The organism is Novosphingobium sp. GW821-FHT09E05, assembly GCF_059416165.1.
The window spans coordinates 1915229-1971831 of the sequence record NZ_JBWKOQ010000001.1; the positions used below are offsets into that span (position 1 = coordinate 1915229).

Consider the following 56603-nt stretch of genomic DNA (forward strand, 5'->3'; position numbering starts at 1 on the left):
GCCGGTCAGCCGCCCGCGCAGGCCCTCGGGCAGAGACGCAAGGTCCGGCTCGGCCGCGCCCGGCGCGCAGAGCTGCTGACGCATCGCCGCGAAGCGCGAAGGGTCGCGTCCGCCCGGCGCGCCTGCCTGCTGCTGGCCGCCCAGCGTCTGCACGCCCGGCATCGGTCCGTTCGGACCCGTGACTGGCGCGAGCGGCGCGGAGGAACCCCGCGGCGTGGCCGCCCCTGAGGACCCGGAGCTTCCGCCAGACCCAGCCGCCGCCCCGCCGAGACTGCCCGACAGATTGATGCCCCAGCGCATCGAGGACGTGCGCACTTCGTCGAACGTCACCGGCCGCCGGTCGATGGCGACGAGGTTGCCCGCGTCATCGCGCGTCACGCGGTCGGGGAACGCCGCCTCGATCGCCGGGGTGAGCAGCGGGAACGACTGCGTCACGTCGCTCGAGCGGTTGCGGAAGTATTCGACGATCAGGTTCGAGCGCTGCAGGAACGGCAGCTGCCACTGGCCCGAAATCTTCCAGTCGCGCTGCGTTTCCTTCCGGAGGTCCGGGTTGCCGCCGCTGGTCACGGTGACCAGCGCGGTCGTGGCGTTGGTGAAGTCGTAGACCGCGACGTTGTAGCTCAGGATGTTCGGAGCGGCGAGCTGGGTCAGCTTGGGCGCCGCCTCGTCGACGATGTAGCTGGCCTGGAAGGTCAGCTTGGAGGTCGGCGACCAGGTGAGGCCCGCGCTCCAGTCCTTCAGCGTGCCGAAGTCGGAGAGGTGGTCGAGCCCGCCGCTGAAGTTCAGCGTGATGTCGCCGATCGCACCGAGGAAGTCCTCGCCCTTGCTGGTCACCGGCAGCGCCAGGTTGACGCCGCCCAGCACGTCGCCGCGCTTGAGGGTGATGCCGCCGAAGCTGTTGCGGGTATCCTCGCTGAGCGAACGGTCGAAGTCGTAGCCTGCCTTGACGGTCAGGTTCGCCTCGCCGCCGGGCAGGCGGAACGGCTTGCCCGAGATGGTGGCGAGGTTGCTGAGGGTCAACTGGCGGGTACGCGCCACGTCGACGCCCGCACCCGGCACGGAGGGAAGCGCGCCGTCGATCGCCAGCGTCCCCGCCTCGGCCGCGTCGACGAGTGCGGACGTGTCGCGCCTGCGGTCCACGCGGGTGCTGCTGTCGGCGTAGGTGGCGTTGGCGGTGGCGCTCAGCTGCCACTCGCCGATCATCCTGCTGTAGCCCAGCCCGCCTTCGAAGGTATCGGAAAGGGCGCGGTTGGTGAGCGGGTCGGGCAGCGTGCGGATCGCGCTCTCGCCGGCCGGATTGGTCAGCGTCAGCGTGTCGAGCCCCGACAGCGAAGTGGTCTGCGAGCGCGTGTAGCCGCCGGTCACGGTGATCGCGCCGCCAAGGCCGTCCTTGCCCAGGCCCTGCGTCATCGTGCCTTCCAGCACCAGTTCCGAATCCCTGGCCGCAAGGCTGCGGTAGCGCGCGGAATCAGGATCGCCGGCGACGTCCGACACGCGCGAGGGCTCCTGGATGATGCCCCGCTCGTCCTCGGTCAGCATGCTGGTGTTGTCGAGCTTGGCGTTGACGTTGTAGCGGCGCGGGCCGGCGATCTTGAACAGGCCGCCTTCCAGCTCGTAGTTGTCGTAGCCGCCGCGCGTCGGGCGATTGTACTCGGTGGACGAGGTGACGGCGGAGAACTGGTCCTTGAGGATGATGTTGACCACGCGCTGGTTCGCCGAATAGCCGAAGCGCAGGGCGACTTCCTCGGGCAGCACTTCCAGGCGGCGGATAGCTTCTGGCGGGATGCTGCGCATCTCGCGGAAGCTGGAAATGCGCTGGCCGTTGAGCAGCATCACCGGACGCCCGTCACCGCGCCCGCGTCCGCTGCCGGTCTGCGGGCTGATCGCGTCGAGCAGTTCCTCGATCGAGTTGACGCCGTAAGAGGCGATGTCTTCCTCGTCGAAGACCTCGATCGGCTTCTGCGGGGCGTCGATCTGCCCGATGATGCGCGGCGACATCACGAGGATCTCGTCGCCGTGGACTTCGAGGTCGTCGTTGTTCTTGTCTTCGCTGACGACCAACGGCGCATCCTGCGCGGAAGCGGGTGCGGGCATGGCCAGGCATGCCACCAGGCTGATCAAAGGTAAGGAACGCAAGTTATAGTCTCCGCCAAGAGCTCGAGTGTCGCCAGGTTGTGTCGTGTTCCTTGCCCTGTGCCCCCATTGCCTTGGCGTCTTCCTCGCCACAAGACGCGGCGCGGTATCATTTTGTCGCAATTGTCTTGCGCCGCCATGAACGGCGGAGGCTTCCATTTGCGGCGAGTCGTGGGTATGTCGCCCCGCGAGGTCCAACCAACACGGATTATGATCGCCGATGGCGAAGGAAGAACTCCTCGAACTGCGCGGCCGGGTTATCGAGCTCCTGCCCAACGCCATGTTCCGCGTCGAACTCGAGAACGGCCACGAGATCCTTGGCCACACCGCCGGCAAGATGCGCAAGAACCGCATCCGCGTGCTGGTCGGCGACGAGGTCCTCGTGGAACTGACGCCCTATGACCTCACCAAGGGTCGCATTACCTACCGTTTCATGCCTGGGCGCGGTGGCCCCGGTCAGTTTGGCAGTTGAGCTGCCTTCCGCCGGCGCGCCGGACCATTCAGAGGACTTCTCCATTCCACAGCTAGTCCTCGCGTCGGCCAGCCCGCGCCGCCGCGAACTGATCGCCCGTCTGGGGGTGGCGCCCTCGGCGGTCTCCGCCGCCGACATCGACGAGACCCCGCACCCGCGCGAAGTGCCCCGCGACTACGCGCGGCGCATGGCGAGCGAAAAGGCGCTGGCTGTCATCGCCCCCGATGCCCACGTCCTTGCCGGTGACACGGTGGTCGCCCTCGGCCGCCGCATCCTGCCCAAGGCCGAGGACGAGGCGACCGCCCGCGCCTGCTTCGCGCTGCTGTCGGGCCGCCGCCACCGCGTGCTCTCCGCCATCGCCCTCAAGGCCCCCGACGGGACGCTTCGGGAGCGGCTGAGCGAGACGGTCGTGCGTTTCAAGCAGCTCGATCACGATGAGGTCGAAGCCTATATCTCCGGCGGCGAGTGGGAGGGCAAGGCCGGCGGCTACGCCATCCAGGGCGCTGCAGAAGGCCTTATCGCATGGATTTCCGGCAGCCATTCGGGCGTCGTAGGCCTGCCGCTGTTCGAGACCCGCGCGCTGCTGCGCTCGGCGGGCTTCCAGATTGCCTGAATGGCTGGTCGAGGACGGGATCGGCGAAACCCGCGCGATCCTGGTCGAAGGCGGCGAGGTGCTCGCAGCCCGGCTCGAGTGGCCGGGGGCGCTCTCGGCGGGTGAAGTCGCCGACGCGGTCCTGGCCTCGCGCCGCGCGGGATCGAGCCGCGGCACCGTCCGCTTCGATTCGGGCGAGGAAGCGCTGGTCGACGGCCTTCCCGCAGATGCCAGCGAAGGCGCCCGCCACCGCGTGATCGTAACCCGCGCCGCGATGGCCGAGACTGGCCGTCTCAAGCGCGCGCAGGCCCGCGTCACCGACCTCGCGCCCCGCCCTGCCCCCGGCCTCGCCCAGGCGCTGCGGGCCGAGGGCCTGCCGGTACGCACCGTCCGCCGCTTCCCCGAAGACCCCTGGCCCGAGATCGTCGCCGAGGCACTCGATGGCTTGGTCCATTTCGACGGCGGTTCGCTGGTGGTCACGCCGACCCCGGCAATGACGCTGATCGACATCGACGGCGCCTTGCCCCCGCGCGCACTGGCGCTGGCGGCGGTGCCCGCGATCGCCGCATCGGTCGGCCGCCTCGACCTCGCCGGCTCGATCGGCATCGACTTCCCCTCGCTCGAGCGCAAGGACGACCGCCGCGCCGTGGACGAGGCGCTGGCCGCCGCGCTGGATCACTGGCCGCACCAGCGCACGGCGATGAACGGCTTCGGCTTCGTCCAGCTGGTCGCGCGGCTGGAGCGACCTTCGATCGCCCAGCGCGTCCGCGCGCACCCGGCCGGCGCCGCCGCGCGGCTGCTGCTGCGGCAGGCGGAGGCCGTCGCCGAGCCCGGCGTCCTGCTGCTCACCGCCCATCCCGCCGTGCGTGCTGCCATTTCCGATGCGTGGCTCGCCCAGCTCGCCCGCCGCTCGGGCCGCGCGCTGCGCTGGCATGAGGATCGCGCCCTTGCGCTCGGCGGCGGATTCGCGCAGGCGATCACCTCATGACGATATCCGGACGCAAGTGCCCCATCTGCGGCAAGCCTCGCTCGGAAGAGCACACCCCCTTCTGCTCGAAGCGCTGCCGCGACCGCGATCTGCTCCAGTGGCTGCAGGACGGCTACGCCCTGCCCGGCCCTCCAGCCGATCCCGACGTCGATCCGGACGCCTTTCCCGGCAATCCACAGGACGAGTGAAATTTCGGCCCCTTATTGAAAATTCATCGGCATTAGGGGGTTGCCAAGGCGCGCCGCCTTCGTCATAGGCCCGCTCCACCAACCGCTCGCCGGTCCTTTCGGGGGCCGCAGCCGAAGCGATGCCCGGGTAGCTCAGTTGGTAGAGCATGCGACTGAAAATCGCAGTGTCGGCGGTTCGACCCCGTCCCCGGGCACCACTTCTCCCCTCCGCGACAGATATTCCATTTTCGATCCTGGCACCGGCCGGGCGTTCGTTCGCGCGGGCCCGATTTGGGTGGCTGGCTTGAACTTGATATATGAAACGTATACGCTTCGTATATTACATAGTTCTTCCAGAGGCATCATGGGCATTGTCAAAATCGACGGCGAACTTCACGAGGAGGTCCGGCGCGCCAGCACGGTCATGTGCCGGTCGATCAACGCGCAGGCCGAGTTCTGGATGAAGGTCGGCATGCTGGCCGAGGCGAACCCCGCGTTGTCGTTCAACGATCTCATGAAGCTTCAACTCGAAGCCGCGCAGGTCTTCGTACCTCGCGTAGTGGCGGCCTGACATGGTCAAGACGCCAGACGAACTCACCCTCATGCGCACCTCGGGCAAGTTACTCGCCGCGGTGTTCGAGATGCTGGACGAGCAGGACCTCGCCGGGATGTCCACGATGGCGGTCAACGACCTGGTCGAGCGCTTCATCACGGTGGACCTTGCCGCCCGCCCCGCGAGCAAGGGGCAGTACGGTTTCAAGTACGTGCTGAACTGCTCGATCAACCATGTCGTGTGCCACGGCGTCCCCGACGCGGACGAGATCATCCGGGACGGCGACATCATCAACCTCGACATCACGCTGGAAAAGAACGGCTTCATCGCGGATTCCAGCAAGACCTATATCGTCGGGGAGACCCCGCCGGCGACGCGCCGGCTGGTGCAGGTCGCGCAGGAAGCCATGTGGAAAGGCATCCGGCAGGTCCGCCCGGGGGCGTACCTCGGCGACGTCGGCCACGCGATAGAACGGCATGCCAAAAAGAACGGCTACTCCGTCGTGCGCGAATATTGCGGTCACGGCATCGGCCGCGAGATGCACGAGGAGCCCCAGGTCCTCAACTACGGCCGGCCGGGCACCGGCGTCCGTTTGCGCGAGGGCATGGTCTTCACGATCGAGCCCATGGTGAACCAGGGCACCCGCATGGTCTCCACCGAAGACGACGGATGGACGGTCGTCACGAAGGACCGGAAGCTGTCCGCTCAGTTCGAACATACCGTCGCGGTGACGGCGGCCGGCGTCGAAGTGCTCACCCTGCGCGCTGATGGCACCTAACACCGGCGCTATCCCATCCCTATCGGCAACGGAATGGGCCATTTGACGGATGGTCGCAAATTGTCGCACCTGCGAAATGTGACCTTGCGAGGTTGCCGCATTGCTTCGATAGGACGAAGCAAGACCAACAAGGCGTGCGAATTGAAAACCCAGTCTCCCAATGGCCTCCGCTGGCGGCATCGCAGCCGCCTGCCGCTCCTTCTCGTCGCGGTTGCAACCCTTTGCGCGTGCTCGGGCGACGCAGGCAAGGATAACGAACAGAAGCCCGGCGCCGCCGTGGGCTACATCGTCGCATCGACGAGCACCGTCCCCGTCGGCGTGACCCTGAGCGGCCGCACCGTGGCGTTCGAGACGTCGGAAGTGCGCCCGCAGGTCACTGGCGTGATCCGCAGGCGCCTGTTCACCGAAGGCGCGCTGGTCAAGGCCGGCCAGCCGCTGTTCGAGATCGACCCCAGCCTCTACCGCGCCGCGGTCAACCAGGCGCAGGCCAACCTTTCCAGCGCCCGCGCCTCGGCGGAGGCGGCGGCCGTCAAGGCGGACCGCTACCGCCCTCTCGCCGACATGGAGGCCATCGCCAAGCAGGACTATACCGACGCGCTGTCCGAATCGCGCGTCGCCAAGGCCGCGATCGCCCAGAACGCCGCCACGCTAGATACCGCGAAGATCAACCTGCGCTTCACCAGCGTGCCGGCGCCGATCAGTGGTCGCATCGGCCGCTCGCTTATCACCGTGGGCGCCCTCGCCAGCGCCACCCAGGCCAATCCGCTCGCCGTGATCCAGCGCATGGACCCGATCTACGTCGACATGCAGCAGTCTGCCAACGAACTGACCGCGCTGCGCCGCAAGCTCGCGGAAGGCGGCGTGCTGGCCGGCAGCACCGACGTGCGCCTGCAACTCGACGGCGGCGCTGCCTATCCATTCACGGGAACAGTGCAGTTCTCCGAAGTGACGGTCGACCAGACGACCGGCACCGTCACCCTGCGGGCGCGCTTCCCCAATCCCGACGGCGCGCTGCTTCCCGGCATGTTCGTGACCGCCATGTTCGACCAGGCGTCCGATCCCAACGCGATCCTCGTCCCGCAGAATGCCGTCCAGCGCGACTTCGACGGGACGGCCTACGTCATGCTCGCCGGCCCCGACAACAAGGCGGTGCGCCGCAAGGTCACCGCCGACCGCACGTACGGCACCAGCGCCGTGATAACCTCGGGCCTCAAGAAGGGTGACAAGGTCATCGTGCAGGGCCTCAACGGATTGCGCCAGGGCGCCGCCATCAAGGCCGTAGCCAGCACTTCGGAGCAGAAGGTAGCCCCTCCGCCAGCCGGCGGCGCCGCCAGGAAGGGCGGCTGAGCCTTACATGTCGCGGATATTCATCGACCGTCCGATCTTCGCCTGGGTGCTGGCGATCATCGTCATGCTCGCCGGCCTCGGCGCGCTCAACTACCTGCCCAACGAGCAGTACCCGGACATCGCGCCGACCCAGGTCAATATCCGCGCGAACTACCAGGGCGCCTCGGCCCAGACGATCGAGAACTCGGTCACCCAGATCATCGAGCAGCAACTGACCGGTATCGACGGCCTGCTGTACTTCAGCTCTTCGTCGAGCAACCGCGGCCAGGCCAGCATCAGCGCGGTCTTCGCCAAGGGCACCGACCCGGACATCGCCCAGGTCCAGGTCCAAAACAAGGTCCAGTCGGCGCTGCCCCGCCTTCCGCAGACCGTCCAGGCGCAGGGCGTCACCGTCACCAAGTCGAACCCCGACCAGTTGCTGCTCGTCGCGGTCTACGACGAGACCGACACCCGCTCGAACCAGGACGTGTCGGACTATCTGACCTCGAACATCCAGGACCCGCTTTCGCGCGTCCAGGGGGTCGGCGACGTCAACGTGTTCGGCGCGCCCCATGCGATGCGTATCTGGCTCGACCCGCGCAAGCTCGCGTCGGTTGCGCTGATGCCCAGCGACGTGACATCCGCGATTACCGCGCAGAACACCGAAGTCGCCGCCGGTGAAGTGGGCGGCCTGCCCGCCCCCGCCGACCAGGCGATCAACGCCGTCGTCACGGCCGGATCGCGCCTGCAGACCGAAGCCCAGTTCCGCAACATCGTCCTCAAGACGAACCCCGACGGCTCCGCCGTGACGATCGGCGACGTCGCCCGGGTCGAGATCGGCGCGGAAAGCTACAGTTCGGTCAGCCGCGTCAACGGACACCCGGGCGCCGGCATCTCGATCTCGCTCTCGCCGGGCGCCGACGCGCTCGCCACCGCCGAGGCGGTGAAGGCCAAGGTCCAGGCGCTGGCATCCGACTTTCCCGATGGCGTGAAATACATCTACGGCAGCGATTCCACCGACTTCATCAAGCTGTCGGTGGAAGAGGTCGAGAAGGCGCTGTTCGAGGCGATCGTCCTCGTCGTGATCGTCATGTTCGTGTTCCTGCAAAGCTGGCGCGCCACGCTGATCCCCGCGATCGCGGTTCCGGTCGTGCTGCTGGGCACCTTCGCGATCTTCTATCTCGCCGGATTCTCGATCAACACGCTGACGCTGTTCGGGCTGGTGCTCGCCATCGGCCTGCTGGTCGACGACGCCATCGTCGTGGTCGAGAACGTCGAGCGCCTGCTGGAAGAAAACCCCGGCATGTCGCCGCGCGAGGCAACGATCAAGTCGATGGAGGAAATCCAGACCGCGCTCGTCGCCATCGCCCTCGTCCTCTCGGCAGTGTTCCTGCCGATGGCGTTCTTCGGCGGATCGACCGGGGTGATCTACCGCCAGTTCTCGCTGACGATCGTTGCGGCCATGGTGCTCTCGGTGCTCGTGGCGCTGATCCTCAGCCCCGCGCTGACGGCCACCCTGCTCAAGACCAAGGTCCCCGAGCACGAGCGCGAACCGAGCTGGGTCGAGCGCAAGCTGCCCTGGCTGGCGCGCGGCTGGGAGAAATTCCACGTCTGGTTCAACACCGGCTTCGAACGCGTTACCGATGCTTACGGCCGCCGGGTGGAGCGCGTGGTCGAGCACAAGTGGCGCTGGCTCGGCCTGTTCGCGGTCACCTGCGTCCTGACCCTCGTCATGTTCCAGCGCTTGCCCACCGGCTTCCTTCCCAACGAGGACCAGGGCAACATCATGGTGCAGTGGCGCCTGCCCGCCGGTACGCCCCGCGCGCGTACCGAAGAAGTGCAGCACCAAGTCGAGAAGTACTTCATGACCTACGAAAAGAACAATTTCGCAGGCATGTTCACGATCTCAGGTGGCGGCCAGGGCGCGGCCGGCCAGAACAGCGGTCAGGGATTCGTCAACCTGACGAACTGGTCGCAGCGGACCGACTCCAAGGACAGTGCCGACGCCATCGCCAAGCGCGCCGCCGCCGCCTTCCACGGTCTTCGCGACGCACAGGTCTTCGCGCTCGTACCCGGCTCGGTGCGTGGTCTGGGCACGTCGTCCGGCTTCACCCTGGAGTTGCAGAACGCCAACGGCCTGAGCACCGAAAAGTTCGCCGAGGCGCGCGACAAGCTGCTTGCCGCGGCCAACGGCAATGCGCAGCTTTCGGGCGTGCGCCTCAGCAACCTGCCCGATGTGTCGACGCTCAAGATCGACACCAACACCCGCGCCCTTACCGCCTACGGTCTGACCCCGGCCAACGTGAATTCCACACTGTCGACGGCCTGGGGCGGCTCCTACGTCAACGACTTCATCGACAAGGGCCGCGTCAAGCGCGTCTACGTACAGGGCGATGCGCAGTTCCGTTCGCGTCCCGAGGACCTTGCCCAGTGGTTCGTACGCGGCTCCGACGGGCAAATGGCGCCGTTCTCGGCTTTTTCGACGATCGGCTGGTCGACTGCTCCAAGCTCCACCTCGCGCTTCAACGGCTTGCCCGCGTTCGAATTCTCGGGCGACGCGGCATCGGGCGTGAGCTCGGGCACGGCGATGAACACCATGGAAAAGCTGGCCTCGGACATCCCCGGCGTCAGCGTCGCCTGGGCCGGTTCGTCCTATCAGGAGCGCCTTTCCTCCGGGCAGGGGCCGGTACTCTATGCGCTGTCGCTGCTGGTGGTGTTCCTGTGCCTCGCCGCGCTTTATGAAAGCTGGTCGATCCCGGTCGCGGTCATACTCGTCATCCCGCTCGGCCTGCTGGGCGCGATCGCCTTCGTGACGTTGCGCGGGCTGGAGAACGACGTCTACCTTCAGATCGGCCTGCTCACCACGATGGGCCTTGCCGCCAAGAACGCGATCCTGATGATCGAGTTCGCCGAACAGGCCGAGCGGCAGGGCAAGCGCGTCATCGACGCCGCGCTCGAAGCCGCACGCATCCGCCTGCGCCCAATTCTTATGACCAGCTTCGCCTTTATCTTCGGCGTGCTGCCGCTGGCGATGGCGACCGGCGCCGGTGCCAACAGCCGCGTTGCCATCGGCACCGCGGTGGTGGGCGGCATGCTCACCGCGACGCTGCTGGCGATCTTCTACATTCCGCTGTTCTTCGTGATCGTGCGCCGCTCCGTGCGTGACGGTCTCGCCAAGGCGCGTGAGAAGCTGCGCGAACGCCGCGCGCGCGCGGGAGACACCGCATGACCTCCCTGTCGCGGCTGCTGACCGCCGCTCTTCCCGCCCTCGCGCTCGGCGCCTGTTCGCTGGCGCCTAAGTACATCGCCCCGGTGCCGCCCGTGCCTACGTCGTGGCCCGTCGGCGATGCCTACCTCGCGCAGAGCGAAGCCGCGCTGCCCCTGGTGTCCTACACGCAGATCTTCCGCGACCCGCGCCTGCAGTCGCTCGTCGAGCAGGCGCTCGCCAACAACCGCGACCTGCGTGTCGCCGCCGCGAACCTCGCCGCCGCCCGTGCGCAGGTCCGCGTCACGCGCGCAAACCAATTCCCAGCGGTAGGCGTGAGCGGCTCTGCCACCGACAGCGAGACCGGTGGCGGCTTCGGCCAGAACGGCATGAACTATGCGCTGCAGGGCGGCATCTCGAGCTTCGAGCTCGACCTGTTCGGCAAGCTCGCCAATGCCACGCAGTCCCAGCGCGACACCGCGCTGGCGACCGAGGCGGCGGCGCGGACCGTGCGCCTCGGCCTCGTCGCTGACCTTGCCTTTGCCTGGGCGACCTATGCCGCCGATCGCGACCTGCTGACCATCGCGCAGTCCACCGCCACCAACGCGACCGACAGCGTCCGCCTGTCCACCGCGCGCCTCAGGGGCGGGGTCGCCGCGCGGACCGAACTTCGCCAGGCCGAACAGGTGCTCGAGACCGCCAATGGTGATGTCGCCTCACAGAAGGCGCTGCTCGCGCAGGACATCAACGCCATCCGCCTGCTGGTCGGCGCTGATTTCGACCAGGCCCTGCTTCCCGCCGGCATCGACGAGGTCAACGCCAGCCTTTCGCAGCTTCCCGCCGGTACCGGCACGCAGGTCCTGCTGCGCCGCCCCGACGTGGTGCAGGCCGAATACGAACTACGCGCCGCCAACGCCGACATCGGCGTCGCACGCGCGCAGTTGTTCCCCTCGATTTCGCTGAGCGCGCTCGTCGGCTTTGCCAGCACCTCGCTCTCCTCGCTGTTCGACGGAGCCTCGCGCACCACGACGCTTGGCGGCGATGCCAGTTGGTCTATCTTCAACGCCGGCGGCGTGAAGGCCAATGTCGACGTCACCAAGGCGCAGCGCGATGCGGCGCTGGCGACGTACGAAAAGGCGATCCAGACCGCGTTTCGTGAAGTGGCCGACGCGCTCGCCGACCAAGGGACGCTCGCCGAGCGCCTGCGTGCGGCGGCGGCGTTCACATCGGCCGCGCAGGATACCGCGCAGCTGACCGAGGCCACCTACCGCCGCGGCATTACCAGTTCGCTCGACAACCTGGATGCCCAGCGCAGCCTCTACGCGGCGCGCCAGGCCGAGATTGCCGTACGACTGCAACAGGCAAGCAACCGGGTAACGCTGTACCGCGTGCTCGGCGGCGACCAGGCGACGACGGCGGGACAGTAAAGCAGGTCTCGACCGAGCCGTTCAGTTCAGACCCGCTGGCGAACTGTTGATTCCCCCACCCGTCGTCCTCCCCCCGAAGGCGGGGCTCCGCTTCCTCGCGCCTTGGGAAAACAAGCGGGGTCACCGCCCACGCGGGGAAGAGGGAGTTGGGGGAGCATATTGCCAACCAACCAACCGCCACGAACGGGCCTATCTGATGACTTATCCGAAGAGCGGCACGATCTGCGGCAGGTCCACGGTGGTGCGGATGCCCGGCGCGGCGGCGCAGACGGCGGGGATGGCGTTGACCGGCCGGTGTGCGGTCAGCCCTGGGGTGTAGGCGGCATAGTCCTCTTCCGAGACCGGGAAGTAGATATCGACCTTCACCGGGGTATCGCCCTCGGTGGTGATGCGCCAGCCGGATTCGCGCAGCGCCCAGTCGTCCTCGATATCGGCGGTCACGTACCAGTTGGCGCGGAAGCGCAGGACCGGGCGGCCCTGGTGCTTGCAGGTGATCGTGGTGCGCATGGCCCCCACCGTGCCCGCCGGGACCTTGCCTGCGGCGATGTCGAGGTCCTGTTTCGTGGCCGACAGTTCGCCGACCGCCTCGATGTCGTCGCAGGGCAGGCCGATGGCCTCGGCGATCTGCGACAGCGAGCTGCCGAAGTCGCCCTTGAGATGTTCGGCGCGGCGCTGGTCGAACGGTCCCATGGGCTCGGCGAAGCCCATGATCTGGAACAGCATCTCGGGCGAATTGCGGCTGGAGACGTCGGCATATTCGTCGATCGTCAGCAGCCCGTGCTCGCGCTGGAGCGAAAGTAGCGGAATCGCCAGCGCCTCGGTGACGAAGCCAGGGCTCGAGCCGGTCGAGTAGATCGAGGTGCCGCCCTTCGCGCAGGCCTCCTCTATCCGGGCGCGCTTGGCGGCGTCCATCAGCGGTGGATAATGGAAATCACCGCGCGTGGTGACCACGTTCTTGCCCGAGGCAAGCAGCGCGCAGAGCGCATCGTAGTCCGTGCCCTGCGGCATGAACACCACGCAGTCGGCGTCGAGCGCGACAATCTCGTCGAGCGAATTGGTCGCCTTCACGCCGGTTTCGGCAAGGCCCGCGAGCTCGCCCGCATCCTTGCCGAACTTGTCCGGCGAGCTGACCCACAGGCCCACCAGTTCCATGCGCGGATGCTCGATCACCGTGCGCAGCGCGCGGCTGCCGACGTTGCCCGTCGCCCACTGGACGACGCGCCAGGTCTTGTCTTGTGCCATCAGCTCTCTCCCTCGTCCCATACGACAGGCGCCGCGCCGGGTGTCCCGGGCGGCGCTGCCTTTGCGTCATTTGCTCAAGCCTCTGCGCACCAGGCAATCCCCGGGTGGGAACCCCCGGTGCGTGACCCTCAGAACTTCACGCCCGCCTCGATCCCGTAGATCGCCGGCTTGTTCCAGTTCGCGCCGATGCCGAAGCTGGAGTACTGGGCCTGCGTCAGGTAGCGGCTGTTGGTGACGTTATCGCCGAAGAGCGCGACGTAGAACTTGTCCTCGGGCGCGCTCCATTGGGCGCGCAGCGCCAGAGTGGCGAAGCTGCCCTGCTCGAACTGGATGCCCGAGGGGCCGAAGAAGAGCTTCGACGAATAGGACAGGTTGCCCGACAGCGCGAGTTCCCCGCCGGCCAGTTCCGCCTCGTAGCGCGAGCCGACGAATGCGGTGAACTCGGGTGTGCGCTGCATCGTCACGTTTTCGAGCGTGGTGGGCGCCACCACGAACGTCACCCCGCTGGCCGCACAACCCGCAGCCGTCGCCGGATCGAGTTCGGCGCAGCGCACGTAAACGGGCGCATCGTTGAACTTCTTGTAGCGCGCATGGACCCAGGAACCGCCGGCGGAAAACTGGAAGGCCGGGCTCACCTGGTAGCGCACCGATCCTTCGAGACCGTAGATCTCCGAGGTCGCAGCGTTGATGATTTCCGCAGTGCCGGTACGGAAGATCGAGACCTGCAGGTTCTTGTAGTCGTAGTAGAACGCCGCGCCCTCGAACGAGAGGCCGCGCGCCTCGTACTTGAAGCCCACTTCGTAGGCGTTCACGTCTTCGGGCTTGACATCGTTGCAGGTATAGTTGGTGAGCGCAATCTGGCACGATCCGCCGACGTCGGAGATCGCCGCCTTGTAGCCCTTGGTGAACGAGGCGTAGATGCTGGTCTGGTCGGTCGGCTTGAAGCGCACCACGACGCGCGGGGTCAGCTTGTTGTTCGAAATGTCGGGAACCGGCATTTCCACCGCGGTGAACTGCTGGTTCCAGTAGGCATCGACGATCTTGTCCTTGGAGTACCGCGCGCCGGCCGTCACGAACAGTTGGGGCGTGATCTCGTAGGTGGCATCGAGGAACGCCGCGTAGCTCTTTACCGTCGTGCTCGACCCGCCGAGGCGGATGCGCGAATTGGCGTCGTTGCCGAAGTTGTCTAGGTAAGTGAGGTAGGTGTCAGTGTTCTCGAAGTAGAACAGGCCGGCGGTCCACTGCAGCTTCGGCCCCGCCTTCGAGGTCAGCAGCAGCTCCTGGCTCCAGGTCTCGTTGATGTTGGGCAGGCCGAGCTGGAAGATGTCGGCGCCCGAATAGTCGAGGTCCTGCGAGGCGTTGGCCTTTTCGCTGCGGTACTGGCTGTACGACGTGAGGTTCGCAAAGCCGACGTCGGCGGTGATGGTCCCCTGCACGACATCGCTGTTCGAGCGGAAGAACTCCCCGACCGAGCCAGTGGTGATCTTGTTCTTCGCGGTCGTGAAGGGGCCGGCGAAGCCACCGAACGGTGCGCCAAGCCCGAAGTCCTTCGTGTCGAGCGTCGAGGCCAGCAGCGGCGATGGATCATCCGTGCTGCCGTGCTTGTAGCGCAGCAGGACTTCGACGTTGTCCGAAAGCTCGGCCTTTAGGCCGAGGCGCACCGACCAGTTCTCGTACTCGCCGACGCGCTTGCCGGTAACGGCTTCGTGCTGCCAGCCGTCACCGCGGCGATACTGCCCTTCCACGCTCAGCGCCACGCGGTCGGAGATGACATAGTTGGTGAAGGCCTCGGCACGGGCCTCGTTGTAGCGGCCGTAGCTGACCCGGCCCTCGAAGGCATTGCCGTTGGTGGACGGTGCGCGCGTGGAGACGAGGATCGCGCCGCCGGTGGTGTTGCGGCCGAACAGCGTGCCCTGCGGCCCCTTGAGAACCTGGATGGAGTCCACACTGATGAGGTCGAAGTCAGCGGCGAGAGGGTTGGGCGAATAGAAGCCATCGACGTAGATACCGACATTGCCGCCGCCGCCAGAGGTGGTGACCGCAGTGCCGATGCCGCGAATGGTCGGCTGGAAGAAGCCGCCCGCGAAGTCGAAGCGCAGCGCCGGGGTCACCTTGCCGATATCGGCGAGCTGCTGGACGCTGGCGGTTTCGAGCGCGTCGCTGGTGAGGTTGGTGATCGAGATCGGCACGTCGACCTGCGCTTCGGCGCGGCGCTGGGCGGTGACGATGATCGCACCTTCGTCAATCGAAGCGGTATCCTGCGCCTCGGCCTGCGCGAAGGCCGGCAGCGGTGCCAGAGCCGACAGCCCGACCAGCGCGAGCATGGACGTGCAAGTCCTTGAATTTTTCACAGTTTTCCCTCCCAGGGTTGCTTTTACCGCCCCTTATACGGGAGCTTTGGCCGCGTTCCAGATTTGAACTGGACAGGTGTCAAAATATCGCAGTCGCAGATTTACGCAACCACTCTTGGGAACGGCGTGCTCAGGTGCCTTCAGGGCGCGATATACCCGACGGTTTCCTGCTGCGGATCGTAGGATTCCGCTTTCCAGCGCACCGACCCGAACGGCCGTTCGAGGCGGCGGCGCACACGGCGGCCATGATGGCTGCGGTTGAAGCCGTCGGCCTGCGCCTGAACGTCGAAATCGGACTGGGTGTAGCGCCCCCGCATGCGCAAATAGTCGCCCCAGGTCGGGCAGTGGTATCGCTCGGTCCACAGCGCGGGGTTCTCGATGTCCCGCGCAATCGTCCAGTCGAACGCGCCAATGCGCTTGCGCACCTTCTGCATCATCGTCATGACTGCGTAGAACTCGCGCGCGCGGTCGGGATCGACGTCGTACTCGACTTCGACGACCACTGGTCCTGAACGCAACGTCAACGCCAGCGAAGCTGCGGGTTCGTGCCCGATCTCGACCGAATCCATGTCGGCCTCCGGGTCCTTGGCGACCGGCAGCAGCACGCCGAGCAGCGAACTCGCCCCGACAGCGATGCCCGAGGCGACCAGCGCGAAGGCGACATCGTGCGCGGCGGCCACGGTGCCCCATACCCAGGCGCCGATGCCCACGCCGGCGGTGATCGCCGAGGAGAACAGCGACAGCGCCCGCGCCGTCACCCAGCGCGGCGCGGACAACTGCACCGTCACGTTGAGCATCGCCACGGTCAGGATGTTGCAGGCACCGACGATCAGGAACGCGATGCAGCTCAGCACCAGCGAATGGCTGAACCCGATCGCCACCAGCGCAACGCCGGTCCCGACCGCGAACAGGCGCAGCGCCCACTCGGTCGAGATCGCCGCGCGGATCTGCGCCACGAACAGCGCGCCGGCCACCGCTCCCACGCCCTGCGCGCCCAGCAGGATGCCGAAGGTCGCAGCGTTGCCGGCAAGCAGGTCCTTGGCGATCAGCGGCGCCAGCGCCGAGGCAGTGGCTGTGGTGAAGCCGAACACCATGACCCGCAGCAGCGCGGTGCGGACCGAAGGCGCGTGGAGCGCATAGCGCGCACCGGTCAGGATCGCACGGTCGATCCGCTCGGGCGGCAGGCGCGAGGGGATGTGCCTGCGCTGCCAGAAGAAGAACGCGGTCAGCAGCGGAATGTAGAGCAGCGAAGTCATGCCGAACACGGCCTTGACCCCGTAGAGGACGACGATGACGCCGCCCAGCGCAGGGCCAAAGCTACGCGCGACGTTGTAGCTGATCGTCCCCAGCGCCACAGCCGCAGGCAGGTGCCCGCGCGAGACCTGCTCGGGGATAGAAGCCTGCCAGGACGGCGAAAACAGTGCCACGCCTCCGCCTATCAGCACGCAGAAGCTCAGCAACACCCAGGGCGTCGTCAGACCGAGGAACGTGATCGTCGCCAGCACTGCCGCGCTGATCGCGCTGAAGGCGAGGCCCGTCATCGCGATGCGGCGCCGGTCGAACATGTCGGCGATGGCGCCGGCCGGCAGCGTCACCAGCATCAGCGGGATCATCATCGCGGTCTGCACCAGCGCGACCATGCTCGGTGAATTGCTCAGCCGGGTCATCTCCCACTGCGCGCCGACGCCCAGGAACAGCTGCCCGAAGTTCGAGAACAGGCTGGCGATCCAGATGTTGCGGAACGTACGTTCCCTCAGCGGTGCGAACGCCCCGCCGCCGGAGTCGCCTGTTCCCGGCTCCCGTTCGGCCCCTGCACTGCCCGCCATGGCCACTTCGTTCCTTGTTATCTTGTTGGCAGACGATCTTGTCCGCCGCGCCGCGCCCGTCAAGCCGGGCATCGCGAAGACGATCGATTGACGTGGAGGACTGCCGCACCAATATACTAACCAATGTTAGCAATCGCTGCGGCGATAGGGCCGGGCCGCCCGATTGCAATTCGCCGGGTGCCCCCGCATGACCCTTTCAAAATGGCGCTTTGCCGCGCGATCGAACTCCAGGAGACCCCTTGTGACCGAAGCCTATATCATCGATGCCGTGAGGACTCCGCGTGGCCTTGGAAAGATGGGCAAGGGCGCGCTGTCGCAGATGCACCCCGAGCACCTGTCCGCGTCGGTCCTCGCCGCGCTGAAGGAGCGCAACGGCTTCGACACCGCCGAAGTGGACGATGTGATCTGGGGCGTCTCCGCCGCCATGGGCCAGCAGGCTGGCGATATCGGGCGCATGGCCGCACTCGACGCCGGTTATGACTTCAAGGCCGGCGGCGTCACCCTCAACCGCTTTTGCGGGTCGAGCATCACCTCGACCAGCCTCGCTGCCGCGATGATCAAGTCGGGCATGGCCGACCTCATGGTCGCGGGCGGCATGGACATGCTGTCCTACGCCGGCATGTACGGCGCCAAGATGCGCGAGGCCGGCCTCGGCAGCCCCGGCATGGGCGCGGGCAACCCACGTCTCCAGGCCAAGCACCCGCAGTCCAACCAGGGCGTCGCCGCCGACGCCATCGCCGCGATGGAAGGCATCACCCGCGCGGAACTCGAAGCGCTCGGCGTCGAGAGCCAGCGCCGCGCCGCGCTCGCCATCGCCGAGGGCCGCTTCGACAGGTCGACCATCGTCGTGAAGGACGACGACGGCAACGTGATCCTCGACCACGAGGAATACCCCCGCCCCGAGACCACCGCCGAGAGCCTCGCCGGGCTCAAGCCCGCGTTCGAGATGTTCTACAACATGCCCTCGGCGCCGGGCGGCAAGACCTATGTCGAGCTGATCAACCAGGTCTATCCAGACGTAGACATCAAGCCGATCCATCACGTCGGCATCTCCTCGGGCGTCGTCGACGGCGCCTCGGCGATCCTGCTGGCGTCCAAGGACTATGCCGATGCCCACGGCCTCAAGCCGCGCGCGCGCATCGTCGCCATGGTCGAAACGGGTGACTGCCCTACGCTGATGCTCAACGGCCCGGTGCCGGCCGCGCGCAAGGCGCTGGCCAAGGCGGGCCTCACCGTCGCCGACATCGACGTCTTCGAAGTGAACGAGGCTTTCGCCGTGGTCGTCGAGAAGTTCATCCGTGACCTTGACCTCGATCGCGCTAAGGTCAATCCGAACGGGGGCTCCATGGCGCTCGGCCACCCGATCGGCGGCACCGGCGCGATGCTCATCGGCACCGCGCTCGACGAACTGGAGCGGACCGGCGGGCGGTATGGTCTCATCACCATGTGCGCAGCGGGCGGCATGGCCCCAGCGATCATCATCGAGCGCGTCTGACGGCGCCCAACAAGGAGCAATGCGTGGCCACCGAGGCAGACAATAAGGCGGCGGACAACAAACCGGCGGGCAAGATCAGCGACCCGTTCAACATGCGCGACGAGAGCCCGACCCGTCAGGTGGGCCTGCGCATGACCATCGTCGCCCGGATGCAGCGCAACAACTTCGACCGCAAGGTCGCCGCTCTCAACGTCACCCGTTCGCAGTGGGCGATGATCGCGATCGTCGCCCGCTATCCGGGTTCGACCCAGCGCACGATCGCCGAATACCTCGAGATGTCGGAGGCTTCGGCCGGCCGCCTGATCGACCGCCTCTGCGCCGACGGCCTGCTCGAGCGCCGCGACCGCCGCGACGACCGCCGCGCCCGCGCGGTCTACCTGACCGAACAGGCCAAGCCCCTGCTCGACCAGCTCGGCGTGATCGCCGCCGAGAGCGAGCGGCGCATGTTCGCCGGCTTCTCCGACGAGGAAGTCACCCAGCTGCTCGATTTCATGACGCGCATCTACGAGAACGTCAGCCGCGGCTGAGGGGCTCGGGGCCTCTTACCTTCATTCGTCATCCCCGCGCAGGCGGGGACCCATCTCGTGACCTGGCCCGTCGAGGCGGCGCCAGTTGGGTCCCCGCCTTCGCGGGGATGACGAGGATTGGGGAGCCCTCGGGCATGACAATAAGCGGTGCGGCATGCCCCACCTTCGCTCGACGCGAACTGACTTTTTGGTCGCCTCCCCGCAGCGCAAACGAAAAGGGCGGCGCCATCGACACCGCCCTTTCCTGATTTGAAAGCTTTTTGAAAAGCTTACTTCGCCGAAGCGATTTCCTTCTTCGACAGCGACGAGGTCACCTTGCCGGCGACGTCGCTCAGGCTCGAAGCCGGGACGGTCACGAGGCGGCCGTTGAGGATGACCTGCGGGTTGCCCTCGGCAGTGACGCGGTAGATCGGCGCGATGCGGAAGCCGTCGGCGGCATAGAGCATCTTGCCGGCGTTGAGCGCGACGGGCGAGGCAGCTTCTTCGGTCACTTCACGGACCTGGGTGGTCTCGGCGAAGGCGACGGCCGGAACGGCGGCGACAGTGGCGAGGGCGATGATGGCTGCGAACTTCTTCATGGTGTGTCTCCTGATCTGCGAACCTGGCGTAGTCGGTGTTTCGAACTTACTAAGCTAAGTTAGTATCTCCAAGTGCATGGGTCAATTGCAATTGTTGCAACTGCGAACGCAGTTTGATCAACGTTATCGCTGCTGCGGCATTTCCCCCCAAGCCACCTTCCCTCGACCGCTAAATCCCCGGAAACGCTGGGTCCTGGAGCCATGATCGTCCGCACGATGGGGTCGCCGGTTGATCCTCCCCGGCTTTGCGCGCACATCGAACAGACCGCGGAACCGGCTGAAAAGCGGACCGCATTCGAAAATCATGCAATCGAATCACAAGATAACGACAGGGACTGGCAGCAGATGTCGACAAAGGTCATGGAGGGCGTGCGCGTCCTCGAAGTCGCACAGTTCACCTTCACGCCCGCCGCCGGCGGCGTGCTGGCCGACTGGGGCGCCGACGTCATCAAGATCGAGCATCCGGTGCGGGGCGACACCCAGCGCGGCTTCCTCAACATGGGCGGCGTCACGCTCGACCCGCTGCGCCACACGCTGTTCGAACACCCCAACCGCGGCAAGCGCAGCGTCGGCATCGACCTCTCCACGCCCGAGGGCCAGGAAGTGCTCTACGAACTGGCGAAGCAGTGCGACGTGTTCCTGACCAACTACCTCCCGCAGGTGCGCCAGAAGAACAAGTTCGACATCGAGCACATCCGCGCGGTCAACCCGAACATCATCTACGCACGCGGCTCGGCGCTGGGCAACAAGGGCCCCGAGCGGCTGGTCGGCGGCTTCGACGGCACCTGCTTCTGGGCCCGCAGCGGCGTCGCGTACTCGATGACGCCCGAGGAACTGGGCGCTCCGCTCTCGCAGGGCATCCCTGCCTTCGGCGATTCGATCGGCGGCATGTTCATCGCCGGCGGCATCTCCGCCGCGCTCTACCACCGCGAGAAGACCGGCGAGGCGACCGAACTCGACGTCTCGCTGCTGAGCGCCGCCGCCTGGGCCTCGGGTGCGCTGATCGCGCAGGTCGCCGAGACCGGGGTGCTCACCCGCAACCCGATGCCGGGATCGGGCGGCGCCGCGCGCAACCCGTTCATGGGCAACTACCAGACCTCCGACAACGGCACGATCAACCTCTGCACGATCTCGCCCACCGGCCACATACGCAGCCTGTTCGAGCACATCGGCGTGCCCGAGGCCGCCGACGACCCACGCTTCTCCGAACCGCGCCCGCTGTTCGAGAATGCCGGCGCCGCCAGCGACATCCTGGTCAAGGCGTTCGGCGCCCAGCCCTTCGCGTACTGGCGCCAGCACCTCAAGACCTACTCGGGCCAGTGGGCCCCGGTGCAGAGCTTCCACGACCTGCTGACCGACGAGCAGGCGCTCGCCAACGACATGATCCTCGAGGTCGAGGGCGCCGACGGCGGCGCCCCGCTCAAGCTGGTGCGCGGCCCCGTGCAGTGGAACGGCGAAGCGACCGAGACCACGCGCTCGCCCCAGGCTTCCGAGCACACCGAACTCGTGCTCATGGAAATGGGCATCGAGTGGGACAAGATCGAGGAGTGGAAGGCCAAGGGCGCGATCGCCTGAGGCTTTCGAAGCTCCCTTGCAGGAAACAGGACCGCACATGAAGCAGGTGATGAAAGGCGTCCGGGTGCTGGAAGTCGCCCAGTTCGTCTTCGTCCCTGCGGCCGGCGCGGTGCTGGCCGAATGGGGCGCCGACGTGATCAAGGTCGAGCATCCGGTGCGCGGCGACACCCAGCGCGGGATGCTGACGATCGCCGGCGCGAAGCTCGATGCCGTCGTCAACCCGATGCTCGAGCACCCCAACCGCGGCAAGCGCAGCATCGGCATCGACGTCGGCACGGAGGAGGGCCAGGCGCTCATCTACGAGCTGGCGAAGACCGCCGATGTGTTCCTCACCAACTACCTCCCCTCCGCCCGGCAGAAGCTGAAGATCGACGTCGAGCACATCCGCGCCGCCAATCCCGACATCATCTACGCGCGCGGCACCGGCTACGGCGACAAGGGCCCGATGCGCGACCGGGGCAGCTTCGATGCCACCGCGTTCTGGATCCACTCGGGCCTCGGCGACGCGCTGACCCCGCAGGAGTTCGACGTTCCGCTGACGATGGGCGTCGGCGGCCTCGGCGATTCCATCAGCGGCATGTTCCTCGCCGGCGGCATCGCGGCCGCGCTCTACAACCGCGCGCAGACGGGCGAGACCTCCGAGGTCGACGTGTCGCTGCTGAACAGCGCGATGTGGTCGATGGGCCAGGTCGTCGCGCCCTATCTGCACACCGGCAAGCAGATGCGCGTCTCCGCCCCCAAGCCCGGCGGGGCGATGGTCAACCCGTTCCTCGGCCATTTCCTGACCAGCGACGCCCGCGCGATCAGCCTCTTCATCATGGTCCCCGGGCCCTACATCCTCGACACCTTCACGCACCTAGGCGTCCCCGAGGCCGCCGAAGACCCCCGCTTCGTCGATGCCCTGTCGCTGATGGCGAACAGCGAGGCGGCGAGCGCGGTGATCACCCAGGCCATCGCCGCCCGCCCCTTCGCCTACTGGTGCGAGCATCTCAAGACCATGCGCGGCCAGTGGGCCGCCGTGCAGACCCTGCTCGAACTGGGCGAGGACGCGCAGGCCATCGCCAACGACAGCTTCATCGAGGTCGACCCGATCGACGGCTCCGCGCCGATGCGCATCGTGCGCAGCCCCGTCCAGTTCGACCATGAGCCCTTCGCCACTACCCGCGCCCCGCAGCTATCCGAACATACCGAGACGGTACTGCTCGAACTGGGCCTTGAATGGCCCGAGATCGAGCGCCTAAAACAATCGAGCGCCATCGCGTGACCGCGCGCCGCCCGACCTCACGCACACACGAACGACAAGGAACCTGAAATGAAGCCTGGAACCCGCCTCAAGAGCGCCACCTGCGACACCGAGGTCATGGTGATCCGCGCCGCCGACGGCCAGATCGAATGCGGCGGCTCGCCGATGGGCGAAGCCAAGCCCGCCGAGGCCGCGCCGCTCGCCGCCGACTTCTCGGCCGGCACGCTGATGGGCAAGCGCTACGTCGACGCCGACGGCCAGTACGAACTGCTCTGCGTGAAGCCGGGCAAGGGTTCGCTCTCGGTCGACGGCACCGCGCTCGTCGTCAAGGACGCCAAGCCGCTTCCTGCTTCGGACTGATGGCCGCTTCCGACTGACCTCCCCTCCTCCCGACAGGCACACCGCAAACCGATGAACATCGCTCTCCTTCTCGAAATGGCCGCCGAGGCCGCCCCCGACCGCATCGCCCTCGTGTGCGACGGGAAGCGCTGGACCTACGGCGACCTCCTCGCCGCCGCGCGCGGGAGCTTCGAGCTGATCCAGGAAAGCGGCGCCGAATACGTCGCGCTGCTCGACGAGAGCAGCGAGGCGGCGGTGATCGCGGTGTTCGGTGCGGCCCTGGCGGGGGTGCCCTACTGCCCGCTCAACTACCGCCTGCCCGACGCGGACCTGGCCGCCCTCCTCGGCCGCATCTCGCCCGCGCTGGTGATCGGCGACGAGGAGCGCGTGCTTCGCATCGCGGGTGACCAGGACCACACCGTCCTGGCGCGCGAGGAGTTCACGCTCAAGGCGCAGGAAACCGTACCCGGCGACGACGCGCGCGAGTACGACCCCGGCGAAGGGGTGGCGATCCAGCTGTTCACCAGCGGAACCACCGCCGCACCCAAGGCGGCGATCCTGCGCCACTCCAACCTCATCGGCTACATCCTGGGCACCGTCGAGTTCGCCAGCGCCGACGAGGCCGACGCCGCGCTGGTGGTGGTCCCGCCCTACCACATCGCCGGAATCTCGGCGTTGCTCTCGTCGATCTACGCCCAGCGCAAGATCGTGATGCTGCCCAACTTCTCGCCCGAAGGCTGGCTTGCGCTGGTCGAGGGCGAGGCGATCACCAACGCCTTCGTTGTTCCCACCATGCTGGCCCGCATCGTCGATGCCATGGAAAAGGGCGTCGCGGCCCGGACCGCCACCTTGCGCGCCATCGCCTACGGCGGCGGCAAGATGCCGCTCGAGGTCATTCACAAGGCGCTCGAACGCTTCCCGGATGCGGGCTTCACCAATGCCTATGGCCTCACCGAAACCAGCTCGACCGTCGCCCTGCTCGGCCCCGAGGACCACCGCGAAGCGCTCGCTTCCGACGATCCCAAGATTCGCGCCCGCCTGACCTCGCTGGGCAAGCCGATCCCCACGATCGAGATGGAAATCCGCGGCGAGAATGGCGAAGTCCTGCCCGTGGGCGAACCCGGCGAAATCTACGTGCGCGGCGACCAGGTCTCGGGCGAATACAAGGAAAAGAGCGCGCTCGACGCGGCTGGCTGGTTCCCCACTCGCGACGCCGGCTTCATGGACGAGGACGGCTACCTCTTCCTTTCCGGCCGCGCCGACGACGTGATCGTGCGCGGCGGCGAGAACATGTCGCCCGGCGAGATCGAGGACGTGCTGCTCAGCCATCCCGCCATCGCCGATGCCTGCGCCTGCGCCATTCCGTCGATCGAATGGGGCGAGACGGTCGGCGTCGCCATCGTCACCCGCGAAGGCCATTCCGCGCCGGGCGAGGCCGAACTGAAGGAACTCGTCCGCTCGCGCCTGCGCTCCTCGCGCGTGCCCGAGCGGATCGCCTTCGTCGCCGAACTGCCCTACAACGAGATGGGCAAGCTGCTGCGCCGCAAGGTCAAGGATGTACTTGCCGACTGACGCCGCGTCCGGCCCGGCGATCCCGCTGGCGCGCTGGGCCCAGAGGCAACTCGAGACGATGCGCAGGGCGCACGGCGTCACGCTTCCCGACGGCGCGACGCTGATGTGCGAGCGTGGGTCGAACGGCGGCTACGTCATTGCCGGCAGGACCTCGGCAGGGCTCGGCGGCAGTCGCCTCATGCCCACCCGCGACGGCGGCTGGTTTGCGCTCACCCTGATCCGCGACGTGGACCGCGAACTGCTGCCCGCGCTGTTCGGCGAGGCTGACGTGGACGGCCACGACTGGAACGCGATTGCTGCGGCCGTGCTGCGGCACGATTGCGCCAATCTCGTCGCCACCGGACGTATCCTCGGCCTGCCGGTGGCCTCGGCCGACGAGACCCCGGCATCACCTCCGATCGAGATCACGCTGCGCGGCGCGCGGCGCGAACGCCCTGCCGGGCACCGTCCGCTGGTGGTCGATCTCTCCGCGATCTGGGCCGGGCCGCTCGCCGGCCACCTCCTCTGGCAGGCGGGCATGGAGGTGGTCAAAGTCGAAAGCCTCACCCGGCCCGACCTCATCCGCCGCGACGATCCGGCGACCTTCGACCGCATCAACCAGGGCAAGGCGAGCCTCCTCGTCGACTTCGCCAGCGAGGTGGAAAAAGCCGCGCTCATCGCCCTGATCCGCCGCGCCGACGTGGTGATCGAATCCTCGCGCCCCCGCGCCTTGCGGCACCTCGGCATCGATGCGGAAGCGCTGGTACGCGAAGTGCCGGGCCTCGTCTGGCTCTCCGTCACCGGCCACGGCACGAGCGGCGAGGCGGCGGAGTGGGTCGGCATCGGCAACGACTGCGGCGTCGCGGGCGGACTGTCGCGCGCGATGGCGGACCTGACCGGCGAGCTGGGCTACGTCGGCGACGCCATCGCCGATCCCCTCACCGGGATCACCGCGGCGCGCGAGGGCCTTGCCGCCTACCGCAGCGGCGTGGCCCAGCGTATAGGCCTGTCGATGAGCGCGATCACCGCCATGGCCCTGGCCGAGGAACGCCGACACGACCGCGCGGCGATCGACGCCGAACTGCGCGCGTGGGGCTCGTCGGTCGGGAGCAGCTTCCCCCATGTGCAGCCGCGCCTGCTGACGGCCGAAGTCCGTGCGATCGGCGCCGACACCGCCCGCTATCTCGGCGCGCCTGCCCCGTGCTGATCCGCGACGCCGAACTCGCCGGGCAGCGCTGCGGCGTGCGCATCGAAGGCGCGCGCATCGTCGAAATCGGCGGCCTCATCCCCCGTCCCGACGAACCGGTGATCGAGGCCCGCGGCGGCGCGCTGCTGCCGGGCCTGCACGACCACCACATCCACCTCGCCGCCCTCGCGGCGCGGCGCGGTTCGGTGCCCTGCGGCCCGCCCGAAGTCGTGGACGCCGAAGGCCTCGCCCGCGCGCTGCAGGTGCCCGGAACCGGCTGGCTGCGCGGCATCGGCTTCCACGAAAGCGTGATGGGCGGCACTCTCCCCGACGCCGCCGCGCTCGACCGCATGGTCCCCAACCGCCCCTTGCGCCTGCAGCATCGCACCGGCCGGATGTGGCTGCTCAACTCTCGCGCCCTAGACGAACTGCTTGCCATCGCCCCGCCGCCGCCGGGCCTCGAACGCGCAGGCGACCGCTTCACCGGCCGCCTTTTCGACGAGGACTCTTGGCTGCAGCAAACGCTCGGCAGCCTGCCGCCGGACTTCGCGCAAGTCAGCGCCGAACTCGCGCGTTGCGGGGTGACCGGCGTGACCGACATGTCACCGCGCAACGATCCCGTCATCGCCCGCCATTTCGCGCAGCAAAAGGCAGACGGCAGGCTGCTCCAGTCCGCCGTACTTGCCGGCGCCCTGTCGCTGGCAGAGGCTCCGCAGTCCGGTTGGCGCCTCGGCCCGCTCAAGCTGCACCTCCACGAAGCCGCCATGCCCGACTTCGACGAGGCCCTCGCCTTCGTCCGCGCAGGCCATGCGGAGGGGCGTGCACTGGCGGTCCATTGCGTGACCGAAGTCGAACTGGTGTTCACCATTGCCCTGATCGAGGCGGCGGGCGCCCTGCCCGGCGACCGCGTCGAGCACGTCTCGGTGGCCTCGCCCGAACTGGTCTCCCGCATGGCCGAACTCGGCCTCCACGCCTGCGTCCAGCCGCACTTCATCGCCGAGCGGGGCGACCGCTACCTTGCCGACGTCGAGCCGCGCCACCACCCGGACCTCTACCGCCTGCGCTCGCTGCACGACGTCGGGCTGGCTCTGGCAGGCGGCAGCGACGCGCCTTACGGCAGCGCCGATCCGTGGTCCGCCATGGCCGCCGCCGTCAGCCGCACGACGCCCGGCGGCGCGGTGATCGGGCCGCAGGAAGCGCTGACGCCCGAGCACGCGCTCGCGCTCTACCTCACCGATCCGCTCGACCTTCCCCGCCAGCGCCGGATCGCACCGGGCGAGCCTGCCGATCTCTGCCTGCTCGACCGCCCCTGGGCCGCCGCGCGAACCCGGCTGGGCAGCGGCGACGTGGCCGCCACGATCGCCGGCGGCCGGCTAGTCCACCAGCGCGTCGACCAGCCCCCACTCGAGCGCCTGTTGCGCGCCGATGCGCCGGCCTAACAGCACCATCAGCGCGGTCCGCTGACGCCCGATGCGCCGCGTCAGCGAGACGCAGCCGCCGGCGCCGGGGATGATCCCCATCGCCAGTTCGGGCAGCTGGAACCACGAACGCCGTGTCGCGGTGATGCGGCTCGCGAAAGCGGCGAGTTCGAGCCCCGCGCCGATGCAGGCCCCGTCGATCTCCACCGCGAACCGGTCGCCGCAGCGCGCCGCCTCGCGCGCCGGGAGCGTCCGGCAGCGGATCATGTGCGCCGTCGCCGGGTCGGTCGTCGTGCCGAACTCGGTGAGGTCTGCGCCCAGGCTGAACGCCTTGCCCTTCGCGCGCAGGGTGAGGCGGGTGATGGTCGGGTCGGCGTTCACCAGCGCGAAGGCTTCGTGCAATGCGTCGCGCGTTGGGCGGTCGATGGCATTCCCCGCCTCCGCCCTGTCGAGCATGGCGACCACCTCGTCCCCTTCCCGGGACAAGGCGATCCTGCCCGGGCCGACCACACACACGGGCGCCGGCCGGCTCGCGATCCAATGCCGATGCGCGGCGCTGCCCTGGAGCGTCGCGTAGGCCAGCGACTCCGCCGTCAGTCCGTCCTCCAGCGACAGGGAAGGAAGCAGGCGCAGGAGCTGGACGAGCGTCGCGGCGGCCAACGGCGACTGCATCACGCCGCCTGCGATCACGCCCGCACACGAGCCGGCATCGATCACCGTATCCAACCCGGCTGCGACAGGGTGCGCTGGATCGCCTATCCCCACCACCGGCCACGGCGGCATTGGACCGATTTCCAAATGGTGCGGCGCGGCATCCAGATCGACGAACGTCATCGGCTCCGGCCAGGCGAATCCGGCATGGACAATCTCTGCCGCCGATACCGTCAATCCCGCACAATCCATGACTTCCAGGGCATCCAAACCGATTCCGTTCATCGCTGGAAAGGCATGGCCCGACAGAACGCCGTTGACCAGCCCCGAGCTGCGTCGGCATGCTTTTCGAGGAGGTCCGCAACGGCCCTGCCCGAGCGATCTGGGCATCGGCGGCGGCGTGCTCGATTGCGGTCAAGTCGTATACAAAAGAGTCGCTTGATGAACAGGAGTGTTGATGCTAACCCAAGTGAGCAAAAAACGAGAATGACTCAGTTATCTGGGCAACGACTCCGGGAAAGAGGCAGGCTCGTCAAAGCGAGTTCATCAACCAAGCAGAGGGAGGAGAGACCTCATGTCTGGAAAGACGTCATCGTCATCGAACAAGGCCAAGATCGCACGGCGGGTCATCGAGGTACTGGAGTACTTCGACGACGCGCACCGCGAAGCTACCGTCATGGACATCGTCCGCCGTTACAATCGACCACAGTCGAGCACGTCGGAACTGCTTTCGAGCCTGGTTGAACTGGGCCTGCTTCACAAGGACCCCTACTCGCGCGCCTACAGCCTGACGCCCCGCGCCGCGCTGATCGGCACCTCGGGCCAGCCCGAACTGGTGCGTGACGGACGCATCGTGCGCCTCATGGACCGCCTCGTGGCGCAAACCGGCCTGTCGGTCGCGCTGCACTCGATGGTCGGGCTCGACGCCCAGATCGTCAACTGGCGCCACGGCCCTCGCGCCCTCGCCGCGACCCGCGAACTCGCGGGCGGCGTCAAGGAACCGCTCGCCCGCAGCGCCGCCGGCTGGCTGATGCTGTCGACCATCGCCCGCCAGCGCTGCGAAGGCATGGTCCGCCGCCTCAACGCCGAGGCCGAGGAACAGGGCAAGTTCGCCTTCTCTGAAATGATGTCCCGGATCGACGGCTGCCGCGAGCCGCGCCATGTGTTCGGCCCCGCCGGCTTCGGCACCGGCGCCGACGCCCTGAGCGGCCTCGTCCCGCGCCAGCCGGACGGCCACCCGCTGGTCATCAGCGTGGTCTACGGCAAGGACGACAAGGTCAATCCGGAGGCGCTGTTCCAGTGCCTGCGCGACGCCATGATGGCCTGCCTGCCCGACCCGGCCCCGCAGCACCCGCAGTCGTCGGTCGAGCAGTTCTCGCACGCCGCCTGATCGGTTATTGATCCCAACGGGAAAAGGCCTCGCGAGACATCTCGCGGGGCCTTTTCTTTTGCGGGCGGGGCTCGCTGGAGCGCTCGGGATAATTCGTCGCTGTACGGGCGGGGATGTGGCCGTCGAAAATACGCGGTTCCAGCGCGAAAGCGGACTGTCCGCACTTGCCCGCTTAGCGGATAAGTGCGGCGTGTCGAAAGCGGTCATCCCCCGGGTGTTGTTTCTTCCGCAGCGCGTTGTCCGGAAAGTCCCTTAAGGGTCAACTGTGTTGCTGGGTGATAGTTGCGGACGATGTCGTCAGCTCGCTTCTTATCGGATGGCGACAGATGCTTTTCAAAGCCGCTAAGCCACTCGGCTTGCTCTGCATCGGGGGCAGATCGAACCAGAAATAGCCTAATATAAGCAGCAGTTTTGGCAGCATCGGGTTCGACGCCGAATGCACGGTTATAAACTAACACAAGCCTCATCAGCCCGCCAGACCATCCTTGAGCAGCAGACTTTTGTAGCCAAGCAGTCCGAGCGGCACATCCCCACCGCGTGCGTAAAGAACCCCCACATCCTGTTCAGCCAGAGCGTATCCGGCCTTCGCCGCGACCAGCTTGTACTGGAGAGTCAATTCCGCGTCAGGGGACACTAGCTCCGCGCCCTGCCGATCATAGGCCTGAACGTAGGCCATGCCGTCGCTTCCCACAACGTCGGCTTCCCAGGCACGCTATCGACGAACGGATTGTCCGCTTCCACCCCCCTTTCAGTCCTTCTCCCACGGCGTAGGCGCTTCCCCGAAAGCAGCCATGCCGATGGACGCCGTTGGCCCGTTATGCACGCGACACTTGCCACATGCTTCCTGCATCGCGCTCACCTGCTGCGTTAGTTCAGGTTCTTTCACATCGTCGCAAAGTCCGGCGGCACGCGCCATCAGAAACGGGCGCTGCGCATGTGCTTCGTCAACAAACTCCTCCCCTCGCGCCGGCGAAGGGAGGATGCTCGATTAAAGTTCGGTCATCGGCCCTTTTTTCACGCCTCCTGCCCGGCCATGCGGCTCATGCGGTCGGCGTCGTCGTGGCGCATGAACATCTGCATGATGTCGCCCGAGGTGACCGGGCGCACGTCGCCTTCCGCCAGCGGACGTTCGCCGAGCGAGGACTTGGGTGTGATGTCGACGCCTGCCGCCTTGGCCTTGGCGCGCAGGGCGCCCACCGTTAGGTCCGCCTTGGCGTGATGCTCGAACGGGTCGAAGCGAAACCAGCGCATCGCGTTGCCGTGGGTGATCTTGTCGATCTGCGCGTCGGTCAGGTGGTTGATGGTCGGCCACAGGCGCTCGGGCACTTCGGGCCAGAGCGTGTCGGAGTGCGGATAGTCGCACTCGTACGCGATGTTGTCCTCGCCGATGAACTTCACGTTCTGCAGGCCGAAGGCGTCGTCGATGAAGCAGTTGAGGAAGTGGCGCCGGAACATCTCGCTCGGCTTGAGGTGCTGGAAGCGCGAATTGGTCCAGTACTTGTGGCGCGAGTTCGAGAAGTCGGCGCGCTCGGTGAAGTAGGGTACCCAGCCGATCGAGCCTTCGGACAGGGCGATGCGCATGTCGGGATACTTGTGCAGCGCCTCAAGCTGCAGCCAGTCCGAAGCGGCATAGGCGATGGTCATCGGCATCGTCGAGATCCACGCCTCGATCGGCGTTTCCATCGAGGCGTGCGGCGCCGGATTGCCGCCCCCGATGTGAATGCAGATCGTCATGTCGAGGTCGGTGATCGCCTTGTAGAACGGGTCCCAGTAGGCGTTGTGGATCGAGGGCAGGCCCTGGCAGGTCGGGTTCTCGCTGATCGAGACGGTGTGGCAGCCCTTGTCGGTGACTCGCTTCAGCTCGGCAATCGTCGCGTCCATGTCCCAGGTGGGGAGGATGGCGCAGGGGATGAAGCGGCCCGGATGGGCGCCGCACCACTCGTCGATGTGCCAGTCGTTGTAGGCGCTGACGTGCTTGACCGCGAGCGCCTTGTCGGGGACGCGGTGGAGGCGGCCGCCGGCGAAATCGAACACCGAGCCGAAGTTGAGCGAGGCGGCGACGCCGTTGACGTTCATGTCCTTGACCCGCTCGTCCACCCGGTAGACCCCCTCGCGCAGCTGGTCGAGCGAGGTCGGTTCCATGCCGTATTCCTCGAAGGGACGGCCGACCACGGCGTTGAGCGCCACCGACGCGAAGCTCTGGCCTTGGTAGACCCATACGTCCTTGCCGTTCTCGTCCTTGACCATCTTGGGCGCGGATTCGAGCAGCGCGCCGGAAAGGTGGTTCTGGAACATGTCGGGCGGTTCGCTGATGTGATCATCCACGCTGATGAGCACCATGTCGTTCATTTCCATCTCTCGTCTCCCATGTAGTGCGAGTGGCGCCGGTTGTTGTTCCCCGGGTTCTTCCTGTCAGCTTTGACTGCGCTCAAATCGTTCGCGAAGGCCATCCAGCGGGTGGAGGGCGCCGGAACTGAAATCCTTCGTCGGCGCAGCCTTGATGGCGTGCTCCACGTGCCCGTGCTGCATGGTAAAGCAACTGGGGCGGTGAAACAGCGCTGCATGCTTGTCTGTGTCGGACATGGTGCGGCCATGTGCGACGAGGCCGGCCCATTGTAGCAATCGGGCAGCCTCCTGTACGCCCCCTGCAAGCCCAGCGATCCAGTCGCGCAAGGTGAGCAGTGACTGGCCGGCCACGGCGGCAGGCTGGGCCAGAATGCCGTCCCGCTCGGTCCAGCGGTGGATCAGGGCACCGTCGCGGCGCCCTTCGAGCACACGCTCGCCCTGTCGCGGATCGCTGACGGCAAAGCTCAATTCGCTCGGCCCGGCGTCGCCCGCGTGGGCGGATGCGAGCATCGCGAGGTCATGGAGGTGCGTGCAGTTGGCCTGCTTGTCGTGCCGTGCCGTGACTTCGGCCAGCGGCACGCCGGTGAAAGTGTCACGCAGTACCTGCTCGGCGCCGGGACAGGTCGTCCATGGAATGCGGTCCATGAATGCGGTGACGCCTGTGACCCGTATGCTGTCGTGCTGAAGTTCGACCACCATGGCATGCAGGTCGTCCTCGAGCAGCGCGCGCACCGCTTTCTCGCTCGGTTCGATCCGGATGACGCGGCGATAGCCGGGCACCGCAAACACGTCGAACGAGGCGCAGGCGATCATGCGCCGAGCCGCGCGGGCGCATGCAGGCCGAATTCGGGCATTGGGCGGATCAAGGCGCTCCCTTTCATGGCTGCACCGGGATAGCGGAGACTATCCCTGTCGCTGCCCGCTTGCCATACGGCCTCGTCCCGGACAGTAGCTATCGCTTGTGCGATTGCCCTCCCCTAACGGGAACTTGCGCCTCGCCTGCCGCGGTGCCCGAAGCCGCCGGAAAACACCTTCCGCATCGTGCCCGCGATTGCCAAGCAAGGTGGATTGAACGCCCCTGCGACCTGTGTTCAGGACCGTAGGTGAAGCGCGCCTGTAACCGCTGAACCGACAACGATAAGCCCCGGGAAAGTCTGCCATGAACTTCGACCTCACCGACGAACAGGAAATGATGCGCGACACCTTCGCGCGCTTTCTTGACGAGCATTCCAGCACCGTGCGCGTTCGCAAGGCGCAGGAGACCGACGGCTTCGACGCTGGCCTGTGGAGCGGCCTCGCTGACCTAGGCGCTTTCGCGATGCGCGTGCCCGAGGAGGCCGGCGGCATGGATTTGGGCCTGTTCGATGCAGCGCTGCTGATGGAGGAGGCGGGGCGCACGCTCGTCTCCGGCCCGCTCGCCGAAGCGCTGGTCGCCACGCGCCTGCTGGCCCAGCTCGGCGGGCAGGACGACCTGCTCGAAGCGGCGATCGGCGGCGAGACAGTGGTCACCATCGCCATGCACGACATTGCCGACAAGCCAGTGCAGTGGATCGCGGGCGGGGCAGTGGCCAAGGCCGTTGTCGCCCGGCGCGGCTCCGATGTGGTTCTGGTGACGGTGGCTGGCAAAGGCGAGGCGAACCTCGCTACGACACCAATTGCCGAACTGGACCTCGGCGCCGGCGAGACCACCGTGCTCGCCTCGGGCGACGAAGCGTTCGGCCAGTTTGCCGCCGCGCTGGAGGAGTGGAAGCTCTACATCGCCGTCGGCCTCTCGGGCATCGGCCGTCAGGCGCTCAAGATGGCGGCCGAATACGCGGGAGAGCGCAAGGCGTTCGGCCAGCTCATAGGCACCTTCCAGGGCATTTCACACCCTTTGGCCGACCTGCTCTGCGACGTCGACGGCGCCAAGTTCCTCGCCTGGAAGGCCATCCGCGACATCTACGATGCTTCCGACGAAGCGGGCGCGACGATCTCGCTCGCCTACTGGTACGCCTGCGACGCCGCCGCGCGCGCGGTCGCGCAGGGGCTGCACACGTTCGGCGGCTTCGGCCTGTCGAGCGAATATGACATCCACCTCTACAACCTTCGTGCCAAGGGCTGGCCGCTAGTCGCCGGAGACCCCGCCCTGGCGCTTGAAGAGGCCGGCCGCCGCCTCTACGCCGGTGAAAAGCCCGCCCTGCCCGCCTCCGGCGAAGTCCCGCTGGACTTCGACCTCGGCGATGAGGCCCGGGCCGTCTGCGCCGAAATCGCCGAGCTGTTCGCCACCAAGGTGACGCCGGAAATGAAGGCGAAGTTCCACTATTCCTGGGAAGGCTACGTCCCCGAAGTCCACAAGATGCTTGCCGAGCACAGCCTGCTGTTCCCCGGCCTGCCCGAGCACCTCTCGGGCCGCAACATCACGCCCTACGCGCGCATCGCCGCGATGGGCGAGATGGAGCGCCAGGGCTACAACACCCCCGGCGCCAACGTCGCGGCCATGGTCGCGATGATGATCGACAAGTACGGCAGCGACGAACTCAAGGCCGAGGTTCTGCCGAAGATCACCGGCGGTGATGTGCTGTGCTCGCTGGGCTATTCCGAACCCTCCTGCGGCTCCGACGTCTTCGCCGCGCAGTGCAAGGCCACGCAGCAGGCGGACGGCTCCTGGCGCATCGACGGCACCAAGATGTGGACCAGCGGCGCCAACCTCTCCAGCTACGTGCTGATGCTCACGCGCACCAATCCCGATGTGCCCAAGCACAAGGGCCTGACGATGTTCATCGTGCCGCTCAAGACCGAGGGCGTGACTGTCCAGGCCGTCCATACCTTCCAGGACGAGCGCACCAACATCACCTTCTACGACGGCGTGGTGATCCCCGATTCGTGGCGCCTGGGCGAAGTCGACGGCGGCGTGAAGACGATGAGCGCCGCGCTCGAACTGGAACACGGCGGCGGTTTCTCCAAGGTCATGAAAGCAATGATCGAGGCGGCCGAGACGCTGACCGAGGACCTCGGCATCGCAGGCGAGACCCGCACCCAGTGCCGTCTCGCCCGCAGCGTCGCGCACCTGTGGATCTCGGACATGCTGACCTACCGCGCGCAGTGGTCGAGCGTGGAAAAGAAGCCCAACTTCGGCTTCGGCCCGATGTCGAAGATGTACTCCTCGGAGAAGTTCCTGAGCGACAGCCGCGACCTGCTCGACCTGACAGCGCCGGTCTCGCTGTCCAAGCGCGAAGGGCCTGCGGGCTTCCTCAACCAGTGCTATCGCCATGCCGCCGGCACGACGATCTACGGTGGCACCAGCGAGGTGCACCGCTCGATGGTCGCCGAACGCGGGCTCGGCCTGCCGCGCACGCGCGGTTGAAGAAGGACAAGAGATGACCGAAGAAACACCGCACCTGCTGACCGAGGAGACCGACGGCATCCTCATCGCCACGCTCAACCGGCCGGACAAGCTCAACGCCATCAGCCGCGAGATGATGGACGGGCTGACCGAAGCCGTCCTGCGCCTGCGCGAGACGAGCGAACTCAAAGTGATGCTGATCCGGTCTGCCGGGCGCTATTTCAGTTCGGGCGCGGACCTGCGCGGCGGCAATCGCAACATTCCTTCGCAGGCCAACGTCGCCGCCAACACCGCGAGCAAGATCCGCGAGAACCACCGCCTCAACCTCAACAACATGCAGCAGTTGTGGGATGAGATGGAGCACGTGGAAAAGCCCATCGTCGTCGCGCACCATGCGATGTGCGTGGGCGGCGGGCTGGAATTGAGCCTCTCATGCGACTTCCGCCTCGCCGCGAAAAGCGCAGGGTATGCGTTCCCTGAGGGGCTGTTCGGAGTACTCCCCGCGTCCGGCGGCGTCTCTCGCCTGACCCGGCTGTGCGGCCCGCACTGGGCGCGCTGGCTCATCATGGCGAACAAGCCCGCCAGCGCCGAGATGGCCTTCACCATGGGCCTCGTCCATCAGGTCTACGAGGACGAGACGTTCGAGGCCGAAGTCATGGATTTCTGCCGCCACCTCGCCAAGCAGAACGGCGAGCAAATGGGCGCCGCCAAGGTCGCCATAGACCTGTGCGCCGAAGTCGGGCGCGATTCATCGCGCCAGGTGGAGCGCATGGCCAACAGCGCGCTGATGCTCAACCCGGACTACATCAAAGGCATGGAAGCCTATCTCAAGGGTGTGGGCGGCAAGGGCAAGTAACCTTCCGCCCCTTGCCAACCCGCACTCATCGGGGCACTCCATACCCCGATGAGAGGTTACCTGATTGCGACCCTGCTCGTGCTGGCGCCATTGCCGCTGGCCGCGAGGGAACACCCCGTTCGAGACGCCGCCGCCTGGGCGTTCGAGCGCAGCGACGTCCCGCTCGACGCTGACTTCCGCTTCGGCCGGCTCGATAACGGTCTGCGCTACGTCATCCGGCACAATGCCACGCCCGCGGGAACCGGCATCGTGCGAATGGACGTGGAAGCCGGGTCACTTGATGAAACCGAGCAGGAGCAGGGTTTCGCTCACTTCGTAGAGCACATGGCCTTCAACGGCTCGTCGCGCATTCCCGAAGGCCAGATGATCCCGTTGCTCGAGCGCGAAGGACTGGCGTTCGGTGCTGACACCAATGCCTCCACCGGCTTCGACCGCACGCTCTACAAGCTCGACCTGCCCCGCGCCGACCCTGCCCTGCTCGACACCGCGCTCATGCTCATGCGCGAGACGGCGGGCAACCTCACGATCTCGCAGGGCGCCATCGACCGGGAGCGCGGCGTGGTTCTCGCCGAAATGCGCGACCGGAATTCCTGGTCACTGCGAAACACGATCGGCTCGACCAAATTCTTCTACCCGCAGGCGCGCTATTCCGAACGCTTCCCGATCGGTAAGGTCGACACGCTAAACGCCGCGACGGCCGATACCCTGCGCGCGTTCTACGAACGCGAATACGTGCCCTCCCATGTCACGCTGGTGATCGTCGGCGATTTCGACGTTGATGCTGTCGAGGCCGCGATCGTGCGCCATTTCAACGACTGGAAAGGCGCACCCGCCGCGCCCCAACCCGATGCCGGCCCCATCCGTCCCAAGGATGGTGATCGCGCCGAAATCCACGTCGACCCCGCCCTTGCCGAGCGAGTCACCGTGCAACGCAATGGCAAGCACCAGGATGAACCCGATAGCGTGGCCCAACGCCGCGAGGGGCTATTGCGATCGATCGGCTACGACGTCGTCAATCGCCGCCTGCAGCGCCTTTCGCGCAGCGCCGAGCCTCCATTCAGAGGCGCCGGTTTCGGCACGGGCGACGTCTTCGACGCGGGGCGTTCGACCCGGCTCATCATTGACAGCGTCGATGGCAAATGGCGCACTGGCCTGGACGCCGCTGGACGCGAATACCGCCGGGCGCTGACTTACGGCTTCCAGCCAAACGAAGTGGCGGAGCAGGTGGCGCAGATCCGCACCGCTCTCGCCAACGCGGCGAGTTCCGCCGCCACCCGCAGCAACGCGGCATTGACGCAGCTTGCGCTTTCCTTGGTGGAGGACGAACTGGTACCGTCCACCCCGCAGTCCGCCCATGAGCGCTTCGAGGCGTTTGCCCCGCGCATCACTCCGGCGGCCGTGCTGGCGGCAATGAAACGCGAAGCGCTGGCGCTCGACAAACCGCTGATCCGCTTTCAGGGACGGCAGGCCCCCGAAGGCGGCGAGGCAGCATTGCGCGAAACATGGCGCAAGGTCATGCACGCAAGGATCGTTCGCGAAACTACCGGTACTACAGCGCAGTTTGCCTACACCGATTTCGGCAAGCCGGGCGAGGTTATCAGCGACATCCGTACGGCCAGCCTCGGCATCCGCGAGGTCCGCTTCGCCAACGGTGTCATGCTCAACCTCAAGCGGACCGATCTCGAATCCGACCGTGTTCGGGTCAGCCTCGCGATCGACGGCGGCGACAGGCTCGCTACGCGCGCCAACCCACTGGCGAGCGAGATGACGCCCTATCTCGACGAAGGTGGCCTGGCCCTCCACAGCCGCGACGATCTCGATTCGATCCTGGCCGGAAAAACCGTGGGCTTCGGGCTTTCACGCAGCGAAGCCAGCTTCGATTCGCAGGTCGCGACGACGCCGCGAGACCTCGAACTCCAGTTGCAGCTGCTGACCGCATTGATGACCGCGCCCGGCTATCGCCCCGAAGGCGAGGTGCAGTACCGCCAGCAGATCAACAACTACTTCGCCCAGGCCCGCGCCACTCCCGCATCGGCGCTGCAGGCGGACCTTGGAGCGATCCTTTCGGACAAGGATCCCCGCTTCAGCCTGCAGAAGGTTGAGGACTACCGGCAGCTCACGTATGCCCGGTTCCAGAAGGACATCGGCGATCGGCTGGCACACGGCGCGATCGAGGTCGGCGTCGTGGGCGACATCGACGAGGAGCGGACGATCGCCCTGGTAGGCGCCACGCTGGGCGCCCTGCCCGCCCGCGAAACAGCGTTCCGGGACTACGGCGACCAGCCTGCCCGCCCGTTCACGAAGGACCGCTCGGCCCGCGTGATCCGCCACACCGGCCCTTCCGATCAGGCGCTGCTGCGGATCACGTGGCCGACCCGCGACGATAGCGATCCGGTCGAAACGCTGGCGCTCGAAATGCTGGAGCGGGTCATGCGCGTCGAACTGACCGACCAACTGCGCGAAGCGCTCGGCAAGGCCTATTCCCCTTCCGCGTCGAGCTACCTCTCGCATGAGTGGAAGGGATACGGTGTCTTCAGCGTCAATGCCTCGGTCGAAGTCTCGGAAGTGCCCGCCACTCGCGCCGCTATCCGCCAGGTCGTAAGCGAATTGCGCGCCGCGCCGGTAAGTGAGGACATCCTGCGCCGCGCCCGCCAGCCGATGATCGAAGGCTTGCAGAACGCGCTCAAGAGCAATGGCGGCTGGATGTCGCTAGTCGACCGGGCGCAGACGCAGCCCGACCGGATCGAACGGTTCGAACTGGCCAGGGATCGCCTCCTGGCGCTGTCCCCGGTGGACGTGCAGGCGGTCGCGAATCGCTACCTCGCGCCCGAAGCGCGGCTCGAAGTGCTGGTGTTGCCCGAGGGCGTAGTGGCCCCGAAGTGAGGTCCCGTCAGACCAAGACTTCCTCGTCCAACCTACCCGGTGCGCGCTTCCCTCGCCCGACGATCACCGCGCGTGGTTGGGCCTTGTAGGCTTGCCGGTCCGCTCGGCCCAGTCGACGATCAGCTCGTCGTAGAGGTTCTGGTCGATCAGGTCGTACTTCTCGGGGAAGTTGGTGAACGCCTCCATCGCGCTCGCCACGCCGCCGGTCTCCATCAGCTCCCGCGCCATCTTCAGGTGATTGACCGCCGCCGAGACCCAACCCCAGCCGGTCGACAGCGTGAACTGGGTGCCCGGCAGGTTGAAGCCGAGCGTGCAGACCGGGATTTTCATTTGCGGAATCACCTGTGCCTGCTGCTCCGGCGGAGCGCTGGCGAAGACGATGGCATCGGCTCCCGCCTCGGCATAGGCGTGCGCGCGGCGGATCGCCTCGTCGATCGATCCGGTGCCGCCGCCGCCATTGGCGCTGGTATAGAGTTCGTCGCAGCGCGCGATGATGACGAGGCCCGAATCGCCCCGCGCCTTCACGCCCGCCTCGATCCGGCACTGCATCTCCTCGATCGAGCATAGGCCGTTGACGTGCTTGGAGTGCTTGGGATTGATCTCGTCCTCGACGTGGTAGCCCGCAATACCGGCAGCGACGTACATCTTCGTCAGGCGGTAGGCGTCGGCCACCGTCTCACCGAGTGTGTCGGCATCGGCGATGAGCGGAATGGTCATGGCCTGGGCAATGCGGCCTGCCTGGTCGATCTGCTCTATCTGGCTGAAGCTGCCGTTGTCCGGCACCGCGTAATGAAACGCCGAGCAGGCGTGACCGCCAAGGTAAGCAGCCTTGAACCCGACATGCTCGACGATGCGACCCGTCAGCGCGCTATAGGCCTCTGCGGCGACGAAATGGTCGCCGTTCTCGATCAGTGCGCGCAGCTTTTCACCCGGTGTCGGCATCGCTTCGTCTCCCTCTTTTGCCCGAGGGCTCGCACGGCGGCCGGGTGGAGGCAAGCACGGCCGCTTGCCTCGGGCGGTTATCGGGTGGGCGTTATGCCCCGATGCGTTGCAGTGTCGGAACGAGTTCGTCGAAGTGGTCGATAACATTCGCCGCCGCCATTTCCTCGGGCGACAGGTCGTTGAAACCGAAACCTACGACGACGCAGGGCAAGCCCGTCGCAGCCGCCGCGCGGGTGTCATAGCTGGTGTCACCAATGTAGGCAGCCCTGCCTCCACCGCCGCGCTCCAGCATCAGATGCAACAGGTCAGGACGCGGCTTGGCGCGACCGGGGCCAAGCGTGTCGCCACCGATGACGGTGTAGAACCGCTCCGACAGGCCAAGCTCAGCGAAGATCTTCACGGCGAAGCGTTCGAGCTTGTTGGTGACGACCGCGATCTTGACCCCGCGCACCGCCAGTGCATCCAGCATCGCCTCTCCGCCGGGAAACAGCCGGGTTTCCACCGCGATGTTGGCCTCGTAGAAGGTGAGCAGTGCCTCGTGCAGTGCCTCGAACCGCGCGTCGTCCACCGCACCGCCCGTCGCCAGCATCGCGTTGGCCAGCATCTTTCGCGCGCCGCCGCCGACGAAGCCGCGCACCTCCGCGACCGGCACGGCCCGCCGCCCCTCCAGCGAGAGCGCGTGGTTCACCGCGTTGGCGAGGTCGCCGAGGCTGTCGAGCAGGGTTCCGTCGAGGTCGAAGCCGACGATTTCAAAGGGAAACAATGTCATCCCCGCCGCAGTGGCGGCTTGGTGTGGAAACCGCAACAATTTGCTGGCAGGAGTGGCCCATGACTTCTGCCAGTATGCCGCTCGCCCAGCCCCCCCTCGCCATCGTCGTCCTCGCTGCCGGCAAGGGCACCCGCATGAAAAGCGACCGGCACAAGGTGCTGCATCCGATAGCCGGGCGGCCGATGCTCGAGCACCTGCTCGCGAGCGCGCTGGAGCTTGCACCGGAGCGCCAGGTCGTCGTCGCCGGGCACGGACGCGAGCAGCTGGAAAAGGCGCTCGGCCCGCGCGCCACGATCGCGGTGCAGGACCCGCAACTCGGTACCGGCCATGCAGTGCAGCAGTCCGAACAGGCGCTGGCGGGCTTCGTCGGCGACGTTCTTGTTCTCTACGGCGACGTGCCGTTCGTGCGGGCCGAGACGATGCGCGCGATGATCGAGCGTCTCCACGCCCCCGACGCGCCTGCGGTGGTGGTGCTCGGCTTCGAGCCTTCGGACCCGCTGCAGTACGGCCGCGTGCTCGCCCACGACGACGGCCGCATCGCGATGATGGTCGAATACAAGGACGCCACCGACGAGCAGCGCGCCTGCCGCCTTTGCAACTCAGGGCTGATGGCGGTGAAGTCGGCGGACCTGTTCGACCTGCTCGCCAAGGTCGGCAACGAGAATTCCCAGGGCGAGTACTACCTCGTCGACATCGTGAATATCGCCACGCTCGAAGGCCGGGCCTGCGCCGTCATCGTGACCGACGATCCGGACGAGGTAGGCGGCATCAACAGCCGCGGCGAACTCGCCGAGGCGGAAGGCCGCTGGCAGGCGAAGCGCCGCATCCGTGCCATGGCCGAAGGAGCGACCCTGATCGCGCCGGAGAGCGTGTTCTTTGCCTGGGACACCCGGCTTGGCCGCGATGTCACGATCGAGCCGAACGTCGTGTTCGGTCCGGGCGTGACCGTTGCGGATGACGTGGTGATCCATGCCTTCTCACACCTCGAGGGCGCTACGCTGGAGAGCGGGGTCGCCATCGGACCATACGCTCGCCTACGCCCCGGCGCGGTTCTGAAGGCAGGGTCGAAGGTCGGCAACTTCGTCGAAATGAAGAACGCCGTGCTGGGGGAAGGTGCCAAGGCCAGTCACCTTACCTACCTCGGCGATGCGACCGTGGGTGCGCACGCCAACATCGGCGCGGGCACCATAACCTGCAACTACGATGGCTACTTCAAGCATCAGACGGTGATCGGCGAGCGCGCCTTCATCGGTTCGAACAGCGCGCTGGTGGCGCCCGTTAAGATCGGCGCCGACGCCATCGTCGCGGCCGGCAGCGCGGTGACGCGCGACGTGGCTGACGGGGAACTGCGCCTCGTGCGCGGCGAGCAGCTGGTCAAGCCCGGCTGGGCCGACCGCTTCCACGACGCCATGAAGAAGAAAAAGACCGAGAAGGAAGACTGAACGACTGGCGGCGGCACGCCCATGCCGCGCCGGCTGTCACCGGACGCGGCGCACTGCGGTGATTAGGAACCGATCGCCTTCCTGCGGGAGATGTTGCCAAGTTCGGCGCGGGCGATCTCGCTCTGCGGATCGTATTGCAGCGACTGCGTGTAGAGCGCCTCCGCCTCGTCGTAATGACCCATCGCAGCCTTGTTGAACCCCATGCCGCGCAGAGCGCGCGCCGCAACCGAAGCGTCGGGGCCGGCCGTGGACTTGTCGACGATCGACCAGGCACGGGCGAAACCATCGTAACTCTTCTGCCAGTCGCGCCGCGATTTGAAGAGTTCGGCATATTCGTTGGCGAAGTGCGCATTGGTCGGCGCCATCTGCGTCGCCTTGCCGAGTTCGGCTTCGGCGAGGTCGCCCCGGCCAAGATCGATCAGTGCGAAGCCCTTGCCGAAGTGCGCGTCGCACACCGCCGGATCGATCGAAGCGGAAGCATCGCCGGCCGCCCCGTCGCCGAGGCGGCAAAGGCGCGGCCTGGTGTCACCGGCCAGATGCACCTGGCCCTGCGCGATCACCTTGTCGAACAGCTTGACCGCCTGTTCCTGCTTGCCGCGACGAATGAGGTTGAAGCCCTGCTTCACGTCCGCGCCCGCATCGAACTTGGGGGCGGGCCGCTCGAACGCCGCGGCGACGAGTGCCACCGGAACCATCGTCGAATGGTCGCCGTCGGCGGAACTGGCCTGCGCCGATCCGGCGAACAACAGGGAAACCGAGCCTGCCAGTGCCATCAATGCTGTCGACGCAATTCTTGCGTTCATCCGTGATATCCTCTCCCGGAACACCGTTGCCGCACCGGTCTGCGCCGGGGCTTTCCTAACGGGCCAATTGCCGGCCAGTGTTCGTTGAACGGTGGAGAATATCCGACCGGCGCGGTTTGACAAGTCGCCTTGCCGAAATCACACCGTCGTTGATCGCATCCGCCCCCGAAACGCAGCCAATACACGGAGATTATCGATGGCAAACAGTCCCTGGAGCCACAGCCGCAGTTCCTCGATCGCCGACGACGTCGATTTCGAGATCAAAGGCCAGGAACTCCAGTTCGTCGAGATCGAGCTCGATCCCGGCGAGAGCGCCGTGGCCGAAGCCGGCGCGATGGTCTGGAAGGACGCCGCGATCGACATGACCACCGTCTTCGGTGACGGGTCTGGCGACCAGAGCGGCGGCTTCATGGGCAAGCTGCTGGGCGCGGGCAAGCGCCTCGTCACCGGCGAGAGCCTGTTCACCACCGTCTTCACCCATCGCGGCGCGGGCAAGGCGCGCGTGTCGTTCGCGGCCCCCGTCCCCGGCGCGATCCTGCCGATCAAGCTCGACGACGTGGACGGGCAGCTGATCTGTCAGAAGGACGCGTTCTTGGCGGCTGCACGCGGCGTGTCGATCGGCATCCACTTCCAGCAGAAGATCATGACCGGCCTGTTCGGCGGCGAAGGCTTCATCATGCAGAAGCTGGAAGGCGATGGCTGGGTCTTCGTCCAGATGGGCGGCACCGTCATCGAGCGTGAGCTGAGCGCCGGCGAGGAACTGCACGTCGACACCGGCTGCGTCGCGGCGATGACCGCCGGCGTGGGCTTCGACGTGATCCGCGCCGGGTCGGTCAAGTCGATGATCTTCGGCGGTGAAGGCGTGTTCTTCGCCCGCCTGCGCGGCCCGGGCAAGGTGTGGATCCAGTCGCTGCCGTTCTCGCGCCTTGCAGGACGCATGCTCGCCGCCGCCGGTTCGCGCGGCGGCCAGAGCCGGGGCGAAGGCTCGCTTCTGGGATCGCTCGGCAACATGCTCGACGGGGATTGATGACGCGCTTGTAATGTCGGGGACAGCGCCAGGTCATCGCCGATGGCGCACTGTCCCCGGCATGGCTCACGACCCATCCGCCTTGCCGGTGATATCACGATATGATATCGCGATATCATGACCCGCATCCTGGCAGACCTTCCCGATGAGGACATCCGCTGGCTCGACGCGCGCGCGGCCGAACTCGGCAAGTCGCGCGCCTCGGTCCTGCGCGAGGCCGTCAGCGCCTATCGCGCCGACGGGTCGCAGGACTGGATCGATCGGGGTTTCGGCCTGTGGAAGGACCGCACCGACATCGGCGATGCCGTCGAATGGCAACGACGCGAACGCGCCGCCACTGCCCGGCCCTGGGACTACGACTACGAGGAAGTGCGGGCCGAGTTCCCCGACCTGTTCGACGAGGTCGATGATCGCGAGCATGAGCATTACCGCAAGGTCATGGGCGCCGATGCCTTCGCCCCGCGCGTGCCGAGACCGGACGTTTCCCGGGATGATGCCGGGGCGAAACCCGCCTCGTGACGAGCTTTGCGTTCGACGCCAATATCGTGATCGACGCGCTGGGCGGCATCCCGGATGCGCGGGTCGAAATGCGCCGGGCGGTCGGCATAGGACGGCGCCTGTGGATCAGTCGGATGGCCTGGATCGAGGTCATGTCCAAGGGTGATGGCCCGCTGCTGCAGCGGACCGAAGCCTTCCTGTCGGGCTTCGCCATCGACGAGGTCGACGAAGAGATCGCCACGCGCGCCGCATCCCTGCGCCGGGAGCGCCCTCGCCTGCGCTCGCCCGACGCCATCATCCTCGCCAGCGCGATCGTGCGCGGGCGCATTCTGGTTACACGAAATACCAAGGATTTTCCGGCAAGCATGCCGGGCATCCGCGTCCCTTATACCCTCTAAGCTAAGGCATACCTTCTCATGTGTGGCATCATCGGCATCGTCGGCAAGGAAGACGTGGCGGACCGTTTGGTCGACGGACTGCGCCGCATGGAGTACCGCGGCTATGACAGCGCGGGCGTCTGCACCATACATGACGGCCAGCTCGTGCGCCGCCGCGCCGAGGGCAAGCTGTTCAACCTCGTCAAGGAACTGGCCCGCGATCCCGCGCCCGGCCTGACCGGCATCGCCCACACCCGCTGGGCCACCCACGGCGCGCCGACCGCCGCAAACGCCCACCCCCATGCCACCGCCGAGCTGGCGCTGGTCCACAACGGCATCATCGAGAACTTCAAGCCCTTGCGCGAAGCGCTCGAATCGCGCGGCCGCACCTTCGAGAGCCAGACCGACACCGAAGTCGTCGCTCATCTCGTCTCCGAGCAGGTCGAGGCCGGCATGTCGCCCGAGGACGCGGTGAAGGCCGCCCTGCCGCTGCTGCGCGGCGCCTTCGCACTCGCCATCGCGTTCCGGCGCTTCCCCGACATGCTGATCGGCGCGCGCCTCGGCTCGCCGCTGGTCGTGGGCTATGGTGACGGCGAGACCTACCTCGGTTCCGACGCGCTGGCGCTGGCGCCGCTGACCCAGCGCATCACTTATCTCGACGAAGGAGACTGGGTCGTCATCACCCGCGAGGGCGCGCAGATCTACGATGCGCAGAACAACCCGGTGGTGCGCGAGATCGTGACGTCGGGCGCCTCGGCCGTCGCGATCGAGAAGGGCAACTACCGCCACTTCATGCAGAAGGAGATCTTCGAGCAACCGACCGTGGTGGCTCAGACCCTGCGTTCCTATCTGCGCCAGGTCGATCAGTCGGTGGCGCTGCCCCAGATCGACTTCGACCTCGGCGCGATCAAGCGCATCACCATCGTCGCCTGCGGCACCAGCTTCTATGCCGGTATGGTGGCCAAGTACTGGATCGAGACTTTCGCGCGCCTGCCGGTCGACATCGATGTGGCATCGGAGTTCCGTTACCGCGACCCGGTGCTTGAGGACGGTGGCCTCGCCCTCTTCATCTCGCAGTCGGGCGAGACGGCCGACACCCTCGCGGCGCTGCGCCACTGCAAGGCGGCCGGGCAGACCATCGCCGTCGTCGTCAACGTGCCCACCAGCACCATGGCGCGCGAGGCGGACCTGCTGCTGCCGACCCATGCCGGGCCGGAAATCGGCGTCGCCTCGACCAAGGCCTTCACCTGCCAGCTCGCCGTCCTCGCCGCGCTCGCCGCGCACCTGGCGGTGAAGCGCGGACGCATGGACCGCTCGGAGGAGATGGAGGTCGTCCAGCACCTTCTGGAAACCCCCGCCAGCCTCAACGCCGCGCTCGACCATGACGAGGAAATCGCGGCGATGGCCCACCTCATCGCGCCGGCCCGGGACGTACTCTATCTCGGCCGCGGCCCCGACTATCCGCTGGCCCTGGAAGGCGCGCTCAAGCTGAAGGAGATCAGCTATATCCACGCCGAGGGCTATGCCTCTGGCGAGATGAAGCACGGCCCCATCGCGCTCATCGACGAGGCGGTTCCCGTGATCGTCCTCGCGCCCTCCGGCCCGCTTTTCGAGAAGACCGTCAGCAACATGCAGGAAGTCCGCGCGCGTGGCGGCAAGGTCGTGCTCATCTCCGACGCGCAAGGCATTGCAGAGGCCGGCGACGGCTGCATCGCCACGATCGAGATGCCCCGCGTCCACCCGCTCATCGCCCCGCTGGTCTACGCGGTGCCGGTGCAGTTGCTGGCCTACCACGTCGCCTGCGTGAAGGGCACCGACGTCGATCAGCCGCGCAACCTCGCCAAGAGCGTGACCGTCGAATAGCCAGCACAAACAGTGGCAAACACTTAACTTAGCTCTAACTCTTTTCCCGGTAACCCTCGGCGGGTGAACAGCGCGTCGCCCGCCAGCAAAGCCCTGCTGAGAGACCTTCCCGTCCTCGCGGTACTGGGCCTGTCCGATCCCGATGATGGGAATTGGTCCCGACTGCGCGGGTTGCAATACGCCACCCTGCGCCGGTCTACGGCCACCCGGATCACGATGCAGGCAGCCGCCGCACTGGCGGTCACCATGCTTCTGCTTGGTCGAATCGCACTCCCCGCCATCGCCGCCTGGCTTGTCCTGGTCGCGGTGACGCAGTGGCACGGCTACCGGGTCGACCGCTCGCTCGCCGATGCCGACCGCCGCCGCATCTCGCCGGGCGAAGTGAAGGCGCAGCTGGTCGGCTCGATCGGCAACGGCCTCGCCTGGGCTCTGCCGCTGGGGGGCCTCGGGATGTTCCTCGATCCGCAGACGCAGGTGAAGGTCTGGACCGTCCTCGCCATGTCGATGGCCGCATCGGTGATCCTCATCCCCGCCGTTCCGGTCGCCACGCTGACCTTCTGCGCGCTGGTCGGGGGTTCGGCGGTCGCCTATTTCCTGTTTTCCGCAAGTTACGACATGGCCGCGATCGCCGTCCTGTTCATGGGCATCGTCGTCGTCGGCTCGATCGAGGGCGCGCGGCGCTACCTGACCGCGAAGATCGCCGAGGCCGGCATGATCGAGAAGGACGAGGTCGTCTCGCTCCTCCTGCGCGAGTTCGAGGAAGGCCAGGCCGACTGGCTGTGGCAGATCGACACCGGCCGCCGCGTCCGCTCCGTCTCGCCACGCTTCGCCTATGCGCTCGACCGCGATGCCGCCGAAGCCGAGGGCACGCCGCTGGTGCAGCTGATCGCCGGCGCTGCCTGGGAGACCGGCCAGTTCCCCTCCAGCCTCCACGACCTTGCCGAACGGCTCAAGCGGCGCGAGCCGTTTTCCAACCTGCTGGTTCGGGTCGCCATTCGCGGCCAGGCCCGCTGGTGGGAGCTCTCGGGAACGCCCCGCATCAACGAACACGGCGTCTTCGAAGGGTTTCGCGGCGTCGGCTCGGACGTGACCGAGGCGCGCGAGAATTCCGACAAGATCGCCTGGCTTGCCCGCTACGACACGCTGACCGGCCTGCCCAACCGCATGATGATCACCGAGACGCTGGGCACCGCGCTCCAGCAGGCGGACAGCTGGCGCACCCGCTGCGCCTTCCTGATGATCGACCTCGACCGCTTCAAGGCCGTCAACGACACCCTGGGCCACCACGTCGGCGACCAGCTGCTCGCCCGGGTGTCCGAGCGGCTCAAGGAGCAGATGAGCGAGAACGAGCTGTGCGGGCGGCTGGGCGGCGACGAATTCGCGATCGTGGTTCGCGACGCGGCCGACCTCAAGTATGTCGAGCAGGTGGCCCGGCGCGTCATCAACCGCCTGTCCCAGCCCTACGAGATCGACCACAATACCCTGTTCGTCGGCGCCTCGATCGGCTCGGCCGTCGGCCCGCGTGACGGATCGAGCATCGAGACGCTGATGCGCAACGCCGACCTCGCGCTCTACCGGGCCAAGGACATGGGCGGCAATGCCTACTGCACCTACGAGCCTGCCCTGCACGCCCATGCCGAGGAGCGGCGCAAGCTCGAATTCGCGCTGCGCCGGGCGCTGGAGCGGGACGAATTCCACGTCGTCTACCAGCCCGTCGTCGATGCGACGAGCGAGAGCGTCGTCAGCTTCGAGGCGCTGCTGCGCTGGAACAACGCCGAGCACGGCGCCGTCAGTCCCGCCAAGTTCGTGCCGCTCGCCGAGGACACGCGCCTGATCGTGCCGATCGGCGAATGGGTCCTGCGAGAAGCCTGCCGCGAGGCGATCAACTGGCCGACGCACATCCGCGTCGCCGTGAACGTCTCGGGCGAGCAGCTGCTCGACCAGCACTTCGTCTCCAGCGTGGTCACCGCGCTGTCGGCCAGCGGACTGCCGGCCAGCCGCCTCGAGATCGAGGTGACCGAGAGCATCTTCCTGCGCGACGCCAGCATGGCCCGCGCCGCGCTCGAGCAGATCATGGCGCTCGGCTGCCAGGTCGCGCTGGACGACTTTGGCACCGGCTATTCCTCGCTCGGATACCTGCGCAAGCTGCGGTTCTCGACCATCAAGGTCGACCGCTCGTTCGTGCAGGGCGCGGCGACCGGCAATGTCGAAAGTCTGGCGATCATCCGCGCGGTCGTCGCCATGGCCGACAGCCTCGGCATGTCGACCACCGCGGAAGGCGCCGAGACCGAAAAGCAGGTCCAGGTCATCCGCCAGCTCGGCTGCCGCAAGATCCAGGGCTACTTCTTCGGCCGCCCGATGTCCCCCCGGGACGCAGGCGCCCTGTTCCGAAGCCAAGCCTCCCTGTCCGCCCAGAACGTCGCCTGACGCCCGCAAGGCGACACAGGTTTACACGGTTTACACGGTCCAGGGGGCAAACTGCCTTCCCGGGGCCGGAATGTGTCGCCTTGTGCCGGCAAAGTGTCGCCTTGTGCGGCAAAGGTGTCGCCTTGTGCGGCGAAGGTGTCGCCTTGCATTCTGGGGGGCGACGGCGGGGAGAACGGGCTGGCGAGATCATGCGGCGAGCATAATGCGGCCCGCGGGATGTAGGAAAGCGCGGGCCGTTCGGCGCAGCGGAGGCCTCGCTGACAGAACGTTTGCCAAACCCGCCATAACGCATAGTCTGGCCGGATGCAGCCTGCCCTCACCGCCCGCCCCTCCGCGACCGTCGTTCGCGCGCTCCTGTCGATCGGCGCGGCATCGCTGCTGATCGGCGCGGCACCCGCGCCCAAGCTCCCCCACTTCGAACACTGGATCGACGGCACCGCGGCAAGCGAGCCCGAGATGCAGGTCCAGCGGATCGACGCCGACACTTTCGTCATCCGCCAGTCGGTGCGCACCAATTTCGAGGCGCCCTTCCTCTACCTTCTGTTCGGCACGGACCGCGCGCTGCTCATCGACAGCGGCGCGGGCGGCCTCAAGGTCCGCCCGGCGATCGACCGGCTGATCGGGGAGTGGCAGGCCGCGCACGGCAACCGCGCCATCGACCTCGTCGTCGCGCACTCGCACAGCCACGGCGATCACCATGAGGGCGACGACGAGTTTCGCGCCCGCCCCCGCACCACCGTCGTCGGCCTCGCGCCCGACGAGGTCGCGAGCTTCTTTCAGGTGAAGGACTGGCCGCACGGCGCCGGCAGCATCGACCTCGGCCGGCGCGTGCTCGACGTGATCCCGATGCCGGGCCACGAGCCGGCGCACGTCATGGTCTACGATGCCCGCACAAAGCTGCTGTTTTCCGGCGACATGCTCTATCCCGGCAGGCTCTACGTGCCGCTCGACAGGTTCGGAGATTTCCGCGCCAGCGCCGACCGGCTTGCCGCCTTCGCGGCGACCCATCCGGTCCGCGCCCTGCTCGGCGCGCATATCGAGATGACGACCACGCCGGGGCAGGACTATCCGATGGAAGCCCCCAGCCATGCGTCGGAGCACGCCCTGCCACTGTCACCGGCAGCGATCGGCGAGCTTAAGGAGGCCGTCGACGCGGCCGCCGACAAGGCCGCGAACGGCGGCCCGGCCCCGACGATAGACCGGCACGCCGATTTCATCGTCTACCCGCGCCCGCCCCGGCCCGCCGCCTAGCGAGCAAGGGCGGTAAGGTCGCCTCAGGCTCCGACGAGGCCCCGGATGGCGCTTTCGAACAGGCCGCGCCCGTCGGTGCCGCCGTGGGTGGTCTCGATGGCGCGCTCGGGGTGCGGCATCATGCCCAGCACGTTGCCCGCCTCGTTGAGCAGGCCGGCGATCGAGCGGGCCGAGCCGTTGACGTCCTCGGCATAGCGGAAGGCCACGCGGCCCTCGCCTTCGAGGCGGTCGAGCGTGGCGTCGTCGGCGAAGTAGTTGCCGTCGTGGTGGGCGACGGGGACGCGGATCACCTGCCCGGCCTCGTAGGCCGAGGTGAACAGCGACTGCGCGTTGGCGACTTCGAGCGCGACTTCACGGCAGACGAAGTTCAGCCCGGCATTGCGCAGCAGCGCGCCCGGCAGCAGTCCGCTCTCGGTCAGCACCTGGAAGCCGTTGCACACGCCGAGCACCGGCACGCCGCGTTCCGCTGCCGCGACCACCGCCTGCATGATCGGCGAGCGCGAGGCGATGGCGCCGCAGCGCAGATAGTCGCCGTAGGAGAAGCCGCCGGGGACGGCGATGAAGTCCAGTCCCTGCGGCAGTTCGCTGTCGCCGTGCCAGACGCGGTGGGGCGCGGTGCCCGATACCTTCTCCAGCGCCACCGCCATGTCGCGGTCGCAGTTCGAGCCCGGGAAGGTGATGACGGCGGAGGTGAAGGCCATCAGGCGGCCACCTTCTCGATGCGGTAGTTCTCGATCACCATGTTGGCGAGGAGCTTGCGGCACATATCGTCGATCGCCTCGTCCGAGACGCTGTCGGCCACGTCGAGCTCGAACAGGCGGCCGGCGCGCACGTCGTTGACGCCCGCGAAGCCGAGGCCCTCGAGCGAGTGGTGGATCGCGCGGCCCTGGGGATCGAGGACGCCGGGCTTGAGGCTGACGTGGACGCGGACTTTCATCGCAGGGCCTTTCGGTGGCGCAGATTCGTTCTCGGGCGCCTATGACTCCTGAGCGCCGCCGAGGCAAGTCGCAGCGTCCGCCGCGCGGCGCGAACCGACATTGAACCGCCGCGTCCAACCTGTCATCTGCAGTGCAAGGCCGGTTTTTCGGCGGATGTGGAGTTCAGCGATGACCATCTCCTTTGCCGGGCAGGTCGCGGTGGTCACCGGCGCGGGCAATGGCCTGGGCCGGGCCTACGCTCTGGAACTGGCGCGGCGCGGCGCCAAAGTCGTGGTGAACGACCTTGGCGCCGCGCGCGACGGCACCGGCCATTCCGAAGCGGCGATGGCCGTGGTCGAGGAAATCCGCGAGGCCGGCGGCGAGGCGATAGCCGACGGCGGCGACGTCTCGGACTACGCGCAGATGGAGCAGATGGCCGCGCGCGCGCGGGAGGCCTGGGGCGGCATCCACGTCCTCATCAACAACGCGGGCATCCTGCGCGACCGCACCTTCGCCAAGATGGACCCCGCCGACTTCGAGCTGGTCGTGCGCGTCCACCTGCTCGGCAGCGCGTTTGCCACCAAGGCGGTGTGGGACACGATGCGCGAGCAAAGCTACGGGCGCGTGCTGATGACCACCTCGTCCTCGGGCCTCGGCGGCAACTTCGGGCAGGCGAACTACAGCGCCGCGAAGGCGGGCGTGCTGGGCCTTGCCCGCACCCTGCGGCTGGAAGGCGCGAAATACGGCATCCGCGTCAACGCGATCTCGCCCACGGCCGGCACCCGCATGACCGCCGACATCTTCCCCGAGGAAGCCTACAAGGCGTTCGAACCCGAAAACGCCGTGCCTGCCGCGATCTTCCTCGTGTCCGGGGACGCCCCCACCGACGCCATCCTCGCGGCGGGCGGCGGCGTGTTCCAGGGCGCGTGGATCACCATCAACGACGGCGTCCTGCTCCCCGAAGGCCGCCGCAGCGCCGAGGACGTGGCCGCCGCCTGGCCCCGCATCTCCGACCGTACCGGCGACCATGTCTTCGAGAACGGCATGGAGCAGGCGCAGCACGCGCTCGCCATGCTGTCGGCGCAGAAGGCGCCGCGCTAGAACCTGTATCCGACGCGCGCCTCGAGCTTCCACTTGTAGGGCGCGCCATCGCCCGAGACGATCGCCGCGCCGCCCTCCAGCGAGGCGACCACCCTGCCCCACTGCTTGCCCAGCTCGACATTGGCGGGGAGGAAGAATTCGTCGTTGACGAAGTTGTAGCGGATGTCGGTGCTCGGAAAGATCGAGACGTAGGCCTCGCCGGGCAGTTCGATCTCGAGGTTGGGTGAGAACTGCAGCTCGCGCGTCCTGCCCCGGCCATCCTCGCCGGCGATGCTGAAGTCGTAGCGGGCGACGGCCTGGAAATAGCTCCCCTTCGATATCGACGGCGTGGCCCAGCGATACCCGGCAGTGGGCCTCAGCCGCCACTGTCCCCGGCCGAACCTGTCGCCGCTCTCGGTCGGGACGATGAGCTGGGTGCCCAGCCCGAAGCCGTTTTCCCCCGTCCGGCGGGCGAAGATCGCCTGGACCAGCACCTCTCCGAATCCGAAATCCGGGCTTTCTCCCGGCCCGTCGGCGATCTTGAACGGCAGGTCGATGCGCAGGTTGGCGCGCCAGCCGTCGCCAAGCTCGACGGGACGGTCGTGCCGCAGGGTGAACGTGGTGGTGTCGTCCTCGCCCTCGTCGGCATATTCGACCCGCAGGTCGATGCGCTGGAGCGGGCGGGTGATGTCGCGGCCGCTCGGCGGGGCTTCCTGCGCGATGCCGCCGGCAGCGTACAAACTCCCGGCGGCGCCCACGATCAGGGCGGGAAACCTGTTCATAGCCGCACTCCTCGCCGCGCGAATCCATGCCACGCAGGTACAGGCTGGACGGAGAGCCGCGCCATGCGGGAAATCCCCGCGATGCGCGGGGGTTAGTCCTCAGTCGGAATTTCAGGCGGCGCGCAGGCCCTTGGGAAGGTCTGGCGCGGCGATCACCGTGGCGGGCGGCCCGGACCGCCGGGGCCGCCGCGACCGTCCGGCCCCCTGCCGCCCGGCCGCGCGGGACGCAGTTCCTGCATCGACAGCTCGCCGTCGTGATCCTTGTCGGCCTCGTCGAAGTGCCTGCCTTCGTAGGCCAGCAGTTCCTCGAGGCTGACCCCGGCGTCGTAATTGGTGTTGGCCTGCGCGATCACGGTGCCGCCGAGCGGCTCGATCAGCGCGGCGACCGCGTAGTCGTCCTCGTCGTTGGGGCGCGGCAGGATCGTGTCGGCGACCGGGCCTTCGCGGTCGCCGGAGGCCTGCGCGTCGCTCGATGCGACCGAGCCCATCTGCTTCTGCCAGGCCATGAACTCGGCCGCCGAGACGGTGCCGTCGCGGTTGGTGTCGACGACGGCGAAGCGGGCGCGGATGGTGGCCTCGCGCCGGGCATCGACGACGCCGTGTAGTTCGGCGAGCGTGACCGTGCCGTCCTTGTCGGCGTCGGCCTCGCGGAACATGCCGGTGACGAGCCGGTCGAACTGCTTGCGCTTGACCGGCTTGGGCGGGCGCGGCGGCGTGGGACGCCCTTCGCCTCCGCCGGGGCCGCCACCGCCCATGTCACCCATGCCGCCCCCGCCCATTCCGCCGCCCATGCCGCCATCCATGCCGCCGCCGGGCATGCTCTGGGCCAGCGAGGCGGAGGAAACCAGCGACAGCGAGGCCGCGGCGAGCATCAGGGATATCTTGCGCATCAGGCCGCTTCGCACTCACATTTTGCAGGAAGATTTCAGCCGTCAGTCCTCGACGACCTTGAGCATCTTGCGCTCGAGGGGGCTGAGCACGTTCGACAGGTCGTGACCGCGTTTGAGCACCTGCCCGGCTTCGCCGAACAGCGTCCACATGCCCTGCTTGCCGCGCAGGGCCGGGCGCTTCTCGATCCGCGCCTGCGGGCGTTCAGCGGAGCGGCGGAAAGCGCTGAAACTCGCCGCCTCGCGCGCGAAGTCCATCGCGTAATCGCGCCACAGCCCGGCGGCGACCATGCGGCCGTAGAGGTCGAGAATGCGCTGGAGTTCCAGACGGTCGAACCCGACCTGCAGGGGAACCGAACCGCGCCCGCCGGGAAAGGCGACGACGCTGCCGGTGATGGAGCTGTTACCCTGCGGACCTGCTGCCATCCGGATCAGATGCCTTTCAGCAACGGCTCGCCGGCCCGTTCGGCCACGCGGGTTTCGTCCTCGCGCTCGGCCTGCAGCGCCTCGACCAGCGCGCCGAGACGGGCGACCTGCTCCTCCAGCTCGTCGATGCGCTGCTCGCGCTGGCCGCCGACGGGTTCGCACGGTTCCTTGCAGGGGGTTCCGTAGGGCATGAAGTCCTTGGCGTAGGTCTCCGCCTTGACCAGAGTGGAGCGCGCCTTGACGCCGATCATCGTCGCGCCCTCGGGCACGTTGTCGATCACCACCGCGCTGGCGCCGATGCGGGCGCGGCGGCCGATGGTGACGGGGCCGATGATCTGCGCGCCCGATCCGACGATCACGTTATCCTCCAACGTCGGGTGACGCTTGCCGCCGACGCCGTTGGTGGGATTGGAGCCGCCCAGCGTCACGCACTGGTAGATCGTCACGTTGTCGCCGATGATCGCGGTCTCGCCGATGACGGTGAAGCCGTGGTCGATGAAGAAGTTTTTCCCGATCTGCGCGCCCGGATGGATGTCGATCGCGGTCAGGAACCGTGCGAGGTGGTTGACCACGCGGGCCAGGAAGAACAGGTCGGCCTGGAACAGCGCATGCGCGATGCGGTGCCAGAACACGGCCCAGACACCGGGATAGAGCAGGACTTCCCAACGCGAACGCGGCGCCGGATCGCGCGCGACGATGGAATCCAGGTAGCGGACAAGATTACCCAGCATTGCCCGAGCCTCCCATCAATCGGCGTCGTTTGCAACTCTCGTGCGACATCGTTGCCCTCATGACTCGCCGGTGCCCCCGCCTTTGGTCTCGGTCAGGGCGTCGCGCCAGATCGCCATGGTGGGCGGAGCCTTGCGTTCCAGACTGAGCCGGTCGATCGCGGCGACCAGGTTTTCGACGCCCAAGTGGCTACGCGTGGTGCGTCCTGCAAGGTACTGCGTCGCCGAAGAATCGAGAACGAGCCCGCGCATCTCGGCGTGGACCTCGATCAGCGCCGCCAGCATGTCGTCGTCGGGCTCGCCGATCTCGAGGTCGAGCGCGGCCCCGAGCCGCGAGGACAGGTCGGGCAGCGCCACGCGCCAGCGGGCGCCCTCGCCCTCGGCCGGATCGACGCCGGGTGCGAAACGGCGGTCGGCGACAATCAGCAGCGGGCGGCCGCTCTCCTGCGCGCGGTTCCAGCGGTGGAACAGCTCGGCCTCGTCCATGTCCTGTGCGTCGTCGATGACGTCGCCGGTGCCGGACGCGGCGAACCAGCGCGCCAGCAGCGACTTGCCCGAACGCGGGGGGCCGGAGAGAATGGCGGTGTGGAACGGCCACTGGCCCGGCTCGAGCAGGGCGTCGACCACCGCCGCGTTGGCGGTGCCCACGACGATGCGCGGCGGGCTGTCGCTGGCGGCGGACAGCGGAAGGGCGATCTGCCTCATCGCGCAGGCAGCCCTAGCGGCTGATCCTCAGCGCACCGCCCCCGCTCGACACCTTCCAGCCCTGTCCGCGCAGGGCGGCGGCAAGGCGTTCGGAGCCACCCGCCACCGTCACGCGCATGACCGAGGTGCCGCCGATGGCGAGGCTCACGGTCGCTGCACCCTGCACGCCCGGTACGCCGCGCACGCCCGCCAGCGCCGCGTCCACCGCGGCGGCGTCGGGCGTCGCGAACTGGACGGTCACGGCCTCGGCCGGCACGCCGGTCACGTCTTCGGGGCGGATCGTGGGGGCCGGGAGCGGGATCACCGCAACCGGTCCCTCGTCGCCCCGGGGCATGAGCTTCTGGCGCAGTTCCTCGAACGCACGGTCGAGCGCGGCGCCGCCGGCGTTGATCGTCGGATCGGGCTGAAGCTGGCCCTGCAGCAGCGCATCGCGGTAGAGCCCGTCGATCCGCGTGACCGCCTGGTCCATCATGCGCGGCAGTTCCTGCTCGGTCGCGGCCGTCATCGTGAAGCTGCCGAGGAAGGTGTTGTCCGGGCCGTAACGCGCCGTAAACGTGCCGTTGATCGGACCGCCGGGCCACTGCCTTTCTAGCCGCGCGACGGGGCTCACCACGTCCGACGCCTCGAACTGGCCGAGTACGGTGCGCCACCACAGGCGGCTGCGGCGGCCCGCCTGCCCGGCGGTGAGGATGAGCGATTCGCCGCCCGAGCCGGTGGGCCGCACATAGTCGACCGGGCTGGTGGAGGTCTGGAACTCGGCCCAGGCGCGCTGCCACGGCCCGCGAACCTCGAAGACCTGCCGCACGCCGCCCGACTGCAGCACCGGGATCAGCAGCAGCGGCGCCGAGCGCGGGCCGACGCCGGCGGCGCTGCCGGCGCCCCCCACGTACTGCCCGGCCTTGGCCTTGTCGAAGATGACGCCGAGCGTGGCGATGTAGCGGTGCGGGCCGACCTGCTCGTGGCCGATGACCACCGAGGAGACCATCGCGTCGATCGATTCGATCGGCATGTCCGGCCCGCCCAGCTTCTTCCAGGCTTCCTTCTGCGCCTGCTTCCACCCGGCGATGCGCGCCTCCGCCCCGGTCTTGCCGGTGACGTCGACCTGGATGCCGTTGACCTGGATATCCTCGGAATTGGCGAGCGGGGCGATGCCGCGGTCGCCTTCGATCTGGGCGATCAGCTGCGCCCCTCCCAGAGCGGCGAGCGCGAAGAGCGCGGCTCCGCCCCACGCCAACGCCGCTTTCCTGGACGGACCCTTG

Annotated in this window: 49 protein-coding genes and 1 tRNA gene (2 of these 50 running past the window's edge); 30 read left to right on the forward strand and 20 right to left on the reverse strand. The window is 67.4% G+C overall.

Features of this window, described 5'->3' with window-relative positions; all coding sequences use genetic code 11:
• Nucleotides 1–2094 carry the 5' portion of a porin family protein gene (locus tag AC07M9_RS08980; protein ID WP_494883095.1) on the reverse strand. The gene continues 984 nt to the left of window position 1, outside the view, so only the first 2094 of its 3078 coding nucleotides appear in the window; the start codon lies at nt 2092–2094; the stop codon falls past the left edge of the window.
• 259 nt (nt 2095–2353) lie between these two features.
• On the opposite strand from AC07M9_RS08980, the gene infA reads away from it, so the two are divergent.
• The 10 genes from infA (at nt 2354) to AC07M9_RS09030 (ending at nt 11641) form a co-directional block, all read left to right on the forward strand.
• The gene (infA, locus tag AC07M9_RS08985) at nt 2354–2605 is read left to right on the forward strand and encodes a translation initiation factor IF-1 (RefSeq protein WP_494883096.1); all 252 of its coding nucleotides are present in this window, start codon (nt 2354–2356) and stop codon (nt 2603–2605) included.
• Complete coding sequence (locus AC07M9_RS08990; RefSeq protein WP_494883097.1) at nt 2580–3218, forward strand: Maf family protein; 639 nt, start codon at nt 2580–2582, stop codon at nt 3216–3218. Before infA ends, AC07M9_RS08990 begins: the two co-directional genes overlap by 26 nt.
• Complete coding sequence (locus tag AC07M9_RS08995; protein ID WP_494883098.1) at nt 3211–4185, forward strand: ribonuclease; 975 nt, start codon at nt 3211–3213, stop codon at nt 4183–4185. Before AC07M9_RS08990 ends, AC07M9_RS08995 begins: the two co-directional genes overlap by 8 nt.
• Nucleotides 4182–4373 carry a DNA gyrase inhibitor YacG gene (yacG, locus tag AC07M9_RS09000; RefSeq protein WP_494883100.1) on the forward strand — a complete coding sequence of 64 codons (192 nt, stop codon included), beginning with the start codon at nt 4182–4184 and terminating at the stop codon, nt 4371–4373. Before AC07M9_RS08995 ends, yacG begins: the two co-directional genes overlap by 4 nt.
• A gap of 121 nt (nt 4374–4494) precedes the next feature.
• Nucleotides 4495–4570: transfer RNA gene (locus AC07M9_RS09005), tRNA-Phe, on the forward strand.
• Between the two features lie 146 nt (nt 4571–4716).
• Nucleotides 4717–4923: a ParD-like family protein gene (locus AC07M9_RS09010; protein ID WP_494883101.1), complete on the forward strand. Its 207-nt coding sequence runs from the start codon at nt 4717–4719 to the stop codon at nt 4921–4923.
• A gap of 1 nt (nt 4924) precedes the next feature.
• Nucleotides 4925–5683 carry a type I methionyl aminopeptidase gene (gene map / locus AC07M9_RS09015; RefSeq protein ID WP_494883102.1) on the forward strand — a complete coding sequence of 253 codons (759 nt, stop codon included), beginning with the start codon at nt 4925–4927 and terminating at the stop codon, nt 5681–5683.
• 141 nt (nt 5684–5824) lie between these two features.
• The gene (locus AC07M9_RS09020) at nt 5825–7030 is read left to right on the forward strand and encodes an efflux RND transporter periplasmic adaptor subunit (RefSeq protein ID WP_494883104.1); all 1206 of its coding nucleotides are present in this window, start codon (nt 5825–5827) and stop codon (nt 7028–7030) included.
• 7 nt (nt 7031–7037) lie between these two features.
• On the forward strand, nt 7038–10238 hold the full coding sequence (locus tag AC07M9_RS09025) for a multidrug efflux RND transporter permease subunit (protein ID WP_494883106.1): 3201 nt from the start codon (nt 7038–7040) through the stop codon (nt 10236–10238).
• Entirely contained in the window at nt 10235–11641 is a 1407-nt protein-coding gene (locus AC07M9_RS09030; RefSeq protein WP_494883108.1) for an efflux transporter outer membrane subunit, read from the forward strand. The genes AC07M9_RS09025 and AC07M9_RS09030 overlap by 4 nt, the downstream gene beginning before the upstream one ends.
• Nucleotides 11642–11842: 201 nt before the next feature.
• Here the strand turns inward: AC07M9_RS09030 and AC07M9_RS09035 are convergent, their stop codons facing one another.
• From AC07M9_RS09035 to AC07M9_RS09045, 3 genes are all read right to left on the reverse strand, one after another.
• Complete coding sequence (locus tag AC07M9_RS09035; RefSeq protein ID WP_494883110.1) at nt 11843–12883, reverse strand: NAD(P)H-dependent amine dehydrogenase family protein; 1041 nt, start codon at nt 12881–12883, stop codon at nt 11843–11845.
• Between the two features lie 128 nt (nt 12884–13011).
• The gene (locus tag AC07M9_RS09040) at nt 13012–15207 is read right to left on the reverse strand and encodes a TonB-dependent receptor (protein WP_494883112.1); all 2196 of its coding nucleotides are present in this window, start codon (nt 15205–15207) and stop codon (nt 13012–13014) included.
• Nucleotides 15208–15374: 167 nt separating this feature from the next.
• Complete coding sequence (locus AC07M9_RS09045) at nt 15375–17060, reverse strand: MFS transporter (RefSeq protein WP_494883114.1); 1686 nt, start codon at nt 17058–17060, stop codon at nt 15375–15377.
• A gap of 241 nt (nt 17061–17301) precedes the next feature.
• Here AC07M9_RS09045 and AC07M9_RS09050 point away from each other — a divergent pair, with 241 nt between their 5' ends.
• Both AC07M9_RS09050 and AC07M9_RS09055 read left to right on the forward strand, forming a co-directional pair.
• On the forward strand, nt 17302–18555 hold the full coding sequence (locus AC07M9_RS09050) for an acetyl-CoA C-acetyltransferase (RefSeq protein WP_494883116.1): 1254 nt from the start codon (nt 17302–17304) through the stop codon (nt 18553–18555).
• A gap of 23 nt (nt 18556–18578) precedes the next feature.
• Entirely contained in the window at nt 18579–19082 is a 504-nt protein-coding gene (locus tag AC07M9_RS09055; RefSeq protein ID WP_494883117.1) for a MarR family winged helix-turn-helix transcriptional regulator, read from the forward strand.
• 269 nt (nt 19083–19351) lie between these two features.
• On the opposite strand, the gene AC07M9_RS09060 is transcribed toward AC07M9_RS09055, so the two are convergent.
• Nucleotides 19352–19660 carry a hypothetical protein gene (locus AC07M9_RS09060; RefSeq protein ID WP_494883118.1) on the reverse strand — a complete coding sequence of 103 codons (309 nt, stop codon included), beginning with the start codon at nt 19658–19660 and terminating at the stop codon, nt 19352–19354.
• Between the two features lie 345 nt (nt 19661–20005).
• Between AC07M9_RS09060 and AC07M9_RS09065 the strand changes: the two genes are divergently transcribed.
• From AC07M9_RS09065 to AC07M9_RS09090, 6 genes are read left to right on the forward strand one after another with little or no spacing between them, the layout of a single operon-like run.
• On the forward strand, nt 20006–21235 hold the full coding sequence (locus tag AC07M9_RS09065; protein ID WP_494883119.1) for a CaiB/BaiF CoA transferase family protein: 1230 nt from the start codon (nt 20006–20008) through the stop codon (nt 21233–21235).
• Between the two features lie 37 nt (nt 21236–21272).
• The gene (locus AC07M9_RS09070; RefSeq protein ID WP_494883120.1) at nt 21273–22499 is read left to right on the forward strand and encodes a CaiB/BaiF CoA transferase family protein; all 1227 of its coding nucleotides are present in this window, start codon (nt 21273–21275) and stop codon (nt 22497–22499) included.
• 48 nt (nt 22500–22547) lie between these two features.
• Nucleotides 22548–22838 (forward strand): hypothetical protein, encoded by a 291-nt coding sequence (locus AC07M9_RS09075; protein WP_494883122.1) that lies wholly within the window; start codon nt 22548–22550, stop codon nt 22836–22838.
• Between the two features lie 51 nt (nt 22839–22889).
• On the forward strand, nt 22890–24389 hold the full coding sequence (locus AC07M9_RS09080) for a class I adenylate-forming enzyme family protein (RefSeq protein ID WP_494883124.1): 1500 nt from the start codon (nt 22890–22892) through the stop codon (nt 24387–24389).
• The gene (locus AC07M9_RS09085; RefSeq protein WP_494883125.1) at nt 24373–25575 is read left to right on the forward strand and encodes a CoA transferase; all 1203 of its coding nucleotides are present in this window, start codon (nt 24373–24375) and stop codon (nt 25573–25575) included. The genes AC07M9_RS09080 and AC07M9_RS09085 overlap by 17 nt, the downstream gene beginning before the upstream one ends.
• Nucleotides 25569–26993 (forward strand): amidohydrolase family protein, encoded by a 1425-nt coding sequence (locus tag AC07M9_RS09090; protein WP_494883126.1) that lies wholly within the window; start codon nt 25569–25571, stop codon nt 26991–26993. The genes AC07M9_RS09085 and AC07M9_RS09090 overlap by 7 nt, the downstream gene beginning before the upstream one ends.
• Here the strand turns inward: AC07M9_RS09090 and AC07M9_RS09095 are convergent.
• Nucleotides 26928–27908 carry an enoyl-CoA hydratase/isomerase family protein gene (locus AC07M9_RS09095; RefSeq protein ID WP_494883128.1) on the reverse strand — a complete coding sequence of 327 codons (981 nt, stop codon included), beginning with the start codon at nt 27906–27908 and terminating at the stop codon, nt 26928–26930. The genes AC07M9_RS09090 and AC07M9_RS09095 overlap by 66 nt on opposite strands.
• Before the next feature lie 289 nt (nt 27909–28197).
• Between AC07M9_RS09095 and AC07M9_RS09100 the strand changes: the two genes are divergently transcribed.
• Nucleotides 28198–29013, forward strand: coding sequence for a helix-turn-helix domain-containing protein (locus AC07M9_RS09100; RefSeq protein ID WP_494883130.1), 816 nt, complete (start codon nt 28198–28200; stop codon nt 29011–29013).
• Between the two features lie 466 nt (nt 29014–29479).
• Here the strand turns inward: AC07M9_RS09100 and AC07M9_RS09105 are convergent, their stop codons facing one another.
• From AC07M9_RS09105 to AC07M9_RS09115, 3 genes are all read right to left on the reverse strand, one after another.
• Complete coding sequence (locus AC07M9_RS09105; RefSeq protein ID WP_494883132.1) at nt 29480–29689, reverse strand: hypothetical protein; 210 nt, start codon at nt 29687–29689, stop codon at nt 29480–29482.
• 338 nt (nt 29690–30027) lie between these two features.
• The gene (locus AC07M9_RS09110; RefSeq protein WP_494883134.1) at nt 30028–31368 is read right to left on the reverse strand and encodes an amidohydrolase family protein; all 1341 of its coding nucleotides are present in this window, start codon (nt 31366–31368) and stop codon (nt 30028–30030) included.
• A 57-nt stretch (nt 31369–31425) separates the two neighbouring features.
• Nucleotides 31426–32172 (reverse strand): DUF2889 domain-containing protein, encoded by a 747-nt coding sequence (locus AC07M9_RS09115; RefSeq protein ID WP_494883136.1) that lies wholly within the window; start codon nt 32170–32172, stop codon nt 31426–31428.
• 346 nt (nt 32173–32518) lie between these two features.
• Between AC07M9_RS09115 and AC07M9_RS09120 the strand changes: the two genes are divergently transcribed.
• The 3 genes from AC07M9_RS09120 to AC07M9_RS09130 are packed head-to-tail and all read left to right on the forward strand — an operon-like array spanning nt 32519 to nt 38420.
• The gene (locus AC07M9_RS09120; protein ID WP_494883138.1) at nt 32519–34702 is read left to right on the forward strand and encodes an acyl-CoA dehydrogenase family protein; all 2184 of its coding nucleotides are present in this window, start codon (nt 32519–32521) and stop codon (nt 34700–34702) included.
• A gap of 13 nt (nt 34703–34715) precedes the next feature.
• Complete coding sequence (locus AC07M9_RS09125; RefSeq protein WP_494883140.1) at nt 34716–35537, forward strand: enoyl-CoA hydratase/isomerase family protein; 822 nt, start codon at nt 34716–34718, stop codon at nt 35535–35537.
• 48 nt (nt 35538–35585) lie between these two features.
• Complete coding sequence (locus tag AC07M9_RS09130) at nt 35586–38420, forward strand: M16 family metallopeptidase (protein WP_494883142.1); 2835 nt, start codon at nt 35586–35588, stop codon at nt 38418–38420.
• Nucleotides 38421–38483: 63 nt separating this feature from the next.
• Here the strand turns inward: AC07M9_RS09130 and AC07M9_RS09135 are convergent, their stop codons facing one another.
• Entirely contained in the window at nt 38484–39362 is an 879-nt protein-coding gene (locus AC07M9_RS09135) for an isocitrate lyase/PEP mutase family protein (RefSeq protein ID WP_494883144.1), read from the reverse strand.
• Between the two features lie 91 nt (nt 39363–39453).
• Nucleotides 39454–40131, reverse strand: coding sequence for an HAD-IA family hydrolase (locus AC07M9_RS09140; RefSeq protein WP_494883146.1), 678 nt, complete (start codon nt 40129–40131; stop codon nt 39454–39456).
• A 59-nt stretch (nt 40132–40190) separates the two neighbouring features.
• Here AC07M9_RS09140 and glmU point away from each other — a divergent pair, with 59 nt between their 5' ends.
• A complete protein-coding gene (glmU, locus tag AC07M9_RS09145; RefSeq protein ID WP_494883148.1) occupies nt 40191–41573 on the forward strand; it encodes a bifunctional UDP-N-acetylglucosamine diphosphorylase/glucosamine-1-phosphate N-acetyltransferase GlmU in 1383 nt (460 codons plus the stop codon).
• Between the two features lie 62 nt (nt 41574–41635).
• On the opposite strand, the gene AC07M9_RS09150 is transcribed toward glmU, so the two are convergent.
• Complete coding sequence (locus AC07M9_RS09150; protein WP_494883150.1) at nt 41636–42376, reverse strand: tetratricopeptide repeat protein; 741 nt, start codon at nt 42374–42376, stop codon at nt 41636–41638.
• 196 nt (nt 42377–42572) lie between these two features.
• Between AC07M9_RS09150 and AC07M9_RS09155 the strand changes: the two genes are divergently transcribed.
• The 6 genes from AC07M9_RS09155 to AC07M9_RS09180 all read left to right on the forward strand — a co-directional run bounded on the left by AC07M9_RS09155 (nt 42573) and on the right by AC07M9_RS09180 (nt 49819).
• Entirely contained in the window at nt 42573–43403 is an 831-nt protein-coding gene (locus AC07M9_RS09155) for an AIM24 family protein (RefSeq protein WP_494883152.1), read from the forward strand.
• Nucleotides 43404–43520: 117 nt separating this feature from the next.
• Nucleotides 43521–43922 carry a CopG family transcriptional regulator gene (locus AC07M9_RS09160; RefSeq protein WP_494883154.1) on the forward strand — a complete coding sequence of 134 codons (402 nt, stop codon included), beginning with the start codon at nt 43521–43523 and terminating at the stop codon, nt 43920–43922.
• The gene (locus AC07M9_RS09165; RefSeq protein WP_494883156.1) at nt 43919–44299 is read left to right on the forward strand and encodes a type II toxin-antitoxin system VapC family toxin; all 381 of its coding nucleotides are present in this window, start codon (nt 43919–43921) and stop codon (nt 44297–44299) included. Before AC07M9_RS09160 ends, AC07M9_RS09165 begins: the two co-directional genes overlap by 4 nt.
• Before the next feature lie 18 nt (nt 44300–44317).
• Nucleotides 44318–46141 (forward strand): glutamine--fructose-6-phosphate transaminase (isomerizing), encoded by a 1824-nt coding sequence (gene glmS / locus AC07M9_RS09170; protein ID WP_494883158.1) that lies wholly within the window; start codon nt 44318–44320, stop codon nt 46139–46141.
• Between the two features lie 63 nt (nt 46142–46204).
• On the forward strand, nt 46205–48568 hold the full coding sequence (locus tag AC07M9_RS09175; RefSeq protein ID WP_494883160.1) for a putative bifunctional diguanylate cyclase/phosphodiesterase: 2364 nt from the start codon (nt 46205–46207) through the stop codon (nt 48566–48568).
• A 303-nt stretch (nt 48569–48871) separates the two neighbouring features.
• The gene (locus AC07M9_RS09180) at nt 48872–49819 is read left to right on the forward strand and encodes an MBL fold metallo-hydrolase (protein WP_494883162.1); all 948 of its coding nucleotides are present in this window, start codon (nt 48872–48874) and stop codon (nt 49817–49819) included.
• Nucleotides 49820–49842: 23 nt separating this feature from the next.
• Here the strand turns inward: AC07M9_RS09180 and purQ are convergent, their stop codons facing one another.
• Together purQ and purS are read right to left on the reverse strand one after the other, a co-directional pair.
• Complete coding sequence (gene purQ, locus AC07M9_RS09185) at nt 49843–50520, reverse strand: phosphoribosylformylglycinamidine synthase subunit PurQ (protein WP_494883163.1); 678 nt, start codon at nt 50518–50520, stop codon at nt 49843–49845.
• A complete protein-coding gene (gene purS, locus AC07M9_RS09190; RefSeq protein ID WP_007684732.1) occupies nt 50520–50756 on the reverse strand; it encodes a phosphoribosylformylglycinamidine synthase subunit PurS in 237 nt (78 codons plus the stop codon). Before purS ends, purQ begins: the two co-directional genes overlap by 1 nt.
• A 169-nt stretch (nt 50757–50925) precedes the next feature.
• On the opposite strand from purS, the gene AC07M9_RS09195 reads away from it, so the two are divergent.
• Nucleotides 50926–51837 (forward strand): SDR family NAD(P)-dependent oxidoreductase, encoded by a 912-nt coding sequence (locus AC07M9_RS09195; RefSeq protein ID WP_494883165.1) that lies wholly within the window; start codon nt 50926–50928, stop codon nt 51835–51837.
• Here AC07M9_RS09195 and AC07M9_RS09200 read toward each other — a convergent pair.
• From AC07M9_RS09200 to AC07M9_RS09225, 6 genes are all read right to left on the reverse strand, one after another.
• Nucleotides 51834–52598: a hypothetical protein gene (locus AC07M9_RS09200; protein WP_494883167.1), complete on the reverse strand. Its 765-nt coding sequence runs from the start codon at nt 52596–52598 to the stop codon at nt 51834–51836. The genes AC07M9_RS09195 and AC07M9_RS09200 overlap by 4 nt on opposite strands.
• Nucleotides 52599–52750: 152 nt before the next feature.
• Nucleotides 52751–53488, reverse strand: a complete 738-nt coding sequence (locus AC07M9_RS09205; protein ID WP_494883168.1) for an EF-hand domain-containing protein — start codon at nt 53486–53488, stop codon at nt 52751–52753.
• A 42-nt stretch (nt 53489–53530) separates the two neighbouring features.
• A complete protein-coding gene (locus AC07M9_RS09210) occupies nt 53531–53911 on the reverse strand; it encodes a DUF2794 domain-containing protein (protein ID WP_494883170.1) in 381 nt (126 codons plus the stop codon).
• 5 nt (nt 53912–53916) lie between these two features.
• On the reverse strand, nt 53917–54642 hold the full coding sequence (epsC, locus tag AC07M9_RS09215) for a serine O-acetyltransferase EpsC (protein ID WP_494883172.1): 726 nt from the start codon (nt 54640–54642) through the stop codon (nt 53917–53919).
• A 57-nt stretch (nt 54643–54699) separates the two neighbouring features.
• Nucleotides 54700–55344 carry a P-loop NTPase family protein gene (locus tag AC07M9_RS09220; protein WP_494883174.1) on the reverse strand — a complete coding sequence of 215 codons (645 nt, stop codon included), beginning with the start codon at nt 55342–55344 and terminating at the stop codon, nt 54700–54702.
• Between the two features lie 13 nt (nt 55345–55357).
• A protein-coding gene (locus AC07M9_RS09225) for a heavy-metal-associated domain-containing protein (RefSeq protein WP_494883176.1) crosses the window boundary here: on the reverse strand, nt 55358–56603 show its 3' portion. It continues 41 nt past the right edge of the window; the window shows 1246 of its 1287 coding nt (coding positions 42–1287); its start codon lies off the right edge, out of view; its stop codon occupies nt 55358–55360.

What these genes read in the sequence shown, in the direction of transcription:
- glmS (WP_494883158.1), top strand. Translation starts at nt 44,318, where the DNA reads ATGTGTGGCATCATCGGCATCGTCGGCAAGGAAGACGTGGCGGACCGT.
- AC07M9_RS09105 (WP_494883132.1), bottom strand. Translation starts at nt 29,689, where the DNA reads ATGGCCTACGTTCAGGCCTATGATCGGCAGGGCGCGGAGCTAGTGTCC.
- purS (WP_007684732.1), bottom strand. Translation starts at nt 50,756, where the DNA reads ATGAAAGTCCGCGTCCACGTCAGCCTCAAGCCCGGCGTCCTCGATCCC.
- AC07M9_RS09160 (WP_494883154.1), top strand. Translation starts at nt 43,521, where the DNA reads ATGACCCGCATCCTGGCAGACCTTCCCGATGAGGACATCCGCTGGCTC.
- AC07M9_RS09065 (WP_494883119.1), top strand. Translation starts at nt 20,006, where the DNA reads ATGTCGACAAAGGTCATGGAGGGCGTGCGCGTCCTCGAAGTCGCACAG.
- AC07M9_RS09075 (WP_494883122.1), top strand. Translation starts at nt 22,548, where the DNA reads ATGAAGCCTGGAACCCGCCTCAAGAGCGCCACCTGCGACACCGAGGTC.
- AC07M9_RS09205 (WP_494883168.1), bottom strand. Translation starts at nt 53,488, where the DNA reads ATGCGCAAGATATCCCTGATGCTCGCCGCGGCCTCGCTGTCGCTGGTT.
- AC07M9_RS09030 (WP_494883108.1), top strand. Translation starts at nt 10,235, where the DNA reads ATGACCTCCCTGTCGCGGCTGCTGACCGCCGCTCTTCCCGCCCTCGCG.
- AC07M9_RS09135 (WP_494883144.1), bottom strand. Translation starts at nt 39,362, where the DNA reads ATGCCGACACCGGGTGAAAAGCTGCGCGCACTGATCGAGAACGGCGAC.
- AC07M9_RS09045 (WP_494883114.1), bottom strand. Translation starts at nt 17,060, where the DNA reads ATGGCGGGCAGTGCAGGGGCCGAACGGGAGCCGGGAACAGGCGACTCC.
- AC07M9_RS09125 (WP_494883140.1), top strand. Translation starts at nt 34,716, where the DNA reads ATGACCGAAGAAACACCGCACCTGCTGACCGAGGAGACCGACGGCATC.
- AC07M9_RS09115 (WP_494883136.1), bottom strand. Translation starts at nt 32,172, where the DNA reads ATGATCGCCTGCGCCTCGTTCGACGTGTTTGCGGTGCCCGGCTATCGC.
- AC07M9_RS09155 (WP_494883152.1), top strand. Translation starts at nt 42,573, where the DNA reads ATGGCAAACAGTCCCTGGAGCCACAGCCGCAGTTCCTCGATCGCCGAC.
- AC07M9_RS09140 (WP_494883146.1), bottom strand. Translation starts at nt 40,131, where the DNA reads ATGACATTGTTTCCCTTTGAAATCGTCGGCTTCGACCTCGACGGAACC.
- AC07M9_RS09040 (WP_494883112.1), bottom strand. Translation starts at nt 15,207, where the DNA reads ATGCTCGCGCTGGTCGGGCTGTCGGCTCTGGCACCGCTGCCGGCCTTC.
- AC07M9_RS09080 (WP_494883124.1), top strand. Translation starts at nt 22,890, where the DNA reads ATGAACATCGCTCTCCTTCTCGAAATGGCCGCCGAGGCCGCCCCCGAC.
- epsC (WP_494883172.1), bottom strand. Translation starts at nt 54,642, where the DNA reads ATGCTGGGTAATCTTGTCCGCTACCTGGATTCCATCGTCGCGCGCGAT.
- AC07M9_RS09150 (WP_494883150.1), bottom strand. Translation starts at nt 42,376, where the DNA reads ATGAACGCAAGAATTGCGTCGACAGCATTGATGGCACTGGCAGGCTCG.
- AC07M9_RS09060 (WP_494883118.1), bottom strand. Translation starts at nt 19,660, where the DNA reads ATGAAGAAGTTCGCAGCCATCATCGCCCTCGCCACTGTCGCCGCCGTT.
- AC07M9_RS09200 (WP_494883167.1), bottom strand. Translation starts at nt 52,598, where the DNA reads ATGAACAGGTTTCCCGCCCTGATCGTGGGCGCCGCCGGGAGTTTGTAC.
- AC07M9_RS09070 (WP_494883120.1), top strand. Translation starts at nt 21,273, where the DNA reads ATGAAGCAGGTGATGAAAGGCGTCCGGGTGCTGGAAGTCGCCCAGTTC.
- AC07M9_RS09100 (WP_494883130.1), top strand. Translation starts at nt 28,198, where the DNA reads ATGTCTGGAAAGACGTCATCGTCATCGAACAAGGCCAAGATCGCACGG.
- purQ (WP_494883163.1), bottom strand. Translation starts at nt 50,520, where the DNA reads ATGGCCTTCACCTCCGCCGTCATCACCTTCCCGGGCTCGAACTGCGAC.
- AC07M9_RS09180 (WP_494883162.1), top strand. Translation starts at nt 48,872, where the DNA reads ATGCAGCCTGCCCTCACCGCCCGCCCCTCCGCGACCGTCGTTCGCGCG.
- AC07M9_RS09025 (WP_494883106.1), top strand. Translation starts at nt 7,038, where the DNA reads ATGTCGCGGATATTCATCGACCGTCCGATCTTCGCCTGGGTGCTGGCG.
- AC07M9_RS09120 (WP_494883138.1), top strand. Translation starts at nt 32,519, where the DNA reads ATGAACTTCGACCTCACCGACGAACAGGAAATGATGCGCGACACCTTC.
- map (WP_494883102.1), top strand. Translation starts at nt 4,925, where the DNA reads ATGGTCAAGACGCCAGACGAACTCACCCTCATGCGCACCTCGGGCAAG.
- AC07M9_RS09110 (WP_494883134.1), bottom strand. Translation starts at nt 31,368, where the DNA reads ATGGAAATGAACGACATGGTGCTCATCAGCGTGGATGATCACATCAGC.
- yacG (WP_494883100.1), top strand. Translation starts at nt 4,182, where the DNA reads ATGACGATATCCGGACGCAAGTGCCCCATCTGCGGCAAGCCTCGCTCG.
- AC07M9_RS09085 (WP_494883125.1), top strand. Translation starts at nt 24,373, where the DNA reads ATGTACTTGCCGACTGACGCCGCGTCCGGCCCGGCGATCCCGCTGGCG.
- AC07M9_RS09095 (WP_494883128.1), bottom strand. Translation starts at nt 27,908, where the DNA reads ATGAACGGAATCGGTTTGGATGCCCTGGAAGTCATGGATTGTGCGGGA.
- AC07M9_RS09010 (WP_494883101.1), top strand. Translation starts at nt 4,717, where the DNA reads ATGGGCATTGTCAAAATCGACGGCGAACTTCACGAGGAGGTCCGGCGC.
- AC07M9_RS09130 (WP_494883142.1), top strand. Translation starts at nt 35,586, where the DNA reads ATGAGAGGTTACCTGATTGCGACCCTGCTCGTGCTGGCGCCATTGCCG.
- AC07M9_RS09035 (WP_494883110.1), bottom strand. Translation starts at nt 12,883, where the DNA reads ATGGCACAAGACAAGACCTGGCGCGTCGTCCAGTGGGCGACGGGCAAC.
- infA (WP_494883096.1), top strand. Translation starts at nt 2,354, where the DNA reads ATGGCGAAGGAAGAACTCCTCGAACTGCGCGGCCGGGTTATCGAGCTC.
- AC07M9_RS09210 (WP_494883170.1), bottom strand. Translation starts at nt 53,911, where the DNA reads ATGGCAGCAGGTCCGCAGGGTAACAGCTCCATCACCGGCAGCGTCGTC.
- glmU (WP_494883148.1), top strand. Translation starts at nt 40,191, where the DNA reads ATGACTTCTGCCAGTATGCCGCTCGCCCAGCCCCCCCTCGCCATCGTC.
- AC07M9_RS09220 (WP_494883174.1), bottom strand. Translation starts at nt 55,344, where the DNA reads ATGAGGCAGATCGCCCTTCCGCTGTCCGCCGCCAGCGACAGCCCGCCG.
- AC07M9_RS09195 (WP_494883165.1), top strand. Translation starts at nt 50,926, where the DNA reads ATGACCATCTCCTTTGCCGGGCAGGTCGCGGTGGTCACCGGCGCGGGC.